General features: G+C 60.0%; 47 protein-coding genes, 4 tRNA genes and 1 riboswitch. Of the genes, 21 read left to right on the forward strand and 30 right to left on the reverse strand.

What is annotated here, in order from left to right; translation table 11 throughout:
- Window positions 1-98 precede the first annotated feature (98 nt).
- On the forward strand, window positions 99-485 hold the full coding sequence (locus tag NOM06_RS16900; protein ID WP_255912461.1) for an Hsp20 family protein: 387 nt from the start codon (window positions 99-101) through the stop codon (window positions 483-485).
- A 72-nt stretch (window positions 486-557) separates the two neighbouring features.
- Here NOM06_RS16900 and NOM06_RS16905 read toward each other — a convergent pair whose 3' ends face one another.
- A complete protein-coding gene (locus tag NOM06_RS16905) occupies window positions 558-1808 on the reverse strand; it encodes a valine--pyruvate transaminase (RefSeq protein ID WP_255912463.1) in 1251 nt (416 codons plus the stop codon).
- 293 nt (window positions 1809-2101) lie between these two features.
- On the opposite strand from NOM06_RS16905, the gene NOM06_RS16910 reads away from it, so the two are divergent.
- Window positions 2102-2335: a hypothetical protein gene (locus NOM06_RS16910; protein WP_255912465.1), complete on the forward strand. Its 234-nt coding sequence runs from the start codon at window positions 2102-2104 to the stop codon at window positions 2333-2335.
- Here the strand turns inward: NOM06_RS16910 and NOM06_RS16915 are convergent.
- Entirely contained in the window at window positions 2265-3089 is an 825-nt protein-coding gene (locus NOM06_RS16915; protein WP_255912467.1) for a helix-turn-helix domain-containing protein, read from the reverse strand. The two genes, NOM06_RS16910 and NOM06_RS16915, sit on opposite strands and share 71 nt — an antisense overlap.
- Before the next feature lie 92 nt (window positions 3090-3181).
- Here NOM06_RS16915 and NOM06_RS16920 point away from each other — a divergent pair, with 92 nt between their 5' ends.
- Complete coding sequence (locus NOM06_RS16920) at window positions 3182-4309, forward strand: multidrug effflux MFS transporter (RefSeq protein WP_255912469.1); 1128 nt, start codon at window positions 3182-3184, stop codon at window positions 4307-4309.
- Window positions 4310-4313: 4 nt separating this feature from the next.
- Here NOM06_RS16920 and NOM06_RS16925 read toward each other — a convergent pair whose 3' ends face one another.
- From NOM06_RS16925 to NOM06_RS16970, 10 genes are all read right to left on the reverse strand, one after another.
- A complete protein-coding gene (locus NOM06_RS16925; protein WP_255912471.1) occupies window positions 4314-4997 on the reverse strand; it encodes a response regulator in 684 nt (227 codons plus the stop codon).
- A 58-nt stretch (window positions 4998-5055) separates the two neighbouring features.
- A complete protein-coding gene (locus NOM06_RS16930) occupies window positions 5056-7644 on the reverse strand; it encodes a sensor histidine kinase KdpD (RefSeq protein WP_255912473.1) in 2589 nt (862 codons plus the stop codon).
- Window positions 7645-7770: 126 nt separating this feature from the next.
- Entirely contained in the window at window positions 7771-8298 is a 528-nt protein-coding gene (locus NOM06_RS16935; protein WP_255912475.1) for a potassium-transporting ATPase subunit C, read from the reverse strand.
- A gap of 62 nt (window positions 8299-8360) precedes the next feature.
- A complete protein-coding gene (kdpB, locus tag NOM06_RS16940; RefSeq protein WP_255912476.1) occupies window positions 8361-10418 on the reverse strand; it encodes a potassium-transporting ATPase subunit KdpB in 2058 nt (685 codons plus the stop codon).
- 67 nt (window positions 10419-10485) lie between these two features.
- A complete protein-coding gene (gene kdpA, locus NOM06_RS16945; protein WP_255912477.1) occupies window positions 10486-12180 on the reverse strand; it encodes a potassium-transporting ATPase subunit KdpA in 1695 nt (564 codons plus the stop codon).
- Between the two features lie 457 nt (window positions 12181-12637).
- Window positions 12638-13987 carry a glutathione-disulfide reductase gene (gene gorA, locus NOM06_RS16950; RefSeq protein WP_255912478.1) on the reverse strand — a complete coding sequence of 450 codons (1350 nt, stop codon included), beginning with the start codon at window positions 13985-13987 and terminating at the stop codon, window positions 12638-12640.
- Window positions 13988-14063: 76 nt separating this feature from the next.
- Window positions 14064-16031 (reverse strand): ATP-binding protein, encoded by a 1968-nt coding sequence (locus tag NOM06_RS16955; RefSeq protein ID WP_139462301.1) that lies wholly within the window; start codon window positions 16029-16031, stop codon window positions 14064-14066.
- A gap of 118 nt (window positions 16032-16149) precedes the next feature.
- The gene (locus NOM06_RS16960; protein ID WP_005355755.1) at window positions 16150-19230 is read right to left on the reverse strand and encodes a multidrug efflux RND transporter permease subunit; all 3081 of its coding nucleotides are present in this window, start codon (window positions 19228-19230) and stop codon (window positions 16150-16152) included.
- 15 nt (window positions 19231-19245) lie between these two features.
- Window positions 19246-20379 (reverse strand): efflux RND transporter periplasmic adaptor subunit, encoded by a 1134-nt coding sequence (locus NOM06_RS16965; protein ID WP_005355753.1) that lies wholly within the window; start codon window positions 20377-20379, stop codon window positions 19246-19248.
- Window positions 20376-20972, reverse strand: coding sequence for a TetR/AcrR family transcriptional regulator (locus NOM06_RS16970; protein WP_201982494.1), 597 nt, complete (start codon window positions 20970-20972; stop codon window positions 20376-20378). Before NOM06_RS16970 ends, NOM06_RS16965 begins: the two co-directional genes overlap by 4 nt.
- A gap of 232 nt (window positions 20973-21204) precedes the next feature.
- Here NOM06_RS16970 and NOM06_RS16975 point away from each other — a divergent pair.
- The 5 genes from NOM06_RS16975 to NOM06_RS16995 all read left to right on the forward strand — a co-directional run bounded on the left by NOM06_RS16975 (window position 21205) and on the right by NOM06_RS16995 (window position 22363).
- Window positions 21205-21281, forward strand: a tRNA-Arg gene (locus tag NOM06_RS16975).
- A 51-nt stretch (window positions 21282-21332) separates the two neighbouring features.
- Window positions 21333-21408: transfer RNA gene (locus tag NOM06_RS16980), tRNA-His, on the forward strand.
- A gap of 20 nt (window positions 21409-21428) precedes the next feature.
- Window positions 21429-21514, forward strand: a tRNA-Leu gene (locus NOM06_RS16985).
- A gap of 76 nt (window positions 21515-21590) precedes the next feature.
- A tRNA-Pro gene (locus NOM06_RS16990) sits at window positions 21591-21667 on the forward strand.
- Window positions 21668-21847: 180 nt separating this feature from the next.
- Window positions 21848-22363: a ricin-type beta-trefoil lectin domain protein gene (locus tag NOM06_RS16995; RefSeq protein WP_255912479.1), complete on the forward strand. Its 516-nt coding sequence runs from the start codon at window positions 21848-21850 to the stop codon at window positions 22361-22363.
- Window positions 22364-22397: 34 nt separating this feature from the next.
- On the opposite strand, the gene NOM06_RS17000 is transcribed toward NOM06_RS16995, so the two are convergent.
- From NOM06_RS17000 to NOM06_RS17035, 8 genes are all read right to left on the reverse strand, one after another.
- On the reverse strand, window positions 22398-23213 hold the full coding sequence (locus NOM06_RS17000; RefSeq protein ID WP_005339262.1) for a Cof-type HAD-IIB family hydrolase: 816 nt from the start codon (window positions 23211-23213) through the stop codon (window positions 22398-22400).
- A gap of 89 nt (window positions 23214-23302) precedes the next feature.
- On the reverse strand, window positions 23303-24343 hold the full coding sequence (locus NOM06_RS17005) for an alpha/beta fold hydrolase (RefSeq protein WP_255912480.1): 1041 nt from the start codon (window positions 24341-24343) through the stop codon (window positions 23303-23305).
- On the reverse strand, window positions 24343-25002 hold the full coding sequence (locus NOM06_RS17010) for a CatB-related O-acetyltransferase (RefSeq protein WP_255912481.1): 660 nt from the start codon (window positions 25000-25002) through the stop codon (window positions 24343-24345). Before NOM06_RS17010 ends, NOM06_RS17005 begins: the two co-directional genes overlap by 1 nt.
- On the reverse strand, window positions 25002-25733 hold the full coding sequence (trmH, locus tag NOM06_RS17015; RefSeq protein ID WP_255912482.1) for a tRNA (guanosine(18)-2'-O)-methyltransferase TrmH: 732 nt from the start codon (window positions 25731-25733) through the stop codon (window positions 25002-25004). Before trmH ends, NOM06_RS17010 begins: the two co-directional genes overlap by 1 nt.
- 44 nt (window positions 25734-25777) lie before the next feature.
- Window positions 25778-27895 carry a bifunctional GTP diphosphokinase/guanosine-3',5'-bis pyrophosphate 3'-pyrophosphohydrolase gene (spoT, locus tag NOM06_RS17020; protein ID WP_005339255.1) on the reverse strand — a complete coding sequence of 706 codons (2118 nt, stop codon included), beginning with the start codon at window positions 27893-27895 and terminating at the stop codon, window positions 25778-25780.
- 131 nt (window positions 27896-28026) lie between these two features.
- Entirely contained in the window at window positions 28027-28302 is a 276-nt protein-coding gene (gene rpoZ, locus NOM06_RS17025) for a DNA-directed RNA polymerase subunit omega (protein WP_005307060.1), read from the reverse strand.
- A 79-nt stretch (window positions 28303-28381) separates the two neighbouring features.
- A complete protein-coding gene (gene gmk / locus NOM06_RS17030; protein WP_021230465.1) occupies window positions 28382-29008 on the reverse strand; it encodes a guanylate kinase in 627 nt (208 codons plus the stop codon).
- A gap of 300 nt (window positions 29009-29308) precedes the next feature.
- Window positions 29309-30364: a glycosyltransferase family 9 protein gene (locus tag NOM06_RS17035; RefSeq protein WP_255912483.1), complete on the reverse strand. Its 1056-nt coding sequence runs from the start codon at window positions 30362-30364 to the stop codon at window positions 29309-29311.
- 222 nt (window positions 30365-30586) lie between these two features.
- Between NOM06_RS17035 and NOM06_RS17040 the strand changes: the two genes are divergently transcribed.
- Window positions 30587-31300 (forward strand): 3-deoxy-D-manno-octulosonic acid kinase, encoded by a 714-nt coding sequence (locus NOM06_RS17040; RefSeq protein WP_005339249.1) that lies wholly within the window; start codon window positions 30587-30589, stop codon window positions 31298-31300.
- A gap of 70 nt (window positions 31301-31370) precedes the next feature.
- Window positions 31371-32234 carry a sensor domain-containing diguanylate cyclase gene (locus NOM06_RS17045; RefSeq protein WP_040069586.1) on the forward strand — a complete coding sequence of 288 codons (864 nt, stop codon included), beginning with the start codon at window positions 31371-31373 and terminating at the stop codon, window positions 32232-32234.
- Window positions 32235-32240: 6 nt separating this feature from the next.
- Here NOM06_RS17045 and NOM06_RS17050 read toward each other — a convergent pair whose 3' ends face one another.
- Complete coding sequence (locus NOM06_RS17050) at window positions 32241-33095, reverse strand: carboxylate/amino acid/amine transporter (RefSeq protein WP_255912485.1); 855 nt, start codon at window positions 33093-33095, stop codon at window positions 32241-32243.
- 39 nt (window positions 33096-33134) lie between these two features.
- On the opposite strand from NOM06_RS17050, the gene NOM06_RS17055 reads away from it, so the two are divergent.
- Window positions 33135-33596, forward strand: a complete 462-nt coding sequence (locus NOM06_RS17055) for a DUF6314 family protein (RefSeq protein ID WP_255912487.1) — start codon at window positions 33135-33137, stop codon at window positions 33594-33596.
- A gap of 124 nt (window positions 33597-33720) precedes the next feature.
- Here NOM06_RS17055 and NOM06_RS17060 read toward each other — a convergent pair whose 3' ends face one another.
- Window positions 33721-33882, reverse strand: a complete 162-nt coding sequence (locus NOM06_RS17060; RefSeq protein ID WP_005339236.1) for a hypothetical protein — start codon at window positions 33880-33882, stop codon at window positions 33721-33723.
- Window positions 33867-34766, reverse strand: a complete 900-nt coding sequence (locus NOM06_RS17065; RefSeq protein ID WP_005355734.1) for a DMT family transporter — start codon at window positions 34764-34766, stop codon at window positions 33867-33869. The genes NOM06_RS17060 and NOM06_RS17065 overlap by 16 nt, the downstream gene beginning before the upstream one ends.
- A gap of 91 nt (window positions 34767-34857) precedes the next feature.
- Here NOM06_RS17065 and NOM06_RS17070 point away from each other — a divergent pair, with 91 nt between their 5' ends.
- A complete protein-coding gene (locus NOM06_RS17070) occupies window positions 34858-35817 on the forward strand; it encodes a LysR family transcriptional regulator (RefSeq protein ID WP_005339232.1) in 960 nt (319 codons plus the stop codon).
- Here NOM06_RS17070 and trpS read toward each other — a convergent pair.
- Window positions 35796-36809 carry a tryptophan--tRNA ligase gene (trpS, locus tag NOM06_RS17075; protein ID WP_255912489.1) on the reverse strand — a complete coding sequence of 338 codons (1014 nt, stop codon included), beginning with the start codon at window positions 36807-36809 and terminating at the stop codon, window positions 35796-35798. The two genes, NOM06_RS17070 and trpS, sit on opposite strands and share 22 nt — an antisense overlap.
- Before the next feature lie 192 nt (window positions 36810-37001).
- A complete protein-coding gene (locus NOM06_RS17080) occupies window positions 37002-37439 on the reverse strand; it encodes a universal stress protein (RefSeq protein ID WP_005339229.1) in 438 nt (145 codons plus the stop codon).
- Between the two features lie 401 nt (window positions 37440-37840).
- Here NOM06_RS17080 and fabV point away from each other — a divergent pair, with 401 nt between their 5' ends.
- The 6 genes from fabV to NOM06_RS17110 all read left to right on the forward strand — a co-directional run bounded on the left by fabV (window position 37841) and on the right by NOM06_RS17110 (window position 44830).
- Window positions 37841-39028, forward strand: coding sequence for an enoyl-ACP reductase FabV (gene fabV / locus NOM06_RS17085; RefSeq protein WP_255912490.1), 1188 nt, complete (start codon window positions 37841-37843; stop codon window positions 39026-39028).
- A 92-nt stretch (window positions 39029-39120) separates the two neighbouring features.
- Window positions 39121-39645: a non-heme ferritin gene (gene ftnA, locus NOM06_RS17090; protein ID WP_005339225.1), complete on the forward strand. Its 525-nt coding sequence runs from the start codon at window positions 39121-39123 to the stop codon at window positions 39643-39645.
- Between the two features lie 149 nt (window positions 39646-39794).
- Entirely contained in the window at window positions 39795-40979 is a 1185-nt protein-coding gene (locus NOM06_RS17095; protein WP_255912496.1) for an NAD(P)/FAD-dependent oxidoreductase, read from the forward strand.
- An 81-nt stretch (window positions 40980-41060) separates the two neighbouring features.
- Window positions 41061-42734, forward strand: coding sequence for a sensor histidine kinase (locus NOM06_RS17100; protein WP_255912491.1), 1674 nt, complete (start codon window positions 41061-41063; stop codon window positions 42732-42734).
- A gap of 46 nt (window positions 42735-42780) precedes the next feature.
- On the forward strand, window positions 42781-43524 hold the full coding sequence (locus tag NOM06_RS17105) for a LytTR family DNA-binding domain-containing protein (protein ID WP_058052680.1): 744 nt from the start codon (window positions 42781-42783) through the stop codon (window positions 43522-43524).
- A 109-nt stretch (window positions 43525-43633) separates the two neighbouring features.
- Window positions 43634-44830, forward strand: a complete 1197-nt coding sequence (locus NOM06_RS17110; RefSeq protein ID WP_180343646.1) for an MFS transporter — start codon at window positions 43634-43636, stop codon at window positions 44828-44830.
- A 73-nt stretch (window positions 44831-44903) separates the two neighbouring features.
- Here NOM06_RS17110 and NOM06_RS17115 read toward each other — a convergent pair whose 3' ends face one another.
- The 4 genes from NOM06_RS17115 to NOM06_RS17130 all read right to left on the reverse strand — a co-directional run bounded on the left by NOM06_RS17115 (window position 44904) and on the right by NOM06_RS17130 (window position 47831).
- Window positions 44904-46028, reverse strand: coding sequence for a 5-(carboxyamino)imidazole ribonucleotide synthase (locus NOM06_RS17115; RefSeq protein WP_255912492.1), 1125 nt, complete (start codon window positions 46026-46028; stop codon window positions 44904-44906).
- Window positions 46025-46534 (reverse strand): 5-(carboxyamino)imidazole ribonucleotide mutase, encoded by a 510-nt coding sequence (purE, locus tag NOM06_RS17120; RefSeq protein WP_255912493.1) that lies wholly within the window; start codon window positions 46532-46534, stop codon window positions 46025-46027. Before purE ends, NOM06_RS17115 begins: the two co-directional genes overlap by 4 nt.
- A 63-nt stretch (window positions 46535-46597) precedes the next feature.
- Window positions 46598-46900 (reverse strand): hypothetical protein, encoded by a 303-nt coding sequence (locus NOM06_RS17125; protein ID WP_005321666.1) that lies wholly within the window; start codon window positions 46898-46900, stop codon window positions 46598-46600.
- A gap of 4 nt (window positions 46901-46904) precedes the next feature.
- On the reverse strand, window positions 46905-47831 hold the full coding sequence (locus NOM06_RS17130) for a sodium-dependent bicarbonate transport family permease (RefSeq protein WP_005342109.1): 927 nt from the start codon (window positions 47829-47831) through the stop codon (window positions 46905-46907).
- Window positions 47832-47940: 109 nt separating this feature from the next.
- Between NOM06_RS17130 and NOM06_RS17135 the strand changes: the two genes are divergently transcribed.
- The 3 genes from NOM06_RS17135 to murI all read left to right on the forward strand — a co-directional run bounded on the left by NOM06_RS17135 (window position 47941) and on the right by murI (window position 51874).
- Window positions 47941-48843 carry a LysR family transcriptional regulator gene (locus NOM06_RS17135; protein WP_159157888.1) on the forward strand — a complete coding sequence of 301 codons (903 nt, stop codon included), beginning with the start codon at window positions 47941-47943 and terminating at the stop codon, window positions 48841-48843.
- A 35-nt stretch (window positions 48844-48878) separates the two neighbouring features.
- Window positions 48879-49057: riboswitch (cobalamin riboswitch) on the forward strand.
- A 51-nt stretch (window positions 49058-49108) separates the two neighbouring features.
- Entirely contained in the window at window positions 49109-50959 is a 1851-nt protein-coding gene (locus tag NOM06_RS17140; RefSeq protein ID WP_255912494.1) for a TonB-dependent receptor domain-containing protein, read from the forward strand.
- Between the two features lie 111 nt (window positions 50960-51070).
- Window positions 51071-51874, forward strand: coding sequence for a glutamate racemase (gene murI / locus NOM06_RS17145; protein ID WP_255912495.1), 804 nt, complete (start codon window positions 51071-51073; stop codon window positions 51872-51874).
- Window positions 51875-51881: 7 nt separating this feature from the next.
- Here murI and NOM06_RS17150 read toward each other — a convergent pair whose 3' ends face one another.
- Window positions 51882-52373, reverse strand: a complete 492-nt coding sequence (locus NOM06_RS17150; protein ID WP_064334977.1) for an RNA-binding protein — start codon at window positions 52371-52373, stop codon at window positions 51882-51884.
- Between the last annotated feature and the right edge of the window lie 517 nt (window positions 52374-52890).

Consider the following 52890-nt stretch of genomic DNA (forward strand, 5'->3'; position numbering starts at 1 on the left):
GGATGACGTGAGCGCGTTAAGGATCAGGGTGTTCACGTTGGCCGGAATGGCTGTTCAACTTCGCCGGAATACGCACCAACGCCATCGGCTTCGAGCGGATGGCCCGTGAGCTGGAAGGTCTGTTCGAGCAGAAGACCGCCGCTTACCCCCCGTACAATATTGAAAAGCGCGATCAGGATGGCTATCGCATCACGGTCGCCGTGGCTGGCTTCGAGCGCGAAGAGCTGGAGCTGGAGACCGAACACGGCACTCTCAAGGTGAAGGGGCGCAAAGGGGCTGCGGCCGGTGAACGTCAGTTCCTCCATCAGGGGATTGCCGAGCGTGACTTCGAGCTTGCCTTCAAGCTGAGCCAGCACGTGGAGGTGCAGGGCGCCAAGCTGGAGCATGGTCTGCTGACCATCGATCTGGCGCGCGAACTGCCAGAGGCGCTCAAGCCCCGCGCCATCCCCATCGGTAAACCCGATCAGCTGGCGCTGCCCGGCTAAGCAAACCGGATCGCGATAAACAAGAAAGGCCTGCATCTGCAGGCCTTTCTGTTTTTGTATCGCCGGATTGGATTAACCAGCGTAGAGGGCGTTGATTTCGTCGGCCAGAATGGCGATGCCGCGGCGAACCAGCTCCTCGCTCTGGGAGTAGTTGAGGCGGATGCACTCCTGGCTATGGCGCCACTCGGGGTCGTCGATGCCGGGGAAGAAGTTGTGACCCGGCACGATCAGCAGGTTCTTCGCCTTCAGTCGCTCGTACAGCTCCTGACAGTGGATCGGCAAGCCCTCGAACCAGAGCCAGAGGAAGAGGGCGCCTTCCGGCTTGTGGATATGGAAGCGCGGGTCGGGGATCGCTTTGCGCAGCAGCTGCACCGCCAGCTCCGCCTTCTGCTGATAGAAGGGTTTCACCACCTGTTCGCTGAGGGCAATGATATCGCCGCTCTCGATCATCGGGATGGTGATGGCGGGGCCCAGACTGCCCGGTGCCAGATTGATGATGCCGCTCAGGTTGGTGATGGCCTGAATGATCTTCTCGTCAGCGATGACGATGCCGCAGCGGGTGCCCGGCAGGCCCAGCTTGGAGAGGCTCATGCAGAGGATGGTGTTGGCGTTCCAGAACGGCTTGGCTTCGCTGAAGATGATGCCTGGGAAGGGGACGCCGTAGGCGTTGTCGATCAGCAGCGGAATCCCCTTGTCGCGGGCGATCTGATCGAGGTGTTCGATCTCTTCGTCGGTCAGCACATTGCCGGTCGGGTTGGTCGGGCGGGAGACGCAGATCACCCCGATATCGTCACCCACCTGCAGGCTCTCGAAATCCACGTGGTATTTGAACTGGCCATCGGCCAGCTTCTCTATGGTGGGCTTGTAGGCCACGAAGTAGTCGTCCGCCAGCGCCGAGTCGGCATAGCCGATGTACTCGGGGGCGAGCGGGAACAGCACCTTCTTCTTGCGGCCATCGGCAAATTCGCCGGCCAGCAGGTTGAACAGGTAGAAGAAGGCATTCTGGCTGCCGTTGGTCAGGGCGATATTGCGGGCCGAGATATCCCATCCCAGCTCCTTGCTGAGCAGGGCTGCCAGCGCTTTGGTGAACCTGTCTTTGCCCTGCGGGCCGTCGTAGTTGGCCATCGCTTTGACCAGCTCGCCGTTGTCGAGCAGGCTCTTGGCCTCGGCCTGAAAGCGTTCCAGCATGGCGGGGATGGGGGCTGGATTGCCGCCACCCAGCATGATGGCGTCCGGATTGGTCAGCCCCTGATTGAGGTCATCCATGAGTTGGGTAATGCCGGCGTGGCGAGTGAACTTCTCGCCGAACAAGGAAAATTCCATTCAGTGACAGATCCAGATTTGAGTTACGGGGATGTAGCACCATAGCTCAGTTTAAAAGCGGGTGTCGATCAAAAAGATGGGACGTTCCACGTGGAACATGGTGCAAAAATCAAGCGTGGTTAAAAGCACCAACTGTTGGTTTAAAAATGACCGAGTGGGATGCATTTTGCGACTCAATTTGGTATCGATATATAGTTAATTTAAACAAAATCATCATGTTATGAATTGCGTGAGGATTGGCACAACTATTGGAATAGCTATCTGGTCATCTCAACCATACCGGAGCAAACCAGATGAAAAGCCTGATCGCTACCCTGATTGTGAGTGTCCTGAGCCTGAACGTGATGGCCAACGAAAACCCGCGGCCCGAGCTGGAGAGTGCCCAGCTGGAGCAGGATGTGAAGAGCGAGTTGCAACAGGCATCTCATGCCGTGGTGCAGGATGCGCTGCACAATCTCAAGCCGCTGGCGCTGGATACCCTGGTGGTGGAGGCGAGTCAGGCTGTGGCGACTCACCCCGAGAGTTGAGGTAGCGCAGGGGGGTCTGTCCCGTATGTTGTTTGAAGAAGCTGATGAAGGCGCTGTCGCTGGAGAACTCCAATGCCGAGGATATGCGACTGATGGATTGCCCCTCGGCCAACAGCTCCATCCCCCGCAACAGCCGCCACTGCTGACGCCACGCCTGATAGCTCATGCCGGTCTCCCGCATAAAGATGCGGCCAATGGTTTTGTCGCTGGCACCAATTTGTCCGGCTAACTGATTTAGCCGCTCCGGCAGGGTATCCCCCCGTTTCAACTGCTGTAGCCAGTCGTCCAGTCTGGGATCCGTCGGCAGCGGTAACTGCCACGACTCTCGCGGCGCCTGTCCCAACTCCTCCATAAACAGTGCCACCGTCCGTTGTTGCTGCTCTTGCGGTTTGTTCCACGGCCAGAGCGCCATCCGTTCGATCAGTTCGTGCAGCAGCGGATTGACCGCCAACACCTCCACCGTGCCGGGCAACTCGGGGTGCGGCTGGAAGTAGAGGGAGCGGTAGGCCACCACACCACGCATCAGTACCCGGTGGGCTGTGCCCGCCGGCAGCCAGGCGGCGCGGGTGGGTGGCAGCAGGCAGACCCGACCTTCCAGCTCCATGGTCATGCAGCCGGATTGGGCGAACAGCAGCTGATGGCGTTGATGTTGATGCAGGCCCGAGTCGTGCCAGCCGAGGGCGGAGGCAATGCCGATCACGCTGCCGGTCAGCTGGTCGGGCTCAAAAGGGTGATCGGGAAGAATAAAGGCCATATGTCCGATTTTTGATGTTTATAGTCCTGCTTATTGTAATCAGACAATCGGCATCTCTCTAGAATGGCGACCTCTTGTGAAGGAGGTTTGTCATGAACAACAAGTTGCCACCGCTCTGGTTGGTGGTGGGATTGATGATGTTTCCCCAAATTGTGGAGACCATCTACAGCCCGGTCCTGACCCACATCGCTACCCAGTTTCAGGTGAGCGAAGGGCAGGCATCCCAGACCCTGTCGGTCTATTTTCTGGCGTTTGCGGTGGGCGTGGTCTGCTGGGGGCGGCTCTGCGATCTGATCGGGCGGCGTCCCGCCATGCTGGCCGGTCTGCTCACCTATGGTGTCGGCACCCTTCTGGCGCTGCTGGCCAACCAGTTAGAAACCCTCCTGCTGGCCCGGGTCATCGCGGCTTTTGGCGCCGCGGTGGGCTCCGTGGTGACCCAGACCATGCTGCGCGACAGCTATCAGGGTAGCGATCTGGCGCGGGTCTTCTCGGTGATGGGCATTGCGCTCTCACTCAGCCCGGTGCTGGGGCTGCTCAGTGGTGGCCAGCTGGCGAGCGGGTTTGGCTATCTCGGGGTGTTCAGTGGTCTGCTGGTCCTGGCGGTAGGTTTGCTGCTGGTGACCTGCTGGCAGTTGCCGGAAACCCGTCCGGCCACCAGCCAGCGAGTCGCACTCTGGCCGCTGGCGTGCCGGATGATGAAGGATGGCGGACTCTGGCGCAGTGCCATGCTGGTCGCCCTGTTCAACACCATGCTGTTTGGCTACTACAGTCTGGCCCCGTTCCTGTTTGCCGGATTGGGATTGAGCACCGGCGAGTTTGGCTATTCGGGGATCTTGCTGGCGCTGGCGACTCTGCTCGGCAGCCTGCTCAACAAGTATCTGCTGGGGAGGGGGTGGCTGCCGTCCTCTCTGAGTAGACTGGCTTGCGCTCTGGCGCTGGTCGCCGGGCTGCTGGTCTGGGCGAGTCAGTCCAGCCTCTGGTTCCTGCTGCCCATGATGGGAATCGTGGTGGCCTTCGGACTGGCGATCCCCAACGTGCTGAGTCAGGCGCTGCTGGCCTATCGCGAGGTAGCGGGCAGTGCTGGTGCCCTGTTCGGGCTTGGCTACTACCTGCTGCTTAGTCTGGGGTTGGCGGTGGCGGCCGGATTGCAGGATCTCGGCCTGTTGCTCAGTGGCTGCGGCCTGCTGGCGCTGCTTTGCTGCGGGCGTCGTTCCACGTGAAACGTCAGTTGCCGATAAAGCGGTAGCCAATACCGGATTCGGTCTCGATAAGCGTTGGTTGCTGGGGGTTATCCCCCAGCTTTTTGCGCAGGCTGGCGATAACGATGCGCAGGTAGTGGGTGTCCTCCTTGTGGCTCGGCCCCCAGATGTCATTGAGCAGCTGGGTCTGCATCACCAGCTTGCCGGGGTGGCACACCAGCGCCTGCAACAGGGCGAACTCCTTGCGGGAGAGGGGGATCTCCTCCTCCTTCATGGTCACCTTGTGGCTGCTGATATCCAGCGTCAGGCCGCATTGGGGGAAGTGGCGCCGCTCGCCGCTGCTGACGCCAGCTCGTTGGCGCAAGAGCACGCGAATGCGAGCCATCATCTCGCCGATGCCGAACGGCTTGCTCATGTAGTCGTTGGCGCCGGCATCCAGCAGCCGCACCTTCTCCTGCTCCGAATCGCGGGCCGACAACACCAGCACCGGATTGGGGTGGTGTTCGCGAATGGCCAGCAACACCTGAATGCCATCGCCGTCAGGCAGACCGAGATCGAGGATCACCAGATCGGGGTTGAGGTGGCGATACTGCTCCAGCCCTTCATTGACCCCCACCGCCTCACTCACCTGATGCCCCTCGGCAATCAGGCTGATCCGCAGAAAGCGACGGATCGCCGCTTCATCATCTATGACCAGAATGTGCGCCATCGAACCTCCAGAGGCGAATGGTGGGAGGGGCTGAGTGACCCGATCTGGCGGTCAACCATCAGACCTCCGGTGAATTGAGGGCGAGCGGCAGGGAGATGCGCATGCAGGTGCCGTTGCCATTGGGGCCAGAGAAGGCCCAAATCTTGCCGCCGTGGGCCTCTATCATAGCGCGGGAAATGGCGAGGCCAAGCCCGGTGCCACGGCTGCCGCAATCGCCCACCGGTTGGGTGTAGAAGAGATTGAAGATCTTCTCCCGATCCGACTCGGCGATACCGACCCCGATATCGATGATATCGATGATAAGGTCGGGTTCGGCCACCATCACCTTGAACTCGATGGGGGTGCCTGCCGGCGAGTAGCGAGAGGCGTTGTCGAGGATGTTGACCAGCACCTGCTCAATCAGGGCGCCGTGCACATAGAGCTGGGGCACATGCTGATCGAAATGGACCAGCAGTTTGTGCTGGCGCCAGGAGGAGTCGAGCCGCTTGCGGGCGCTCTCCACCAGATCCGCCAGATCGACCCAGTCCCGTTTCAACTGGAAGTCGGGGGAGCCGATACGGGTCATATCCAGCAGATTCTGCACATAGCTGTGCAGGCGGCGCGCTTCCTCCTGCACCGAGTGGAGCAGTTCGTCACGGTCTTCGGCGGGGATCCGGTCACCATATTCCAGCAGGGTGCTGCCTGCCCCCATGATGGTGGCCAGCGGTGTTTTCAAATCGTGGGAGACCGAGGAGAGCAGAGCGGCACGCATCCGGTCGGTCTCCGCCTGTAGCTGGCTATCGGCCAGCCGCTCGTTGAGGTCGATCCGCGCCAGCGCGGCTCGAATGTCGGTGAGCAGCGCCTGCAGCTGGTGTTCGGCAGAGGAGGAGAGCGGATTGGCCAGCGTTATGCCGATCACCAGATCGTCGCTGAGATGGTGATACTGGGCCTCGGCAGCATTGAGGGTGGCGGTGTGGGCTCCGGCGCTCTGCTTCTGGGCCAGACACCAGTCGATGGCCGCCTTGTCGGTCTGGCCGGGCCTGTGCTTTTCGTTGCCGAGCCGATCGTTGAACTCCTTGTCGATCACCACGGTCGGCTGGCCTAGCGCCAGTGCAATGGCCTGGGCACCTTGTCTGAGCACCTCCTCCGGGCTACTGGCGGTCGCCAGCCCCTGACTGAGGGAGAGTAATGCATTGCCCAGCTGCTGGGTCTCGCGCAGGCCGATCAGCTGTTGCCGCTGGCGGGAGGCGAGCCGTCCCGCCGTCATGCCGACGATAAGCAGCACGAACAGGGTGAGCAGGTCGCTGTGGTTGGCGACGCTCAGGGAGAAGTAGGGGGCGGTGAAGAGCAGATTGTGGGCGATAAAGCCCAGCACCGCTGCCAGCGTGGCGGGTACCAGACTGGTGGTGAGGGCAGTCGCCAGCACCCCCAGCACGAAGATGAGCGGCAATGCTGCGGGCGGCAGCCAGTAGGAGAGCCCCCAGGCGGCGGCCGAGGTGATCCCCATGATCACCACTGCCAGCAGGCTGTGGTGTATATCCTTCGGCGTCGGGACGCGCATCCCCACTCTGTGTTTCTGTTTCTCGGTATCGACCAGGGTGATCTCCAGCCCCTGTGCCTGCTTGAGCAGGTGCTGCACCAGCGAGCGACGCCACGGCGCCTTGTGGGGTTTGCCAAGCAGCAGTTGGGAGACCTGCTGCTGCTCGGCAGTTTCCAGCAGGGTATTGGCGACAGCCGGACTGGAGAGGGTCAGCACCTTGGCACCGAGGTGGGAGGCGAGCGCCAGCGCCTGCTCCACATCGGCCGAGCGGCAGCCATTGCTGTCGACATGCACTACCAGCCAGGGAAGTTGGCGGCGCTGGGCAAAGCGGTGGCCGTAGCGCACCAGCGCCGAGCCGTGCAGGTCACCGAGGCAAACCATCAGCTTGCCCCGCAGCGGCAAGGTGCTCTTGCCTGCTGCCTGCCATTGCAGTTGCAGATCGCCCTCCACATGGCTGGCGGCAGTCTGCATCGCCAGCTCCCGCAATGCGGTGAGGTTGTTGAGGGAGAAGAAGGATTGCAACGCAGCCTTGGCCTGATGGGGCACATAGACCTTGCCCTCCTTGAGGCGGTCGAGCAGCTCCTTGGGGGGCAGGTCGATCAGCACCAGACTGTCGGCCTCCAGCAGCACCTGATCTGGCAGAGTCTCTTTCACCCTGACCCCGGTCAGCTGCCACACCAGATCGTTGAGACTCTCCAGATGCTGCACGTTGAGGGTGGTGTAGACGTCGATCCCGGCGTTGAGCAGCTCCTCTACATCCTGCCAACGCTTCTCGTGGCGGCTGCCGGGGGCGTTGCTGTGTGCCAGTTCGTCCACCACGGCGATGGCCGGTTTGCGGGCGAGCAGGCCGTCGAGATCCATCTCCTCCAGTCGCTGCTGGCGGTGCATGTGGATCTTGCGCGGCATGATGGCGAGCTTGTCGAGCAGAGCCAGGGTCTCCTGCCGGCCGTGGGTCTCCACCACGCCGATCAGGATGTCTACCCCCTCTTTGGCCTGTTCCCGCACCGCCTGCAACATGGCGTAGGTCTTGCCGACGCCGGGAGCGGCCCCGAGAAACACCTTCAGCTTGCCCTTGTGCTCCTGTTCCAGGCTCGCCAGCAGGGCGTCGGCCCTTACCTCATCACGCATCCCCATGCTCCTGCATCAGACTTGTCAGCAGGGCGTCAGCGCTTGCTACATCAGCCATTGTTATCCCTATCGAGCCAACCGCCCGTTGCGAAAATCGAGGTCATCACCAAACCGGAATGGGCACCATCAGGCGCCCTTTTGATGATCCAGTTGCAGATTCAGCTGGAGAATGTTGACCACCTGCGGGCCAAGGATACCAGCTTGTGTGGCCGACTTGACCTGCTCCGTCAGTTGGGCGGGATCCAGTCCACGTTCTTTGGCGACGCGGTCGACCTGAGCCAGCACCGCATCCAGCGGCAGGTGGGGATCGAGGCCGGAGGCGGAGCGGGTCAGCATGGCGGGGGAGCTGGTTCCCGGCTGTGCCTTGGCGGCCTGTTCGGCAAACGCTGCCCGCAGCGGCGAGCTCATCCCCAGATTGCTGGCACTGCCACCAATGGTATTGAAATCGCTGGCGGAGGGACGGGGATGGAAGTAGTCAGCCCGCTCGAATTTCTGCCCCAGCAGGGCGCTACCGATGAGTTGCTGCTTGCTGTCGGTCAGCTGGCTGCCGTTGGCCTGCCAGGGGAACAGCAGTTGGGCCAGCCCGGTGACCGCCAGCGGATAACCCACTCCCAGCAGCAGGGTCAGGGTCAATAGGGTTCTGATTGCTATCATGATTCTCTTGCTCCAAAAGGATGGCTGGGGATGCGGGTTCGCCCCGCATCCCGGTTATGTCGTTACACCAGACCCAGGCCGGTAATGACCAGATCAATCAGCTTGATGCCAATGAAAGGCACCAGCAGACCACCGACCCCGTAGATCAACAGGTTGCGGCGCAGCAGGCTGGCGGCCGATCCCTTCAGGTCGACACCGCGCAGGGCCAGCGGCACCAGCGCTACGATGATCAGGGCGTTGAAGATGATGGCCGACAGGATGGCGCTTTGCGGGCTGCCCAGCTGCATCAGGTTCAGTACCCCCAGTTGCGGGTAGGCGGCGATGAACAGAGCTGGCAGGATGGCAAAGTACTTGGCCACATCGTTGGCTATGGAGAAGGTGGTCAGGGCGCCACGGGTCACCAGCAGCTGTTTGCCGACCAGCACCACATCCAGCAGCTTGGTGGGGTTGGAGTCGAGATCCACCAGATTGCCCGCCTCCTTGGCAGCCTGGGTACCCTCGTTCATGGCCAGACCCACGTCAGCCTGCGCCAGTGCCGGTGCATCGTTGGCGCCGTCACCGCACATGGCGACCAGACGACCATCGGCCTGCTCCTGCCGGATATAGGCGAGCTTCTTCTCCGGCGTCGCTTCGGCGATGAAGTCATCCACCCCGGCTTCGGCGGCGATGGCGGCGGCGGTTTTCGGGTTGTCGCCGGTGATCATCACGGTACGGATCCCCATATGGCGCAGGATCTGGAAGCGAGCCTTGATACCTGGCTTGATGATGTCCTTGAGGTAGACCACCCCCAGCAGTTTCTCCTGAGTGCAGACCAGCAGCGGAGTCCCACCCTGACGGGCGATGCTGTCGACTGACTTGAGCACCGGCTCAGGCACCGCCTTGCGGTCGAGGCTGAGGTAGTTTAGTACCGCATCGACAGCCCCCTTGCGATATTGATGACCGTTGCGATCCAGTCCGCTCAGCCGGGTTTCGGCGCTGAAGGGGATCACCTTGTCGCTCTCCAGCTGACTCGGCTTGGCCATGCTCTTGCTGGCCAGAGTCAGGATGGATTTGCCCTCCGGGGTGTTGTCACCCAGCGAGGCCAGCATGGCCGCTTGTGCCAGCAGGGCGGGGTCGACACCCGGTGCCGGGATCAGCTCATCCGCCATCCGGTTACCGAAGGTGATGGTGCCGGTCTTGTCCAGCAGCAGGGTGCGCACATCACCGGCCGCTTCGACGGCACGGCCAGACTTGGCGATGACGTTCAGCTTCACCAGTCGATCCATACCGGCAATGCCGATGGCGGAGAGCAGGCCGCCGATGGTGGTCGGGATCAGGGTGATAAAGAGAGCGATCAGGTAGAGACGCGGTACCTGGGTGCCGTTGTAGTCGAGGAACCAGGGCAGGGTAGCCACCACCAGCAGGAAGATGAGGGTCAGCCCGACCAGCAGGGCGTCGAGCGCCATCTCGTTGGGGGTCTTCTGGCGCTTGGCCCCTTCCACCAGTGCGATCATCCGATCCAGCGTACTTTCGCCCGGATTGTTGCTGACGCGCACCCAGATCTCGTCGGAGACGACCGTCGTGTTGCCGGTCACGCCGCTGCGGTCGGTACCCGACTCGCGGATGACGGGGGCGGATTCGCCGGTGATGGCCGCCTCGTTGACCGAGGCGATGCCGGCGATTACTTCACCGTCGGCCGGGATCATCTCGCCGCTGCGTACCAGCACCAGGTCCCCCTTCATCAGGCTGGTGGCGGGTACCCACTCGCCCTGACCATCTTTGGCATTCGCCACCCGGCGGGCCTTGAGCTGGCTCATGCCCGCTTTCAGGCTGTCGGCTCGCGCCTTGCCGCGCCCCTCGGCCAGGGTTTCCGCGAAGTTGGCAAACCAGAGGGTCAGCCAGAGCCAGGCGGTCAGCTGCCAGGCCAGCGAGGGGGCGACGCCGGAGAAAGGCTGCCCCAGCAGGGACTCCACGGTCGCCATGACTGCGGCCAGCCAGAGGGTGAACAGGATGGGGCTGCCAAACAGTGCCTTGGGATTGAAGCGATAGAGGGCCTCAACCATTGCCTGGATGATCTGTGATTTCTGTTTTTTGCCCTTCACCAACATGGTGTCGGTGCTCATTGTAGTGGACTTGCTCATTGGAAAGCTCCCAGCATCAGATAGTTGGCCATTGGCATCCGGATGGTGATCGACAGGGTCAGGTTCATCAGAGTGCCCCTCCGATCAGACTCAGATGTTCGGCCACCGGGCCCAGTGCCAGCACCGGCAGGAAGGAGAGGCCACCTATCAGCAGGACGGTGATGATCAGCAAGGTAACGAACAACGGGCCGCTGATGGGGAAGTCCCCTTCGCTCGTCTCCTGACGGGGCGCACGGGCCAGCTGACCGGCGATGGCCAGAACCGGAATGATGTAGCCGAAGCGACCGAGCAGCATGGCCAGACCGATGGCGATGCACTGCCAGTTGTCACCGGCGGCAAAACCGGCGAAGGCGGAGCCGTTGTTGCCGGCAGCCGAGGCGTAGGCATAGATGAGGCGCGACAGACCGTGTGGGCCATCATGGCCGATGATGGTGCTGGCATCCGGCATCAGCAGGGTGACACCACCGATCACCAAAACCCCCACCGGCATGACCAGCATGCTGGCAACCACCCACTTCATCTCAGTGATGCCGAGGCGTTTGCCCAGATAGGTCGGGGTGCGACCCACCATCAGACCGCACAGGAACACGGTCAGCAGCACGAACAGCATCATGCCGTAGATACCGGAGCCGACCCCGCCGAAGATGACCTCACCCAGCAGCATGTTGATCATGCCCACCATGCCGCCGAGCGGAGTAAAGCTGTCGTGCATGGCGTTGACGGCACCGTTGGAGGCGGCAGTGGTCGCCACTTCCCAGATGCTGGAGAGCACAGGGCCGAAGCGGCTCTCCTTGCCTTCCCAGTTGCCAGCCATGTTGCTGGCGTCAGTGGTGAGGTGGGCGAGGGCGGGATCCGGTTTCAGCTCCTGGGAGAGGGAGACGAAGAGCCCCAGCACCAGCATGAGGGTCATGGCACCGAGAATGGCGCGGCTGTGGGCCATGTCTTTCACATAGCGGCCCAGAGTAAAGACCATGGCGGCGGCGATGGTGAGCAGAGCGACCATCTCCAGCCAGTTGGAGAGGGCTGTCGGGTTCTCGAACGGGTGGGCGGAGTTGATGCCGAAGAAGCCGCCGCCGTTGGAGCCCAGTTGCTTGATGGCGATCTGCGAGGCCGCCGGGCCGAGAGGCAGCAGCTGCTCCTGACCCTCCACACCGTGGAACGGCAGATAGGCGGAGAGGCTTTGCGGCACCCCTTGCCATACCAGCACCAGCGCCATGATCAGCGCGATGGGCAGCAGCACATAGAGGCAGAAACGCACCAGATCCTGCCAGAAATTGCCAAGGTTGATGGTCTGCTGACGGGCGATACCGCGGAACAGAGCAATGGCGACGGCGGCGCCCGTCCCTGCGGAGACGAAGTTCTGGGTGGTCAGCCCCACCATCTGGCTGAAGTAGGAGAGGCTGGCCTCACCGGAATAGGCTTGCCAGTTGGTGTTGGTCATAAAGCTGACCGCGGTGTTGAATGCCAGTTGCCAACTCAGACCCGGCAGTTGTTGCGGGTTGAGGGGCAGCAACCCCTGCGCCATCAGGATCAGGAACAGCAGACCGAAACCGGCGCCGTTGAAGGCCAGCAGGCTGAGGGCGTAGGACTTCCAGTCCTGCTCCCGTCCATCGGTGCCACAGCAAGCCAGCGTGGCGCGCTCGACCGGTGCCAGCCAGCGGATTTTGCCTTCAAATACCCGGTAGATGTAGTTGCCCAGCAGCGGTGCCGGCAGCAGAACCAGCAGCACGAAGGCCACCGGATAGATTATTTCTTGCCACATGTTCTAGTTCCTCACTCGTGACTGCGCGTGAGTGCGCGCATCAGATAGGCCATCAAGGCGAGGACGAGCAGCAGATATAGCCAATTCATATCGACTCCATTGAGATAATTAGCTGCGAGAGCCGATGTAAGACCATATCGACTCTGTTGGTGTCATTGACGCTGAAAAGGGTATGTAAAACAGGCGTAAAGGCGCCATAAAGCGCCATGTGGCAGGCGTAAAATCGGCGTAAAGAACGGCGGATTTGCGAGAGAAATAGCGAGGAGGGATCAAAAAACCCGGCCTGAGCCGGGTTTGGGAGAAGGGGTTAGATGGTTGTCGAAGCCGGCTCCTCGTGACAGGCCAACTTCAAACGTACCTATCGCATTGTCACGAACTCTTCAGCGCTGGTGGGATGAGGCATGGGAACGCAGTTGTTGAAGTTGGCTTGATAATGACAGGCCAACTTCATCTGCCCTTAACGCATAGTGACGAACTCTTCTGCACTGGTCGGATGGATAGCCACGCAGTTGTCGAAATCTGCCTTGGTGGCGCCCATCTTCATGGCGACGCCGAAACCTTGCAGGATCTCGTCCATCGCAAAGCCGATACCATGCAGACCGACCACCTTCTCTTCCGGGCCGGCACAGACCAGCTTCATCCGGGTGGGCTGGCGATGCTGGGTCAGCGCAGAGTACATGGCGGTGAACTGGCTGCGGTAGACCTTCACCTGGTCCTCGCCGTATTGGGCGATGGCTTCAGGTTCGGTCAGGCCTATGGTGCCGATGGGCGGGTGGCTGAACACCACGGTCGGCACCAGATCGTAGTTGAGGTGCTCGTTCGGCTTGTTGTTGAACAGCCGCTCGGAGAGGCGACGGCCCGCAGCGACGGCCACCGGGGTGAGCTGGATGCGACCCGTGTTGTCACCCACTGCATAGATGTTGGCGACGGCGGTGTTCTGGAACTTGTCGGTCGGGATAAAGCCCTTCTCGTCCAGCGCGATGCCTGCGGCAGCCAGATTGAGGTTGTCGGTAGCCGGTACCCGGCCGATGGCCCAGATCAGGCAGTCAACGGTGAGGTGGCGACCATCTTCCAGTTGCAGGGTCAGGCTGTTGTCAGCGTTTTTGAGCACGGCTTTGGGAATGGCGTGGGTGTGCAGCTTGGGCCCTTCCTGCGCCATGATTTCGACCAGTGTCTCGTGGATCATGGGGTCGAAGTTGCGCAGCGGCGCGTGCTTGCGCACCACCAGATGGGTCTCTGAGCCGAGCGCGTGCATCACCCCGGCGATCTCGACTGCGATGTAGCCAGCACCCACCACGGCAACCCGCTTGGGTTGGCTTTGCAGATCGAAGAAACCGTCGGAGTCGATACCCAGCTCGGCTCCCGGGATCGCCGGAATTTCCGGGCGGCCACCGGTAGCGATCAGGATGTGATCTGCGGTGTAGTGCTCGCCATTGACCTCGATGGTGTTGCTGCTGACGAAGCGGGCGAAGCCCTTGATGACGGTGATCTGGTTCTTGCCCAGCACGTTCTGATAGGACTGGTGAATGCGGCCGATGTAGGCCTGGCGGGACTCGACCAGCTTGGCCCAGTTGAAGTGGTTGAGGGTGGTGTCAAAGCCGTAGTCGGCGCCATATTTCAGGGCATCGGCAATCTGGCCTGCATACCACATGGCCTTCTTCGGTACGCAGCCTACGTTGACGCAGGTTCCACCCAACTCTTTGGCTTCAATCAGGGCAACTTTCTTACCGTACATGGCAGCCCGGTTGGCAGAGGCGATACCGCCGCTGCCGCCGCCGATGGCGATATAGTCAAAATGCTGTGCCATTGCGAGGTTCTCCGCTCATTAAGAATGCAATCACAGCATGATGGGGATAAAGCGGCTGGCTCACAAGAGCCAGCGCTCAGTTATGTTGGATCGGCAGGCGAATATGGAACTGGGCGCCCTGGCCCGGTTCGCTGGCACAGCTGATACGGCCTTTCAGCAGTTGCACCACCAGGTTGTAGATGATGTGGGTGCCCAGACCGCTGCCGCCCTGACCCCGCTTGGAGGTGACGAAGGGATCGAAGATTCGCGGCAATATTTCGGGCGGGATGCCGCGGCCATTGTCCGAATAGTCGATAAACAGCTCCTCTCCCTGCTGTTCCACCTTGATGGTGATCTTCTTCGGTTTATCCCAGCTGTCGAACCCGTGGTTGATGGAGTTGAGGATCAGGTTCGAGTAGATCTGGGTAAAACTGCCCGGGAAGGAGAAGATCGACAGCTTGGGATCGCACTGGATATCCACTTCGCACTGGCTCTTCTTCAGTTTGTGGCCAAGCGAGACCACTACCTGATGGAGATTGTCGGCGAGGCTGAAGTTGTAGCGCGCTTCCGATGACTGGTCGACAGCCACCTGCTTGAAGCTGGCAATCAGCTCAGAGGCGCGCCGCAGGTTGCTCTGCAGTAGCTGCATCGATTCGTCGAGGTTGACGGTAAACTCGTTGAGATAGGAGCGCGACAGCTGCTTGGAGTCGATATGGGACTTGAAGTCGGCGACCCGCTCCTGCAGGTAGGAGGAGGCGGTCACGCTGATGCCGATCGGAGTGTTGATCTCGTGTGCCACCCCGGCCACCAGCGAGCCGAGGGAGGCCATCTTCTCGGACTCCACCAGGGTCTGCTGGGCCTGTTTCAGGTCGTCGTACGCCTTGCCGAGCTGGTTGTTGGCTTCGCTCAGGCTGCGGGTACGCTCCACCACCTTGCCTTCCAGCTGTTCGTTGAGCTGGATAATCTCCCGCTCGACCTTTTTCAGCTGGGTGATGTCGTAGCCGAAGCCGATCTGGTACTTGAGGTTGGGACCATCGTAGAAGGGTACGAAGGTCCATTGCAGTACCAGCTCATGAGCCTGCTGGTCATGCATGATGACCTCTTTGTCTGACAGTGAACCTTCCGCCGCCAGAATATCGTTCAGCTCTTCCCGCTGCGCCGGGCTGACAAAGAGATCCAGCCAGTTGTGCTGCAACAGCTCCTGCTGGTGGTAGCCGGTCAGCAGTATGGCTGCCGGGTTGATGCTGGCGATGGTCAAATCCGGCTCCATGCAGCAGATGACCATGTTGGCGGAGTTGATCAGGGTGGCAGAGAAGTCCCGCTCCTTTTGCAGTTGTTCGACCGCCTGATGGCGGGCAACCAGCTCGTCACGTAGCCGGGTGCGCATCTGGTTGAGGGTGGAGACCAAGGTATCCAGCTCATCGGGTTTCTTGCGTGGCTGCGGGCGGCCTTCCAGCTCCAGCGCCATGTCGAGCCGGTCGAGGTTGAACTTCTGGGCGTAGTTGGCGATGCGGTTGATGTGCCTGACCACCAGATAGTAAATGATGATCAGGATGCAAAATGAGACCACCAGGGTCTTGATGGTCTGGCTGACCATGATCAGCACCGATTTTTCGATGAGGCGCTGGTAGATCTGCTCGAGAGAGGCGGCAACGAACAGCTTGCCGACAATTTCACCCTGATAGGTGAGGTTGAATTCGCGGGAGATATCATAGCTTTCCCGCTCGACCCCCTGGGTCAGCAGCGGGACTTCGGAGTTGCCGAGCATTTCCTTGACCATCACGAACTGCATGTTGGGCAGGTTCATGATCCCTTCAATTTGCACTTTGACCTGCTCTTCATCCAGGTTCCACAAGCTGGCGGCGATGGGTTGCAGGAACGAGGCCTCGATCTGGCCGATGCTGTCTTCGATGACGGCAACATCCTTGCGGTAATCCCAGGCGAGTTGCAGCGCCGTAATGATCATCGCCAATACGGTACTGCAGACCAGAATGTAGGAGAGCAGGCGATATGAGAGTCCGTTGCGGCCTACGGCCCTGGCGGTCTTGGAGAAGAGTCCTGACATGGCGTCCTTGCGGTCTGGATGTGGTGTTTTTTAGTTTAACTGCTTCATGCACTTATGTCGTCTTTCCTGCGAAGCATAAAAAAGGCCCCGATACGGGGCCTTTGCATGTGATTGATGATTAATGTCCGCCGTTTGCTTTGGGCGGAATGGTTTCATCGAATACCGGCAAGGGTTTGTGCTCGGAAGCCAGATAGGTGTAGATCACCGGCAGCACGAACAGGGTGAACAGGGTACCGATGGCAAGACCGGCCACGATGACGATACCGATACTGAAACGCTGTGCCGCACCGGCGCCTGCGGCGTAGAGCAGCGGGATCAGACCGGCAATCATGGCGGCAGTGGTCATCAGGATCGGACGCAGACGCACCTTGGCGGCCTGCATCACGGCTTCCATTCGGTTCATGCCGCGCAGCAGCTGCTCTTCCTTCGCTACTTCACAGATCAGGATACCGTGCTTGGTAATCAGACCCACCAGGGTGATGAGGCCCACCTGGGAGTAGATGTTCATGGTCGCCATACCCCATGCCAGGGCAATCAAGGCCCCGCTGATGGCGAGCGGTACAGAGACCATGATGACCAGCGGGTCACGCACCGACTCGAACTGGATTGCCAGCACCAGGAAGATGATGGCCAGTGCCAGCGCGAAGGTGGCATAGAGCGCATTGCCTTCGGTGACGAACTGACGGGCTTCACCCATGAAGTCGTAACGATAGCCTTGCGGCAGCTTCTCGTCGGCGGTGGTCTGGAACCAGTTGATCGCATCACCCATGGCCACGCCCGGAGCCGGAACGGCGCCTATGGTGGCAGAGTTCAGCTGGTTGAAGTGGGGCAGGGCGCGAGGCTCGCCAACCACTTCAATGCTGATCAGGCTGCCGAGCGGGATCGACTTGCCATCTGCGGCCCGCACGTAGTAGCCCTTGATGGACTCCGGATTGAGACGGTATTTGCGCTCGACCTGCGGGATCACCTCGTAGGAGCGGCCATCCAGGTCGATACGGTTGACGTAACCGTCCGCCATCATGGTGCCCATGGTGATTCCGATATCCTGCATGGTGATGCCGTAGGCACCTGCCTTGTCCTTGTCGATGCGGATCTTCATGGTGGCGGAGTCGTAGTTCAGATCGAGATCTGAATAGACGAACTGACCGTTACTCTGCGCCGCTGCCAGAATTTCCCCGGCCACCAGGAACAGGCTTTCGAAGCTGTTGGGGGTGGTGATGACGAACTGGATCGGCAGACCACTCGATGCACCCGGCAGTTCCGGGAACTGGAAGGTGGTGATGGCCATACCCGGGATGTCTTTCACCAGATTGGCGACCCGGTCCAGCACCTCTTTCTGGCTCGCTTCACGCTGGCTCCAGGGCACCATGGAGGCGATACCGAACGCCTGGTTGGCATTGAACACCCCGGAGAAGACCTGGGAGAAGGCGATCTCGGGCTGGTCGTCCAGGATCTTGTTCACATCCGCCATGGTGTTTTCGATGTAATCCAGGTTGGCGTTGGATGGTGCGGTACCCAGCACGGCCATTACCCCCTTGTCCTCTGACGGTGCCAGTTCGCTCGGGATGAACTTGAACAGCAGCGGCAGGCTGGCGAAGACGATGACGGCGAACACCACGATGACGGGGCGCTTTTTCATCACGGCGTGCAGCATGCTGTCGTAGCGATCGGTCATCCGCTCCAGCAGGTGATGGACTGTGCTCTCGAACTTGCCTGGCTGCTCGTTGGCCTTGAGCATCTTGGAACACATCATCGGTGACAGAGTCAGGGCGATGATGCCCGAGACGAACACGGCGCCAGCCAGCGTCAGGGCAAACTCCTTGAACAGGGAGCCGGTGATGCCCCCCATCAGGGCAATAGGCGCGTATACCGCCGCCAGGGTGACCGTCATGGCGATGACCGGCACCGCGATCTCGCGGGTACCGATAATGGCGGCCCGGAACGGTTCTTCCCCCTCCTTGATATGACGGTCGACGTTCTCCAGCACCACGATGGCGTCATCCACCACCAGACCGATCGCCAGCACCATCGCCAGCAGGGTCATCAGGTTTATCGAGAAGCCGAACATATCCATCATCATCACCACGCCGATAAGACTGAGCGGAATGGTGATGATCGGGATGATGACCGCGCGGAACGAACCGAGGAACAGGGTGATGACCACCAGAACGATGGCGGCTGCCTCCAGGATGGTCTTGATAACCTCGTGGATGGACTCGTTGATCGCCACGGTGGAGTCATACATCACGTTGAGACGCATGGTACTCGGCATATTGCGCTCAAGGCTCGGCAGCAACGCCAGCACATCGTGGGCGATGTTGATGGGGTTGGCTGTTGGCGCGGCGTTGACCGCCATGACCACCGCTTCGCGGCCATTGGCGCTGGCGCGATAGATGTCGTGGCTCTTCTCGAGGGTCACCTTGGCAATGTCGGAAAGGCGGATCACCTTGCCGTCACGGGTCGCAACGACCAGACGCTTCAGCTCGTCGACATCCTTGACCTGGGTCTCGGCGTTGCCGTTGAACAGGGTGAAGTAACCGGTCGCCTGACCTGTCGCAGACTGATAGTTGTTGCTGTTGAGCACCGTCATCACGTCGCTGGCAGTCAGATTAAAGGCCGCCATCTTGGCCGGATCCAGCCATACCCGCAGGGCAAACTCGACACCGCCGTAGAGGTCAACCTTGGAGACCCCGCCCACGGTAAAGAGCTGCGGCTTGATAACCCGCTCCAGATAGTCGGTGATCTGGCTGGAGTTGAGCTCTGGGCTGGTAAAGCCGAGATAGAGCACCGCCGTGGTTGAACCGGTGGAGGAGGTGACCGACGGGTCTTCCGCCTCTTTCGGCAACTGGGAGCGCACCGAGTTCACCTTCGCCAGGATGTCGGACAGCGCGGCGTTGGGGTCGGTGTTGAGCTTCATGTACGCAGTGATGGTGGAGCTGCCCAGCTGGCTGGAGGAGGTCATGAAGTCGATGTTGTCGGCTTGCGCGACCGCCTGTTCCAGCGGCTGGGTGATGAACCCCTGGATCAGATCAGAACTGGCGCCATAGTAGCCAGTGCTGACGGTGATCACCGTGTTGGTCACCTCGGGGTATTCTCGTACCTGCATCTTGAAGATGGCCTGAAAGCCCAGCAAGGCGATCAGGAAGCTGAGCGAGATCGCCAGCACAGGCCGTTTTATAAATATGTCAGTAAATCGCATCGCAGATCTCCGCGCTTACAGCATCGGGGTTTGTGCCGGAACGGCCAGGGCATCGTTCTCGACCACATGCACCTTGGTGTCGTTGCTCAGGCGAACCTGACCCGACAGTACGATCTGGTCACCGGCCTGGATGCCGGAGAGCACATGCACATCGTTGCCACGGCGCTCACCCGCCTTGACCACAACCTGCTTGGCTCGCAGCACTTTCACCTTGTTACCCTCTTTGTCAGTCTCTTCGCCCTCTTTGAGCACGTAGACGTTCTGACCGTAAAGGGTGAAGGAGATAGCGGTTTGCGGGATCACAATCTGATCTTTCACCGTCGGCAGAATGATGCTGGCGCGGGCGAACATACCGGAACGGAGCTGACCGTCATTGTTCGGAATGTCTGCCTGTACCTGGATCAGGCCGCTCTGGAAGTTGACCGCAGGCTCGATGGCGGTGATATGACCATCAAACTGGGTTTGCGGATAGGCATCCACATTGATCTTGATGGTCTGGCCCAGCTTGATTTTGGAGATATCGGTCTGGGGCACGGTGAAGCGCAGGCGCATCACGCTAGTATCCTCCAGGCGCACGATATCGGTGCCCGGCTGCAGATACTGACCGAGGAACACATTGCGCAGGCCGACCACGCCGCTAAAGGGCGCACGGACTTCACGACGGGCAATGGTCGCCTTCAGACTCTCGATATCCGCTTCCAGCGAGCGATAGGCCGCTTCCGCCTCATCCAGCTGCTCTTTGGAGATGGAGCTGGTCTTGTAGAGGTTCTGGAAACGATCGAACTTGGCTTTTGCCGCCGGCAGCTTGGCCTGGGAGGCGCGCAGATTGGCCCGCTCCACGGTGGAGTCCAGGCTCAACAGCAGCTGGTCAGCCTTGACCGGTTTGCCCGACTCGAAGGTGATGGCATCAATGGTGCCTGCCAGTTCGGTGGAGAGGGTTACCCCCTGATTCGGTTCGATGAAGCCTATCGCTTCGATGGTCGGTACCCAATCTTGCGCCTTGGTCACCATGGCGGTGACGGGGAACTCGGGTTCCGGCCGGTTGGCCATGTATTGGGCAATCATCTTCTGTTTGAACAAATTGAAGCCGATGACGCTGCCAAACAAGGCGATCGCTATCAGCAACATAATGGCCATCCACTTTTTCATGAACAGGCTCCTGAGGTGAAAAGATTGGGGGATAAAATGGCATTCCAGCTGGCCCGGATCGCGGTTTCCAACTGCGATTCGGTCAGCGTGATGTTGTGCACCCTGCACTGCAGGGCCAGATGCATGACACTGTCCAGACTCAACACCTGGAGTGCCCGTATCGGTAAATCAATAAACAATCCTTGTTCAACGCCCTGTTCAAAAAATCGGTCCAGAGGCTCCCAGGCGGCCAGAATGACAGGATTGGTCTCCAATTCTGCTCCTAGCGGAGAGCTCTCGTACTGCAATTTGCACCGGATAGCGTTGGGTTCGTTAACAAAAATGGCATGAATATTGAGCCATAATTGGCGAAATTGTTGAAATGAAACTTTATCGATTGCTACATCGGCCATGACCATGGGCACACACTGCAAGATAGTGTGCTGGTGCAGTTGCCGGATCAGATCATCCTTGTCGCCGAAGTAACGATAGATGGTGCCGGTGGCAACATTGGCCTTCTTGGCGACTTCTGCAATCGACAGACCATGAAAACCCCGTTCACCCAGCACCTCATGGGCCGCGTTGAAGATGCTCTCTTTTTTATCCAGAATCATCAGTGTGACTTTCGATTGAATGAACGTTCATTCATTCTAGATGGGCATCAAATCAAGTCAAGGCAGCAAGGCGATTTGCGACTGTGATCTGCCCCTTTTCGGCTGTCAGCAGGGGGATAGTGGAAGAAAAGTGCGCAATGTGCTTGAAAAAGCAACGAACAGTGTTTCGGTGACAGAAAAGTGTAGACAAACCAGCAACCATCATTAATAATGCGCCCCGTTCGACAGCGTAGCGCCCGTAGCTCAGCTGGATAGAGCGCTGCCCTCCGGAGGCAGAGGTCACAGGTTCGAATCCTGTCGGGCGCACCATAAAAAGTGCGTCGGTTAAACGGGCGTTGTTGTGGAACGAAAACAGCTGTGGTGGCTGTAGCTCAGTTGGTAGAGTCCCGGATTGTGATTCCGGTTGTCGTGGGTTCGAGCCCCATCAGCCACCCCATTTTACAGCTTGTCAGGTACGCGAAGGTGGCGGAATTGGTAGACGCGCTAGCTTCAGGTGTTAGTGCCCCCCGGGTGTGAGGGTTCGAGTCCCTCTCTTCGCACCATACTTGCTGTATGACGAGGATGACCATCAGGTCGTCTTTGTTTTTTTGAAGTAAACTATTTTGAAAGAAATAGCCTCGGTGATTAGCGCAGTCCGGTAGCGCATCTGGTTTGGGACCAGAGGGTCAAAGGTTCGAATCCTTTATCACCGACCACATTTAGAAAAACCTCGCCTCGGCGGGGTTTTTTGCTTTCTGGCATCCGCCGCGCCAGCACTCTCCCCCCTGTTACGTCTGTTTACACTCTATTTGGGCAGCGCGCCCCGCCTTTCGGTTATGCTTCAGCCTCGAGTCACTGACAAGCGGATGTCATCGGCCCATTTCAGGCATTTTTCCATGAATAACAAAATTTCCTTTGCTTGCTCTCCCGCCCTGCTGGCTGCCTTGCTGCTGGGTGGCTGTACCATCAAGCCGCCATCCACCGATGTGATGATGGGTTCCATTGCTTCACAACCGCAGGAGGAGCGCTCTCTCTCCCCCTTGCTGACCAGCGGTGATTTTTGCGTTGCGGTGTCCCATCAGAAGGTGTTGGCACAACCTTGCAGCGGAAAAGACGATCAACTGTTCGAGTGGGATCTGGGTGAGTTGCGCCTGCAGGATCTCTGCCTGCAAGCCAAAAGCGACAGCGAGCTGATGCTGGCCCCCTGTGACGGTCAGGCGCAGTGGGAGTGGCAGAAAGACAGGCTGTTCAATAGCAAGGTTGCCCGCTGTCTCGATGTGGCCGGGCGACGCCATACCCCCGGCACGCCACTGCGGCTGGCCGAATGCTACGGTGGAGCGAACCAGAGCTTCAGTTGGCAGCGGCCCAATCCCTGGCTGGAGACCCTGAAAAAACAAAGCCTCACATGGTGAGGCTTTGCTGAATCGGATGGCGGGCTGAAGAGGATCAGGCTGCGCTGACGCTCTCCAGCTCGAACAGCTTTTCCAGATAGACGGCGACGCCATCTTCATCGGAGGTGAGGGTTTGCTCATACTCCGGCAGCGCCATTTTCAGGCGGTCATGGGCGTTGCCCATCACGATGCCGCGTCCCACCATGGTCAACATCTCGAAGTCGTTCATGCCATCGCCGAAGGCGATCGCCTCCGACATGTCGAACCCGTTCTGCTCCAGCACGGCGCGTACCGCATTGCCCTTGTGTACCCCGGCATGCATCACTTCGAGGCAGTCCGGCAATGAGAAGGTGACGTTGAGCTGATCGCCGTAGCGCTGGTTGAGGTGCGCCTCGATCTTCAGCAGTTTCTCGTGGTCACCGATGTAGAACACCTTGTTGATCTGCTCTTTCGGTTCCTGCTTCAGGTCATCGACCAGACGGTAGGTGAACCCTGACTCGTCGTGGAACTGCAGCAGCCAGGGCAGCTCCTCTTCCACCACCCAGTCATCACCCTGATAGACATTGAGGTGGATAGAGGGGTCGCGCTCCAGCGCAATCAGTTCGGCGGCGATCTCGGTCGGCAGCGGCTGGTTGAAAATCAGCTGATCCTGTTTGTCATGGACCACGGCGCCATTGGAGGTAATGAGGTAGATGTCCATCCCCAGCGCATCGCGGAAGCTGCGTACGTCAACGTGATGACGGCCGGTGGCGACCACGAATTTCACACCTTGTTCTACCAGGCGGTGCAGGGTATCCCGGGTACGGGGAGAGATCTGGTGCTGCTTGTTGAGCAGAGTGCCATCGAGATCGGATACAACTACCTTGAACATCATTACCTCGGCATCGATTGAAAACAGGGGCAGTTTACCTTAGCCCGCACTGTCACCCCATTTATTTAGGGTTACAAAAAATAGCCAGCTCAGAAGCGGGCGAAAAAGTCGACCATCGCGGTCAGGGCTGGCTGGCGCTTGTCATCGGATTCGATAAACAGCTCGTGCCAGGCCCCCTCGATGCGCAGTGGTTTGCCCCCTTCGCACTTGGCAATGGTGCAGAAGCGATCCTGTGCGGCATTGTCTACCACGCTGTCGTTGCCAGCCTGCAGCACCAGCAGCGGGGTTTTGATAGCGCCCGCATCGGCGATGGCGGCATCGGCACCGGTGATCCCCTGATAAATCCAGTGCGCGGTAGCGCCACCCAGCTTGATCTGCGGGTGCTGTTCGTAGATTTGGCGGAACGCCTGATAGCGGGGCTGGCTGTGAGTCAGCTCGTTATCGGCAAAGCCATGATCCTGATAGGGGCCCTGACCCGGCCCATAGGGTGGTTCGCCAAACCAGCCGCCGACCGTGCCTATAGTGGTGGCCAGTCCCTTGGCCAGCCATTTGGGCAGGCCGCCCAGATTGATGCCCAGCATGGGGGAGGAGAGCACGGCCGCCTTGATATCATCGGGCCAGCGTTCCAGATAGCGGGCCGAGATGGCGCAGCCCATGGAGTGGGCCAGCAGGAACAGCTTGGCAGGTTTGTCCGCCATGATGATATGGTCGTGAAACTGCTTGAGATCGACCACATAATCGTCGAACTGGTCGACATATCCCTTCTGTGGGTCATTTAGCATCCGGCCAGACATCCCCTGACCGCGATGGTCGATAAGGTAGAGGCTGTAGCCCTGACGCCAGAGATCCCACGCCAGCTCCTGATACTTGAGGTAGCTCTCGACCCGGCCATTGACGATCAGGATGGCGCGATCAACCTTGGCTTGCCGCAGCGCAGCATAGCGGATGGTCACCCCGTCCTTGCCCTTGAACTCTCCTTCCACCGCATGCTGGCGCCAGAAGTCGGGCAGGGTTTGCTGGTAGAGGCTGGGTACATCGGCTTCGCTGGTGAGCTGATAGGTATTGGTCACGGCAGGGGCTCCGGCAGAAAACAGGGTCAGGGCCAACAGGGAAAGAGAGAGGAATTTCATCAGGCACACTCCTGTTGCCAATGGTGATAAAGGGCAGCGATATCCTCCGAGCAAAGCAGCGCCATGCTGGCTTGCAAGCGAGGCAGGGGCCAGTCCCACCACTGCATCTCTTGCAGCATGAGGATCTGCTCATCGCTGAAGCGGCGGCGGATCGGTTGGGCCGGGTTGCCGCCGACTATGGTGTAAGGGGCCACGTCCTTGGTCACCACGGCGCGGGTGGCGATGACGGCGCCGTCACCTATGGTGATGCCGGGCATGATCATCGCTTCCGAGCCGATCCAGACATCGTTGCCAATCCGGGTGTCCCCCTTGCGCAGAAAGCCGCTGCGGGCCCCTTCGCCAAAGGTGTCGGGATTGAACGGGAAGGTGGAAACCCAATCCAGCCGGTGGCCCTGATTGCCCGCCAACATGAAGGTGGCGCCCGAGCCGATGGAGCAGAACTTGCCGATGATCAGCCGATCCACCTCGCCCCAGAGGCCGCTCTCCCAGGTTTCGCGGGTCGAGCCATCGCCGAGCAGGTAGCGGACGCAGTGATCCTCGAACGGCTTGCCGTGGTAATAGCCGGAGTAGTAGCTGTAGTCACCGGCCTCTATGTTCGGGTTGGTCAGGTGATCCCGGATGATTTGCGATTCCAGCCAGCTGCCAAAAGGGTTCTCCATCACTCCTCCTGTTGGTCGTCCTGCTCGCTCTGCTGGGCCCACCCTTTGCGGGTCAGCTGCATCCGTTGCCACCACTCTTCGTCTGCCAGAATTTCACCGGCCGGACCGAGCTGGGGGTAGGGCATCTCTTTCTCTTTGCAGAGCTGGGCATAGATAGGATAACCCCCCTCGAACAGGATGCTGTTTTGCTCTTCCAGCGTGAGCGGGCAGCCGCGCTGATAGCAACCGGCCAGCTCGCGCTGACGCTGGGCTTCGTAGAGGATGGCGGCAGCAGCCACCGAGACGTTGAGGGACTGCACCATGCCCACCATGGGGATGACGATATGGTGATCGGCCAGGGCCAGCGCCTCTTCACCGATGCCGTGCTTCTCCTGACCCACCAGAATGGCGGTCGGTTTGGTGTAGTCGATAGCGCGAAAATCGACGGAGCTGTCGGAGAGGTGGGTTGCCAGGATCTGCATGCCTGAAGCTTTCAGCTCGGCAACGGCTGTGCCGATATCCGGGTGCAGTTTTACATCCACCCAGTTCTGGCTGCCGCGGGCGGTGCCCTTGCGCTTGTGGATCCAGGTTTTGGGCCAGACGGCGTGTACCCGGTGGATGCCGATGGCATCGGCGGTACGCACGATGGCGGCCAGATTGTGAGGTTTGTGGACCTCTTCCATACAGACGGTCAAATCGAGCTGACGCTGGGCCAGCATATCGGTGATGCGCTTGAAGCGTTCGGGGGTCATGGCTTGTCTCTATAAAAGCAGCAGGCGGCTTGCGCCGCCTGTGTTCAGTTCTTCTGTCGGCTCACCTTGAGCACGTTGGGCATGACGCGGATCTTGCGCATGATGTTGGCCAGGTGGATGCGGCTCTTGGTGGTGATGAGCAGGCTGACCTGATAGACCCGGCCATCCTTCTCTTCGGTGCTGATGGCGTGAATATTGGCGCCGGTGGCGGCAATCACGTTGGCCAGCTCGGCCAGCGCACCCTGATGGTTGACGATCTCGATGCTGATGCCGGTGCGGAACTCCTGTTCCTGCTCCTTGTCCACTTCCCACTGCACCGGCAGGTACTTGTCCGGCTCCTTGCTGTAGCCCTTGATGTTGCGGCAGGCTTCCTGGTGGATCACCAGACCCTTGCCCGGGCTGATATGGGCGATGATGGCATCCCCCGGGATCGGACGGCAGCAGTTGGCGAAGGTGACCAGCATGCCATCGGCACCCTTGATCGGCATCTTCTTGCTGCTGGTTTTGGGTTGCTCTTCCGGCGGCAGTTCATCTCCCAGCATGCGGCGCGCCACCATGACGCTCATGGCGTTGCCGAGGCCCACATCGGCCAGCAGCCCCTGCAGGTTCTCATGCTTGGTATCGGCCAGCACCTGCTTGATGCGCGGCTCGGGGATGTCTTCGATATTCTTGGCGCCCAGCGCATGGTTGAGCAGGCGGCGACCCAGCACCACCGACTCTTCGGTGCGCAGGTTTTTGAGGAACTGGCGGATCTTGGAGCGTGCCTTGGTGGTCACCACAAAGTTGAGCCAGGCCGCGTTGGGGCGGGCGCCCGGCGCCGTGATGATCTCCACCGTCTGGCCCGAGTGCAGCGGGCTGCTGAGCGGGTAGGGGTGGCGGTCGACCCGTGAACCGACGCAGGCGTGGCCGATGTCGGTGTGCACCGTGTAGGCAAAATCCACCGGCGTGGCGCCAGCGGGCAGCTCCATGATGCGTCCTTCCGGCGTGAACACGTAGATCTCGTCTGGGAACAGGTCGGTCTTGACCCCTTCGATAAATTCAAACGAGCTGCCAGCGCTCTGCTGCAATTCCAGCAGGCTCTGCATCCAGCGCTGGGCGCGGATCTGGGCAGTGGTGCCCGAGCTGTCGCCATCCTGCTTGTAGGCCCAGTGGGCGGCAACCCCTTTGTCGGCCATCTGATCCATGAACTCGGTGCGAATTTGCACCTCCACCGGTACCCCGTGCGGCCCCACCAGCGAGGTATGCAGCGACTGGTAGCCGTTGGTCTTGGGGATGGCGATGTAATCCTTGAAGCGGCCGGGGCGCGGCTTGTAGAGGCTGTGCATCTGCCCCAGCACCCGGTAACAGGTATCTATGTCCTTCACCTTGACCCGAAAGGCGTAGATATCCATTACCTCATGAAATTGCAGCTCTTTTTTCTCCATCTTGTTGTAGATGGAGAAGAGGTTCTTCTCGCGGCCACTGACCTGATGCTCGATCCCTGCCTCTTTCAGGCGACCGCTAATTTCGCTCTGGATGGAGTCGATGATCTCGCGGCGATTGCCACGGGCGCGGCGCACCGATTCGCGCAACACGCGGGATCGCATCGGATAGAGCGCCTCGAAGCCCAGCTCTTCCAGCTCGTTCTTCATGGTGTGGATACCGAGGCGGTTGGCGATGGGGGCGAAGATTTCGAGGGTTTCCCGGGCGATGCGGCGGCGCTTGTCAGGGCGCAGCGAGCCTAGCGTGCGCATGTTGTGAGTGCGGTCGGCCAGCTTGATCAGAATGACCCGGATATCCTGGGTCATTGCCATCACCATCTTGCGGAAGTTCTCGGCCTGCGCCTCTTTGCGATCGCGAAATTTCAGCTTGTCGAGCTTGGAGACCCCGGCCACCAGTTCTGCAACCGCATTGCCAAACTGTTCGGCCAGATCGGCCTTGGTGACAGAGGTATCTTCGATGACGTCGTGCAGTACGGCGGCCATCAGGGTTTCATGATCGAGGCGCATGTCACCCAGGATCCGGGCAACGGCAACGGGGTGGGTGATATAGGGTTCGCCACTGGAACGCATCTGGCCCTGGTGGGCATCACGGGCCACCACATAGGCTTGCTTGAGCTTCTCAACCTGCTCTGGCGGCAGGTAGGAACTGGCTATTTCTTTAAGGTTTTCAAATAAATACAAGACAGTCCCCGCAGCGGTGAAACGGCAATTCGTGGAATTGAGGGTATAGCCCTGAGTTTGCGAGGTTTTCGAGCGGTTGTAAATGGGGATGAACAGTCGGCACCCGGGCGGGTGCCAACCGGAAGAATAACTTAACCGCGGCCTTCGGCGATGGCAGCAACGGCAGCCAGCTCGGCGGCTTCCTGCTCTTGCTGTTCGTAGCGGTCCTGGGTGTCCATCACTTGATTGTTCACCAGACCCAGCTCGATCTCACGCAGGGCGATCACAGTCGGCTTGTCGTTCTCTTCGTCGACCAGGGGATCTTTGCCTTGTACCGCGATTTGACGAGCGCGGCGCGCGGCGACCAGCACCAGGTCAAAACGGTTACCTACCTGTTTTACAGCATCTTCTACAGTAACGCGTGCCATGCAGGACTCCAGTGTTTGGGCTTTCTGTATTTAGAAAAGCAGTGTTTAAAAATGACGCAAAAGTTTACTTGTTTTTGGCTTACTCTGCCAGTAGCTGTTGCAGCAAGTTTTTTTGAGCCTGTTGCTGGTGACGCATCTCCAGCCGTTGGCACTCAATAATGGACCTGAGCTGGAACAGCGCCTGCTCGAAGTCTTCATTGATAATGACATAGTCATACTCGTCGTAGTGCACCATTTCGGCAATGGCTTTCGCCATCCGGCCGGCAATCACTTCGGCGCTGTCCTGACCGCGCCCAATCAGGCGGCGCTCCAGCTCTTCGCGGCTGGGGGGCAGGATGAAAATGGATTTGGTCGGCATCTGCTCGCGGATCTGGCGGGCACCTTGCCAGTCGATGTCGAGGAATACGTCGATCCCCTTGGCCAGACAGGCTTCGATGGTGGCGCGGGAGGTGCCGTAGTAGTTACCGAACACCTCGGCCCACTCCAGAAAATCACCGCGTTCGATCAGCGCCTTGAACTCTTCCACCTGTACGAAGTGGTAGTGGACGCCGTGCTCTTCGCCAGGACGGGTGGCGCGAGTGGTGTGGGAAACCGACAGCTGCATCTTGCCCGCAGCGTTATGTTGGGTCAGCAAGGCATTGAGCAGACTGGATTTACCCGCGCCGCTCGGAGAAGAGATGATATAGAGAGTGCCTTGTTGCGCCATATTATTACCTTTAATCGAAACAGCTGTTTTGGTTGTAGCAGAGACCGCCGTCTTGTGCCCGAAAGGGAGACAGCCAAACGCAAAACGCGGAAAATTCTTGAGTCAGGAGGATGTAAAGGCGGCGAATTTTATCAGAATGCGGCGAATAAAAAAACGGCCGGAATCATATTCCAGCCGATCAAAGTATTCGTAGCTTGCTGCGGGAGCGTAACCCACATCAGCCTGCATTGTGCCTTTGGCTGAGGGCAGAGGCTATCAGGTTATCCCTGCCTGATGGCTCGGAATTCCCGAGGTGCCCTGTCACTGCGGCAGCTGACGATCGGCGCAGAGCCGATCGAACGCGGCGATCACCTGCTCGCTGGTGATTTTTCGCATGGCCTCCGGGTCTTTGAGGCGGGTGCGCCAGCTCAATTCGGCCAGCGGTTTGCCGGTCTCCTGCTCGACCAGCTCCTGATAGACGCTGACCACGTAGTCGCGGCAGAGATATGGGCCGGTACGCGCCGGATTGTGGTGGGCATAGAGGCCGATCACCGGTGTGCCCACTATGGTGGCCATATGGGTTGGGCCGGTATCGGGGGCCAGCACCAGACTCGCCTCACCAATCAGTGCCAATAACTGCTTGAGGTTGGTCTGCCCCACCAGATCGACCGGCTTGCTCTGGCTGAGTTGCCGGATCTCGGCGGCCAGATCCCGCTCCAGCTTGGCCGGCCCGCCACAGAGATAGACCTGAAAGCCCTTGTTGGCGGCGTGATCCGCCAGTGCGGCATAGCCTGCGGCCGTCCAGTTCTTGAACGCCTTGCTGGCGGCGGCGCAGATCAGCAGGGTCGGTTTGCCGCCAATCTTCTCCCTTGCCCAAGCCTGATGCTCGGCGTTGATGGGCAGCTGCCAGTCCGGGGTCAGATTCTGGATGCCGAGCTCTTTGGCGAAAGCGAGGAAACCCTCCAGCACATGGGGGGAGGCAGGCGAAGGCACCTTGTGGTTGGTAAACAGCCATTGGCCGTCGTTGGCCCGTTCCCGATCAAACCCGAGTTTGACCTTGGCGCTGATGCCGAGGGTGGCAATGCTGGCCCGCATCGCTGCCTGCAGGTGGAGCAGGGCATCGAATTTGCGTCCCTTGAGGGTCTGCCAGAGATCGCGATAGCCGCGCCATCCCTTGCTCTTGTCGAAGGGGATCACCTCGACGCCGGGCAGATCGGCAAACAGGGTTGCCTCGATTTTGCCGGTGATCCAAGTGATGCGGGTCTGTGGCCACTCCCGCTGGATGACGCGCACCAGCGCCAGTGCGTGGCAGCAATCCCCGATGGCGGAGAGCCGCAGGATGCAGATGGAGGAAGGGGGCGTTTGAAATAGCGGCATGTTGTGGCGCACGGCTGGCAAAAAGGGTGGATGGCATTATGCAAACTCCCCTCTGGATTGTAAAATTGCGCACAATCATCAGCCAGGATAGGCCGGGCCCAGTGCCATGACCTGTTTCTGCACGTCGTTGATTAAAGGCCACTATTGCGGGCATGCCAGAGCGGCAGCCTCATCGCCAATTGAAAAATTGCGATCCATGACCCACCGAGCGGGATCTCCACGATGCGAGTACAGACCGAACACAACCAGATCTGCTGGTATGCCGAAGGGGCCTTTCGCGACCCCTCTCCCCAGTTATTCGATCCTGCCTGGTGGCAGAACAACCGTCAGGTGGTGGGAACCTCCATCGGGCGGGGGGTGACCTGGTTCGTCAAGGATGAGTCCCGCCATCTGGTGCTGCGCCACTACTATCGCGGCGGCATGGTGGGCAAGGTGGTGCGGGATCGCTTCTGGTTCGAAGGGGTCGAGTCGAGCCGTGCCATGGCCGAATACACCCTGCTGGCCAAGCTGTGCGAGCTGGGGCTGCCGGTGCCGCGTCCGTTTGGCGCCCGCATGGTCAAACAGGGCCCATTCTATCGTGCCGATATCCTGATCGAGCGAATTCGCGGTGCCAAGGATATGGTGGCGCTGCTCAAGCAGGGGCCGGTGGCGACCGAGGTGTGGCACAAGATAGGTCAGACAGTGCGTCAGCTGCACGATGCCGGGGTCTATCACGCCGATCTCAACAGCCACAACCTGCTGCTCGATAAAGAGGGCAAGGTGTGGGTGATCGATTTTGACAAGGGTGCGATCCGCTCCCCCGGCGAATGGCAGAAGGCCAATCTGGAACGCTTGCTCCGTTCATTCAATAAAGAGTCTCAACTGCATACCAGTTTCCACTTCGTACCGGAGAACTGGCAGACCTTGATGAACGGGTATCAGGGAAAAGCGCTCTGACCCTGTTGCTCGGCGTGAACGCCAATGTTACTTATTGAGCTGGTATTCAGATCCTGTTTCGAGGCGCCCCATGGAAATGCTCAAGACACCTTTGGTCGATGTGACTGCCCGGCTTGATCCGGGTCTGCTGTCTGATGCCATGGCGCTGCTGGAGGCGGGGATCTGGAGCTGGTCAGCCCAACATGGACTGCAGCGTGATCCCTCCTGCCTGCGCCTGTTGGGATTGGGAGAGTGCTGGCCGGATGATCTCGGTTGGTTGGATCGGGTTCATCCCGACGATGTTGCCCGGCTGGAAGATGCCCTGCTCGCCTGCCAGAGCGGGCGCAGCAGCGGTCTGCGCCTCGAATACCGCATTCTGCATCATCACGGTCACTACATCCGGCTGGAAGAGCGGATGCGTCGTGATGAGCGGGGTTATCTGCTGGGGGTAGTCCGTCACCTCGATCCCGCTGCCGTGCTGGTGGAGGAGCGACATGGCACCGATCCGCTGACCGGACTGGAGAGCCGTGGCCGTTTCGAGCAACTGCTTGAAGAGCGGCTGGCGACCGAGAGCGGCACTTTCAGTCTGCTGCAGTTTTCGGTCGATCACATGGCCAAAATCCAGCAATTGTTTGGCGAAGCGGCTTGCGACGCCATGCTGGCCAAGCTGGCGCGTATCGTACGCCACGAACTGCGGCGGGAAGATCCCTTTGCCCGCTGGGATGAGGACGGTTTTATCCTGATGCTCTCCCAGACCGAGCGGATGAGTGCGCTGGAGATCGCCGAGCGGCTGCGCCTCGAGATTGCCGATGCCAGCCTGCTGTCACAGCGGCCGGTCACCGTCAGCATTGGGCTGGTGCAGAGTCAGGCTGGCGAGCAGCTCGATCATCTGCTGGCCCGGCTGGCCAGCTGTCACAGTCAGGCCAGACGGGAGCACAACACCGTCGTCGGCTGAGTGAGGTCAGGGTTGGCCGCTTTTGTCACGCTGGCAGACCCAGAGCGAGGCCAGCATCAGCAGGCCGCCGATGGTCAGTCGGGTCAGATCAGTATCCTTGCCCCAGAGCAGCAGATTGACCAGCAAGCCGGCCGGAATGAGCGCATTGTTCATGATGGCCAGCACCCCGCTGGTGACCAGCGTCGCCCCCTTGTTCCAGAGGAAGTAGCCGAGGCCGGAGGCACCTACCCCCAGCCAGAGCAGAATGCCCCACTGCAACCCTGACGTTGGGTATTGTGGCTTGCCCAGCAGCCACCAGGCGGGCAATGCGATCATCAGCGCCCCCAGATAGAAGCAGCCGAACACCGCCAGTTGCGGTGGTTGCTCCGCCTCCCGCGCCAGCAGTACCTTGTAGCCCACCTGACCCAGCGCGAAACAGAGGTTGGCCCCCTGCACCACCAGAAATCCCAGCACATAGCTTTCGGTCAGGCCGTCGAAGCGGATGACGGCAGCCCCGAGCACCGCCAGCAGGGCACCCCACAGATAAACAGGCTTGAAGCGGCGCTCCAGCAGATCGTGGAGCAGGGTGACGTAGATGGGGGTGAAGATGGTAAAGACCAGCACTTCCGGCACTGTCAGCAGCAGGAAGGAGTGGTAGTAGAAGAGATACATGATGCCGAGCTGGATGGCGCCCAGCGCCATCAGCTTGGCCGCCAGATCGGGGCGCAGCCAGCGGCGGCGCAGGAAGGGCAGAAACACCAGACTGGCGAGGGCGATGCGGGTCAGCACCGAGAAGTAGGCATCCACCTGACCGGCGAGGTAGACCCCGATCAGGCTGAAGGAGAATGACCAGAGCAGGGTGACCCCTATCAAGTAGTTCATGTGTTTGATTTATCGTCAGTTGTCAATTTTAAGGGGGCTATGATGGCCGAGATGGAAGCGGCAATCCAGCGTTTATGGGGGCGATTGCCACAGGTCGGAGCATTTTCCTTTACCGCCAGCAATGGCGAGGGGTCGGCGACCGACTGGAATGGTCGGGGCGAGGGGCGTGTGCAGGTGACCGATCATCAGGGTGGCTGGCTGTTTAACGAGCAGGGCCGTTACATCACGCCTCATGGCAGGGAACTCGCCATGCACAACCGCTTCTGGTGGCAACGCAGCGAGCGGGGGATCCGCCTTTCTCACCTGCGTTATGAAGCGCCGGTTGAACTGTTCGAGCTGCTGCCGCAGGGGGATGGCCGCTGGCTGACCGCCGAACCCCATCTGTGCGGGGCGGATCACTACAGCGCCGAGTTGACCGAGATAGACGGCGGTTTTCTGCTGAGCTGGCAGATCACCGGGCCGCGCAAGAACGAGCGACTCAGCTATCGCTATCTGCTCTGACGCCGGCTGGCAGGCATAAAAAAACCGGCGCAGAGCGCCGGTAGCGGGGGACAAATCGGAGGTTTTTTAAAACAGTCCCAAAAACAGGAGAGATAGACTCTCGTCACACATTCAGAGATGGACTTCAGGCATTCAGGGCATAGCTCAGCATGGCTTGCAGCTTGCTATCGAAGAACCAGGGCAGCAGTACCATCAGCAGGCCCAGGATCCCGGCCAGCCGTTGGCGATACTGCCAGCCGGCAATCAGTACCAGACCACCGCATAGTGTGGTCAGGATGCCTGACATAGGGAGACCTCGCGCTGCATGCGACGCTGTTGCGCCCACTGGTTCATGGCGACCGAGCCGAGGATTAGGGCCAGAGCAACACCTGTGGTGGGGTGGATCTGCTCGCCGAGGAACAGGGCACCCAGCATCACGCCGAACAACGGCACCAGATAGTTGCTGAAGGAGGCGAACGTCGGGCCGGCCTTCTGGATCAGCGCCATGTAGAGGAAATAGACCAGACCGGTACAGAGGGTACCCAGCACGGTGATCGCGCTCAGAGCCTGGGTGCTCGGCAGGGTCAGGCTGCTGAGGTCAACCATGAAGGGGGCGACCAGCAGCAACTGGATTGCCGAGGAGATCAGGATATTGCGGGCGACCACGACCGGATGGTCCTTGGCGAAGCGCTTGATCATCAGCAGGCCGATGGCGAAGCAGCTGGCACCCAGCAGGATGGCCATGGCACCGAGCAGACCGGCGTTCATGCCCTGGGAGAGTTTCGGCCAGAACAGGGTGAGCACACCGGCAAAGCCGATGATCACGGAAAGCAGACCGGTCTTGGTGATTCTTTCACCAGAAATAAACAGCGGTGCAGCCAGAATGGTCACAAACGGGATACAACCCATGACCACGGCGGCGATGGCGCTATCCACATACTGTTGGCCCCAGGCGACCATGATGAAGGGGATGGTGGCATCCAGCAGGGCGATCAGCATATAGGTGCGCCACGGGGTGTGCTCACTCTTGAGCCGCATGAACAGGCAGAGCAGACCCAGGGTCAGGCTGCCGCACAGGGCACGACCGGCAGCCACCAGAATGGGTGGCAACTCGGCAACGGCCTGGTGCATGAAAATGAACTGGGAACCCCAGAGCAGGCCAATGGCCAGCAATAACAGATAGCTACGCATTTGAATCTCCGATGTATTAAGCCAGCGCATTCTAGGCAATCTGTTACTATGGTAAAAATGAATTGTTGGCATTTAACTATGGCTAATATCGATGGATAGCTCGCTCGCCCGTCTCGACCTCAACCTGCTCGCCGTATTCGACATGCTGATGCAGGAACGCAATGTCACCCGTGCCGCCGAACGGCTGCATCTCTCCCAATCCACCGTCAGTCACGCCTTGGGGCGGCTGCGGGTGGCGCTGGATGACCCGCTGTTCGTGATGAGTCGGCGCGAGATGATGCCGACCGAGCGAGCCAAGGCGCTAGCCGGTCCGGTGCGCCAGGCGCTGGCGATGCTGGAGCAGGGATTACGGCAGGCCAAAGGGTTTGATCCCGCCACAGCGCGGCGGATTTTCCGTATCGCCACCCCGGGCTCGGTGGAGCACGGACTGGTGCCGGTGCTGGTGGAGCGGCTCCATCGGCAGGCTCCTCACTGTCGGCTTGAGGTGTGCGAGCTGGCCGACAGCAACTACGAGCGGGAGTTGGAAAAGGGGGAGCTGGATCTGGTGATCGGTTTCGCCGGGGCGAATCACCTCTCACCCCGCTTGTGGCGGGAGGAGTGGTTCAACAACCCGCTGGTCTGCCTGTCGCCCCTTGGCAGCGAATTGCCCGATGTGCTGACTCCGGTCGAGTTGGTGAGCCGTCCCCACATCCACACCTCCAGCTGGGGTCACAGTCAGGCGATGGTGGAGCTCTGGCTGGCCCGCTTCGGGGTGGAGCGGGAGTTGGGCGTGCGGTTGCCGAGCTTTATGGCTGTGCCGCCGTTGATGGCGACCGGCCGCTATCTGGTGGTGGTGCCCGAGATGATCGGGCGCCACTTCTGCCGCTACTACCCGCTGCGGATGCACCAGCTCGACCCCGCCATCCCGATCGTCTACCTGATGGCGGGGCACCCGCTGACCGCCCACGACGAGGCGATCGGCTGGTTCAAGAGCCTGTTGCACCAGCTGGTGTTCGACCTCTATGGCGATGATGCGCTCGGTACTCCCGCTCAGCGGATGCTGGCGAAGTAGTCGAGCCCCATGGCGCTTTTCACCTCAGCCAAGACCTCATCTGTGATGATGCGAGCCTGCTCAGTGCCCTGATAGAGCAGTTCCAGCAGCATCTTCTTGTCGGCGATAGCCGCGGCCCGGCGCTCCCGCATCGGGGCGAGCAGGGTTTGCAGGCAGTCATTGAGCACCTGTTTGCAGCGCATGTCCCCCAGTCCGCCTTGTCGGTAGTGCGCCTTCATCTCGGCGACCAGCGCCTTGTCGGGGTGGAAAGCATCGAGATAGGCGAACACCGTATTTCCCTCCACCTGACCCGGATCGTTCACCTTGAGGTGGTTGGGGTCAGTATACATGGCGAACACCGCCTGTTTGACCTCTTCCGCCGACATGCCCAGTTCTATGGTGTTGCCGAGGGATTTGGACATCTTGGCCTTGCCGTCGATGCCGGGCAGGCGGCCGGTGTCGCTCAGGATCGGCTGGCACTCGGTCAGCACCTCTTTGCCTACCAGAGAGTTGAAGCGGCGGACGATCTCGTTGGTCTGCTCCAGCATCGGCAGCTGATCCTCCCCGACCGGCACATGGCTGGCGCGAAAGGCGGTGATGTCGGCTGCCTGACTCACCGGATAGACCAGAAAACCGGCTGGCAGCGTGCGTTCGAACCCTTTTTGCTGGATCTCTGCCTTGACGGTGGGGTTGCGCTCCAGCCGGGCGACGCTGACCAGATTGAGGTAGTAACAGGTGAGCTCGGCGAGGGCGGGCAGGGCGCTCTGCAGGCAAAAGGTGGTCTTGGCCGGGTCGAGACCGACCGCCAGATAGTCGGCCATTACCTCCAGTACGTTGTCGGTCACCTTGGCCGGGTTGTGGCCGTTGTCGGTCAACGCCTGCAAGTCGGCGATCATCACGAATTGACGGTAGTGGTGCTGGGCTTCGACGCGCTGGCGCAGGGAGCCGACATAGTGGCCGATGTGCAGTTTGCCGGTGGGACGATCGCCAGTCAGGATTACGGGGTTGTGCATGTCACTCTCTCCAGTTGGGTGAGCCGGGAGGCGACAAAGGGATAAAAACAGTTGACCGCCTCTCGGCGGTCACGGTGTTTTCTTTGGGAAATCTTGAATAGAAACGCGGTGCCGCCTGTTTAGGAGCAGCACCACCAGTAGTTGTGATTGAATGCGGTCATGTTCATAGCAAATCAAACTACGCCGGTTTCATTACTTCTGCAAGGGGACGACCAGCAGATCGCAGGGCACTGTATTCATCAGCTGACGGGCGCTCGAGGTGAGCAGGCTCCAGAAGCTCTGGCGATGGCCGCACACCAGCAGGTCGATCTCGTACTCCTTGACCGCCTGATTGACCCGCTCGCTCAGATCGCCGCAGATCACCAGCTTCTTCTCGATGGGGTAGTCCACCGAGGCCAGAAATGCCTCCAGCTTCTCTTTCGCTTCGGCGATCACCTGATCCTGCACGTTGTCGATGTCGATATCGATCATCTCGGTGTAGAGATCCTTGAGGTCCACATCGACATGGATAACCGACAGCTTGGCGCCGTTGGAGCGGGCTCTGTCGACTGCCTTGTCGATCACCTTGCGGTTGTCTTCAGAGAGGTCGATCGCGGCCAGAATATGCTTGTAATAGGTTGTTCCACTCATGGGGGTTCTCCTTACCGATCCTTCAGCCCACTATACCAATCTCTGCTGAAACTAAAATGGTGCCTCAGGCACAGTTTTGGGATTTAAATGAGTTTAATGACGTGTGACACAGGGTCAGCCACTCAGTTATTAACCACTATTTGCCTATAAATTAAACAAGAGTTTGACGCCGGTCACACCCCTCGGCTTGCCGATCAGGGGGGAGAGGCATAGGATGGGCCCGTGCTTCGCAATGAACACAAAACAACAAAAAGCATCTGAATACCGCTTTGGGGAGCCACGTGCTCCCTTTTGTTTTTCTGCCTCAATTCCCGCGGCTTTTCTGACTGATCGCGATCCGGCATCAAGTTAATCTCCTTCGATTTGGTTATGCTGTAGCCAGTTTCTTTGGAGGCCTTCCCATGATCATTCATCCCCAGATTCAAGGTTGTGTTGCCCGCAACTGTCACCCCATCGGCTGTCGCGCCGCCGTGCAGCAGCAGATCGAACGGATCAAGGCTGCTGGCCCGTTCAACGGCCCCAAGCGGGTGCTGGTGCTGGGTGCCTCCTCCGGGTTTGGACTGGCGTCGCGCATTGCACTCGCCTTTGGTGCCGGTGCCGACACCATCGGTATCTCCTTCGAGCGCGGCCCTTCCGACAAAGGGCTCGGCAGCGCCGGTTGGTACAACAACATCTGGTTTCGCAAGGAGGAAGAGCAGGAGGGGCGTATCGCCATCAACCTGATTGGCGATGCCTTCTCCGACGGCATGCGCCAGCAGGCCATCGACACTATCCGCCAGCAGCTGGGGCAGGTAGATCTGGTGATCTATTCGCTGGCGAGCGGCATCCGGGTGCTGCCAGATGGCACGCAGGTGCGTTCGGTGCTCAAGACCACCGGCCAGCCGTTCAGCGGTTGGGGATTGGATCTGGAACGCGATACCTTGGTGCAGCAGTCGCTGGCACCTGCCACGCCGGAGGAGATCCGCGATACCGTCACCGTGATGGGGGGCGAGGATTGGCAGCTCTGGATGCAGGCGTTGCAGCAGGCCGGTTGTCTGGCCCCCGGCGCGCAGACCGTCGCCTACTCCTACATCGGCCCCGAATCCACCTATCCCCTCTATCGGGATGGCACCATCGGTTATGCCAAGGAGCATCTGCACGCCACCGCCGAGACCATCAACCTGCAACTGGCCGAGATTGGCGGCCACGCCTGGGTATCGGTCTGCAAGGCGCTGGTGACCAAGGCGAGCGCCTATATTCCGGTGCTGCCGGTTTATCTCGGCTTGCTGATGGGGGTGATGAAGGAGCGCGGCGTCCATGAGGGCTGCATCGAGCAGATGCAGCGACTGTTTGCCGCCAAGATGTACGGGTCCAATGGGGTGGTGGCCGATGGCAACCGGCTGATCCGGATGGATGACCACGAGCTCGACCCGGCCATTCAGGCTGCCGTTTCGGCGCTCTGGCCCAAGGTGACGCCGGACAATTTCCACGGACTGGGGGATTTTGCCGGGCTGCGGCAGGATTTTATGCAGCTCAACGGCTTCGAGCTGCCGGGCGTTGATTATGCTGCGCCGGTGGATGTCGCCTCCCTTGGCGAGCTGACCCCCTGAGCTGAAAGAAACGGGATCTCCCTCTCGTTGGCGGGTTGATTCGCGGCGGGAGTGTGGCGACAATCGATACCAAATCACTGAGGAGAAACAAGATGCTGGCCCAAGCCATGATCGAGAAGTTGAACGAGCAGATTAACCTGGAGTTCTACTCCTCCAATCTCTATCTGCAGATGAGCGCCTGGTGCGAAGACAAGGGCTTTGAAGGGGCGGCGACCTTCCTGCGCCAGCACGCAGTCGAGGAGCGCCAGCACATGGAGCGTCTGTTCACCTATGTGAGCGAGACCGGTGCCATGCCAAAACTGGGTGCCATCGATGCCCCTCCCCACGAGTTCAAGTCGCTGGGCGACGTGTTCCGTACCACCCTGGAGCACGAGTATCACATCACCAAGTGCATCAATGGTCTGGCTCACGTAGCCTTCACTACCCAGGACTACTCCACCTTCAATTTCCTGCAGTGGTATGTGGCCGAGCAGCATGAAGAGGAGAAGCTGTTCAAGAGCATCGTCGACCGTCTGGGTCTGGTGGGTGAAGATGGCAAAGGCCTCTACTTCATCGACAAGGAGCTGGCCGAACTGGCCAAGGGCGCCCCTGCCAGCATCATGGACAGCAACGCCTGATAGTCGTGGACACTTAGTGTTCAGCCAGTACAATAACGGCCCTTTTAAGGGCCGTTATTTATTCTGGTGCGCAGTCACCGTTGTGATGTCAGCCAGAGGCAATCACGGTTCTGGCCAGGTGCCGTTTCTATTTTGATAAGTGAGTGATGATGAAGCAGGTCGATGTGGTGGTGATCGGGGCCGGTGCGGCCGGATTGATGTGTGCGGCGCAGGCGGGCTACCGTGGCCGCTCCGTGCTGGTGCTCGACAACGCCAAGAAGCCGGGCCGCAAGATCCTCATCAGTGGCGGCGGTCGCTGCAACTTCACCAACCATCAGGCTGGCGCTCACGCCTACCTGTCGGAGAATCCCCACTTCAGCAAGTCGGCGCTGGCCCGCTACACCCAGCAGGATTTCATCGATCTGGTGGATCGCCACGGGATCAACTATCACGAGCGCACCCTGGGGCAGCTGTTCTGTCTCGAGAGTGCCAAGGATATCGTCGATGTGCTGCTTACCGAGTGTGACTGGGCCGGGGTGACCCTGCAGTTCCAGACCGAGATCCTCACCGTCAGCAAACAGGATGAAGGCTTCGTGCTGACCACCAGCAAGGGTGAGATCGGCTGCCACTCGCTGGTGGTGGCGACCGGCGGTCTCTCCATGCCCAAGCTGGGCGCGACCCCGTATGGCTTCAAGCTGGCGGAGCAGTTCGGTCTCAAGGTGCTGCCGACCCGCGCCGGTCTGGTGCCCTTCACCCTCCATCAGGCGGAGAAAGAGGCCTTCGCCGATCTGGCGGGCATCAGCCTGCTGGTGGCGGTGACCGCCGAGGATGGCACCCGCTTCAAGGAGGCGATGCTGTTCACCCATCGCGGCCTCTCTGGCCCCGTCATCCTGCAGATCTCCTCCTACTGGCATGCGGGTGAGAAGATCCACATCAACCTGCTGCCGGAGCTGGATATTCCGGCCGCCCTGCGTGAGTGGGCGCAGGCACACCCGGCGCAGGAGCTGAAAACCGTGCTGGGGCGCGAGCTGCCCAAGCGTTTCGTCGACAAGCTGGTGGAGCTGGGCCAGCTGGTCAGCAAGCCGATGCGTCAGTACAACGAGCGTGAGCTGGAAGCGGTGGCCAATCTGCTGGGTGACTGGCAGATCCTGCCCAACGGCACCGAGGGGTATCGCACCGCCGAAGTGACCCTGGGCGGCGTCGATACCAACGAGCTCTCCTCCAAGACCATGGAGGCCCGCAAGGTGCCCGGCCTCTATTTCATCGGCGAAGTGGTGGACGTGACCGGCTGGCTTGGTGGCTACAACTTCCAGTGGGCCTGGTCCTCCGGCTGGGTGGCCGGTCAGTACTGTTGATGTCACAGGGGCTGGTTTATCCGGCCCCGATTTATTGGTCAGGGTTATGGTGATCGGTTGGGTTGCCGCAAGGGGGCGCAGATGCTTGAGAATCAGATGATGTTGTTGGCGGTGTTCGAGCGGGCAGCGCTGATGCTGATGACCCTCTTCTTCCTGACCCGCACCCGGCCGTTCCAGCGGCTGTTCCAGAAGCGGGATCACACCCCGGCAGAGCTGGTGCTGGTGGCCTCCATCTTCGGCCTGTTTGCGGTGTTCAGTACCTACACCGGCATTCCGGTGGAGGGGGCGCTGATCAATGTGCGGATCATTGCCATTATCTCCGGTGGCATCCTGTTCGGTCCCTGGGTCGGCATTCCGGCCGGGGTCATCTCCGGCCTGCATCGCTATCTCATCGACATGGATGGTCACACCTCCATCCCTTGCCTCATCGCCAGCATCATCGCCGGTCTGCTCGCCACCTGGCTGCACCTGCGCTGTCGCAAGTCGCGGCTCTGGCTCTACGGCATTCTGGCGGGGATGCTCTGCGAAGGGCTGACCATGCTGCTGATCTGGCTGCTGACCGAGCCCCACGAAGTCGGGGTGGAGATCGTTAACCATATCGCCTATCCGATGATCGCCGGGGCGCTCTGCATCGGCCTTATCATCAAGCTGGTGCAGGATCTGGATGACGAGAAGGAGCTGATTGCCGCCAAGCAGGCCAAGCTGGCGCTCGATATCGCCAACAAGACGCTGCCTTTCTTCCAGAACATCGATCGCCACTCCCTCAGTCAGGTGTGCGATGTGATCCGGCGCGACATCAGCGCCGATGCGGTGGCCATCACAGATACCCATGACGTGCTGGCTTATGTCGGGGTGGGTAAGGACTATTACGAGCTGGACGAGCACCACGCCATCAGCGGCATGACCCAGCAGGCGGTGCTGCTCGACCAGATCATCATCAACAACGATCTGCGCCAGTATCACCTCTCCGATTTCCACTCGGTCATCATTATTCCGCTGCGGGAAAACGGCTCGGTGAGCGGCACCCTCAAGATCTACTACCGCCGCACCCACAGCATCACCAGCTCCCTGCGGGAGATGGCGGTGGGCCTCTCCCAGCTCATCTCCACCCAGATGGAAGTGTCGCGCATCGAGCAGCTCAAGGAGATGACCCGCAAGGCGGAGTTCACCGCGCTGCAGAGCAAGATCAACCCGCACTTCCTGTTCAATGCCCTCAACGCCATCTCGTCGCTGATCCGCATCCGGCCCCAGCAGGCGCGCCAGCTCATTGCCAATCTGGCAGATTACCTGCGCTACAACCTCAACAAGGGTGACACCCTCATCGACATCAAGGAGGAGTTGCAGCAGGTACGCGACTACGTGGCCATCGAGCAGGCCCGCTTTGGCGACAAGTTGGAGGTGGTGTTCGATGTGGATGACGTGCATATCGAGGTGCCGAGCCTGCTGTTGCAGCCACTGGTGGAAAACGCCATCCTGCACGGCATCCAGCCCCGCAGTGCGCCGGGCCGGGTCACCATCGAGGTGAAACAGCTGGCGGGCGGCATCCGGGTCGCGGTGCGGGACACCGGCTACGGCATCAGTCAGGAGGTGATCGACGGGGTGGCCGCGGGGCGGGTGGAGAGCCGCAGCATCGGCCTGATGAACGTGCATCAGCGGGTCAAACTGCTCTATGGCGACGGCCTGCACCTCAAGCGGCTGGAACCGGGTACCGAAGTGAGTTTCTATCTGCCGGATCAGGAGTCGATGCCATGCTGAGTGCCATCATGGTTGAGGATAAGTGTGTGCCGCGAGAGGTGTTGTCATGCTGAAAGCGATCATAGTGGAAGATGAATATCTGGCTCGCGAGGAGCTCATCTATCTGGTGAATCAGCACAGCCAAATCGAGATAGTGGCGAGCTTCGAGGATGGCCTGGAGGCGTTCAAATATCTGCAGGATCACGAGGTGGACGTGGTGTTTCTGGATATCCAGATCCCCTCCATCGATGGCCTGCTGCTGGCCAAGAACCTGCACAAGTCGAGCCATCCGCCCCACATTGTCTTCGTCACCGCCTACAAGGAGTTTGCGGTGGAAGCGTTCGAGCTGGAGGCGTTCGACTACATCCTCAAGCCCTACAACGAGCCCCGCATCATCAATTTGCTGCAAAAGCTCGAGCATGCGGGCAAGTCGCAGCCAGCCACCACAGGGGAGGCGAGCGGCGAGGGGAGCAGCCCCCACAATCGCACCGTCAATCTGGTGAAGGGGGAGCGCATCATCGTCACCCCCTGCGAGCAGATCTACTACGCGGAAGCCGACGAGAAGCTCACCTATGTCTACACCCGCGATGATCGCTACGTGATGACCATGACCATCAGCGAGTTTGTCAGCCGCCTGCCTGCCGAGGGGTTCTTCCGTTGCCACCGCTCCTACTGCGTCAACATCAACAAGATCCGCGAAATAGTCCCCTGGTTTAACAGCACCTATCTCATCCGGCTCCATGATCTGCCGTTCGAGGTACCGGTCAGTCGCAGCAACATCAAGGCGTTCCGTCAGCTGATGCGGCTCTGATTGTCATTCATTCCCGCCGATCTGCATTTCATGCCTTAATCGATCGGCGCGAACTGCGTCTTGCCTATAGTGGCCTCAATTTCCTTAAGGCCATCGACCGAGACGCATCATGACCATCGATCTGAACCGCACCCGGTACCTGACACTGATCGGTACCATCATCACCCAGTTTGCACTGGGTTCTGTCTACACCTGGAGCCTGTTCAACGCCCAGCTCTCCGACAAGCTGGACGAGCCGGTGAGTCAGGTCGCTTTCGCTTTCGGCCTGCTCAGCCTGTCGCTGGCAGTCGCCTCCTCCATGGCGGGCAAGCTGCAGGAGCGGTTCGGGGTGCGTAACGTGACCCTGGGCGCTGGCGTGCTGCTCGGCATCGGCTTCTTCCTCACCGCCCATGCCAGCAATCTGGCGATGCTCTACCTCTGTGCGGGCATTCTGGTCGGTTTTGCCGACGGTACCGGCTACCTGATGACCCTCTCCAACTGCGTGAAGTGGTTCCCGGAGCGCAAGGGGCTCATCTCCGCCTGCTCCATCGGGGCCTATGGTCTCGGCAGTCTCGGTTTCAAATACATCAACCTGCTGCTGCTCTCCAGCTCCGGCCTTGAGACCACCTTCCAGCTGTGGGGCTTGATTGCGATGTCCATGGTGCTGGTGGGCGGCATGCTGATGAAGGATGCGCCCAAGCAGGCCGCCTCCGTGCAGCAGAGCGAGAGCCGTGACTTCACTCTGGCCGAGGCGATGCGCAAGCCGCAGTACTGGATGCTGGCGCTGATGTTCCTCACCGCCTGCATGAGCGGCCTCTACGTCATCGGCGTGGCCAAGGATATCGGCGAGAAGATGGTGGGTCTGCCTGCTGTGGTCGCCGCCAACGCCGTCGCCATCATCGCCATGGCCAACCTGGGTGGCCGTCTGGTGCTGGGCATTCTCTCTGACAAGATGTCCCGCATCCGGGTCATCACCATCGCCCAGTTGATTACCTTGGCGGGCATGGCGCTGCTGCTGTTCGTACCGCTCAATGCCAATCTGTTCTTCGTGGCGGTTGCCTGTGTGGCCTTCAGCTTCGGCGGCACCATCACCGTCTACCCCTCGCTGGTGAGCGACTTCTTCGGTCTCAACAACCTGACCAAGAACTACGGCGTTATCTATCTGGGCTTTGGTCTGGGCAGCATCATCGGCTCTATCGTGGCCTCCCTGTTTGGCGGCTTTATGGCGACCTTCCACCTGATCCTGGTGTTGCTGGTGGTGGCGCTGGTGCTCTCCCTCACTATCCGTCTGCCGGCTCCCGTGGCGCTGACCACCGAACGGGCCTGACAAGGCTCCCAGCCACAGCAAGCAAAAACAGAGACCCGGGCCATGACCGGGTCTTTGCATTTCCGATGGTCGATCAGCGCGGCGCTAGCCCCAGCAGCTGGCGGGCCTGACGGCAGGTCTCTTCCACCATTGGCCAGTCGTTACCGGTTACCGTGATGTGGCCCATCTTGCGGCCGGGGCGGGGTTCGCCCTTGCCGTAGAGGTGCAGATGCAGGCCGGGCAGCGCCAGCAGGGTGGCCCAGTCGGGGGTGCCGTGCTGCCAGAGATCCCCCAGCAGGTTGATTAACAGGGCGGGGCGCACGGCGATCTGCTCCGGCAGCGGCAGATCGCACAGGGCCCGCACCTGCAACTCGAACTGGCTGCATGCGGCGTTATCGAGGCTGGGGTGACCCGAGTTGTGGGGGCGGGGCGCCAGCTCGTTGACCAGCAATCGACCTTCCACCAGAAAGAACTCCACCGTCAGCACCCCGACGTAATCGAGGGCTGCGATGATGTGCTCGGCGATCCCTTTGGCCTCGCGCTCCAGCGCCGGCATATTGGCCGGGGAGCGGGTCTGATCGAGAATGCCGCCGCTGTGCCAGTTCTGCACCAGCGGCAGGGCGCTGATGGCGCCGCTCGGACTGCGCGCCAGAGTCAGGGCAAATTCCCCCTCCAGTGCCAGCCGTTTTTCCAGCACGCAGGGCACGCCACTGGCTGCCTGCGCCGTCGCCAGCTCATCCAGATTACTCACCTGCCACTGCCCCTTGCCGTCGTACCCTTCGCGGGCCGTCTTGAGAATGGCGGGCAAGAGTTCGCTGGCCTGTGCGGGGATGGGGTCCTCCGCCTGTAGCGCCAGATAGGGGGCGATCGGGATGTTGGCTCCGTGCAGAAAGGCTTTCTCCTCACGGCGATCCTGACAGATGCGCACCGCGCTGGCGCCCGGGCGTACCGGCTTTTGTTTTTCGAGCAGAGCCAGGGTGGCGGCGGGCACGTTCTCGAACTCGCAGCTGATGGCCTCGCAGCGGCTGGCCAGTTCGACCAGTGCACCAGTGTCGTCATAGGGGGCGACAATATGATGATCGGCGGCGGCACCGGCGATGCTGGCCGGGTCGGGATCAAGCACCACCACCTTATAGCCGAGCCGATGGGCGGCCATCACGAAGTAGCGGCCAAGCTGGCCGCCACCGAGCATGCCGAGGGTAGCGGGTGGCACAATCATGTCGGCTCCTCCAGTTGCAGCGCCAGCACCCGATCTCGCTCGTGGGTACGGAAGTCGTCGAGCTGCTGCCGGTAGCGGGGGGCGTCATCATCCCGGGCAACCGAGAGCAGGGAGACCGCAAACAGGGCTGCGTTGGCGGCCCCCGCCTCGCCGATGGCAAAGGTAGCGACCGGCACGCCTTTAGGCATCTGCACGATAGAGAGCAGGGAGTCCATCCCCTTGAGGTGGCGGGAGGGGATAGGCACCCCCAGCACCGGCAGGGTGGTCTTGGCGGCGACCATGCCTGGCAGGTGGGCGGCGCCACCGGCCCCGGCGATGATGGCGCGCAGGCCACGATCGCGGGCAGTGGCGGCATACTCTAACAGCAGATCCGGGGTGCGATGGGCCGAGACTACACGCGCTTCGTAGGGTACGCCGTGCTCCTTGAGGATGCGGGCGGCGGCTTGCAGCACGGGCCAGTCGGAGTCGGAGCCCATTACCAGGCCGATCAGCGGAGGGGTGTTCATGTGTATTGGTTCCTTGCTGTTAAACGTTTGCTTTCGGTAAACAAAAAGAGCCGGCAAGCCGGCTCAAAATTTCTCGGGTCGCACGATTTCGACCGGTTGCAGAAAGGCGATCATGGCGTAGTCGGGGTAGTAGCGACTCTGCAGGTGGGCCAGCAGCCGCTCCGCCTGCTCCCGGCTGCAGATGGCCTCCAGCCGGATGTTGCCGCTCTCGCTCCAGCTGGCGTTGCGCTCGCCATGATCCCCCCGGCCGCGGGCATCTGTGATGGTGTAGCCGCGCAGCCCCTCGCGGGTGAGGGTGCGCAGCAGGGTCGGCTCCAGATTGGCTTCCGTAATGACGGTCAGCAGGGTGCGGGTCTCGGTCTGCATGTGGCTACTCCGTGAAGTGGCGGGCCCAGCTGTGGTAGAGCGGGATCCCCAGCATGATGTTGAACGGGAAGGTGACCCCCAGCACGGCGCTGAGGGACAGCCCCGGGTTGGCCTGAGGCACGGCGATGCGCATGGTAGCCGGCACGGCAATATAGGAGGCGCTGGCCGCTAGGGTAGCCAGCAAGGTCAGGCCGCCGAGAGAGAGGCCCATCAGCTGGCCAGCCGCCAGCCCCAGTCCCGCCGAGGCGAGCGGCATCAACAGGGCGAAGCCGAGCAGGAACAGGCCGTGGCGGCGCAGATCCTGACACTGACGGGCGACGATCAGGCCCATCTCCAGCAGGAACAGCGCCAGCGCACCCTTGAACAGGTCGACAAACAGCGGTTTGAGTGGGGCAATTCCGTCCGGCCCGGCCAGATAGCCGATGGCCATACCGCCGAGAAGCAGGGTTACCCCTTTGCCGAGGAAGGTCTCGTGGGCCAGCATGCGCCAGCGGGTCTCGCGGCTGATGCCGCGGGCCAGCACTATGCCCACCAGAATGGCCGGGATCTCCATCACCGCGAGGAAGATGGAGAGCTGTGATTCAAAGCTGATGCCCCGCTCGGTGAGCCAGTTCACCCCGACCGCAAAGGTGGCGACGCTGACCGAACCATAGTGGGCGGCGGTGGCGGCGGCATCGACCCGGTTCATCTTGAGGCGTAGCACGGCAAAGCCGAGCAGGGTCTGCACCACGCCGAGCAGGATCACTAGCGCCAGTTGTGGCAGCAGAGGTTGCAGGGATTGCTGGGCCAGACCGACGCCGCCCTTGAGGCCGATGGCCAGCAGCAGAAAGAGGGAGAGGGTGTCGTAGAGGGCAGGAGGCAGTTTGAGCTCGGAGCGCACCAGACCGGCCAGCAGACCAAACAGAAAGAAGAGTACAACAACGTCCAGCATGATGGTTCGCAGGGCAGTTCAGATAATGGTTGCATGCTAGAGCCCGCAATGTTTCGATAAAATCAGATTTTCGCTGATGGTTGTTCGGTAAAAACTGATAGGGAACGGCATGCTCAACTACAAACAGCTCTACTACTTCTGGCATGTGGCACGCAGCGGCAGCGTGACGCAGGCCGCCGAACAGCTGCATCTCACGCCGCAGACCATCAGCGGTCAGGTGGCCGAGCTGGAGCAGTCCCTCGGAGTGGCGCTGTTCAACCGGGTGGGGCGGCGTCTGGTGCTGACTGCTGCGGGTCGGCAGGCGCAGGAGCAGGCGGGGGCCATTTTCTCGCTCGGTGCCGAGCTGGAGCACACCCTGCGCCACGCCAGTCAGGAGCTGACCATGCAGGTGGGGATCGCCGATTCGGTCCCCCGCACCTTGGCGTTCGAGCTGCTGGCCCCCGCCATGGCGCTGGCGACCCCGCTGCGGCTGGTGTGTCACGAGGAGCGGGCCGAGCAGCTGTTCAGCGAACTGGCCCGCCACAAGCTCGACATGGTGCTGATCGATCGCCCGCTTCCTCCCGACAGTGGTGTACGCGGCTACAACCACGAGCTGGGGCGCAGCCCGCTGGCGCTGTTTGCCAGCCCCGAGCTGGCGGCGCGGGCGCGGGATGGCTTTCCCGCCTCGCTGGAGGGGTTGCCGTTGCTGATCCCCGGAGAGAAATCGGCCACCCACGATCGGCTGCTGGAGTGGTATCGCCAGCAGCGCATTCATCCCCATCTGGTGGGACAGTTTGATGATTCCACCCTGATGAAGTCGTTCGGCAAGGCGGGGATGGGGATCTTCCCGGCACCGCTGGCAATGGCTGACGAGATTGGCCGTCTCTACGGAGTGGATCGGATTGAGACCCTCACCGACGTCACACTCTCTTACTATCTGGTCTCGGCAGGGCGCCATCTCTCCCATCCCGGTGTACAAGCGGTAATGGAGGGGGCCCAACAGCGGCTGGCGGTGCTGGCTGGCAAGAAATAGAAATCTGGATGGCTATACATCCAGCTTTGCTCTGCCTATAATCCTCCCGCTTTGGCGCATCATGCTTAATAGGGAATCCGGTGAGAATCCGGAGCTGGCGCGCAGCGGTAAGGGGGAACGAAGCGACATCAGGGCACTGCCGTCAGGCGGGAAGCCGTCGCCGTAGGCTATCAGCCCCCGAGCCCGAAGACCTGCCAGAGTTCGTATTTCGGGCCGAGAGAAACCGGCCACGAAGTAGATACTTACGCGAACTTAAGGATCTCTCATGTCGAAGAAATTTCTGGCGGCTGCCCTGTTGCCGACGACGGCGTTTGCCCAAACCACCATCCCCATCAATCCAACTCTGGTCATTACGGCCAACCGCGTGGAACAACCGGTCAGCTCGGTGCTGGCGCCCGTTGTGGTGATCGATCGTGCCGAGATCGAATCTCGTCAGGTTCAGAGTTTGCCCGAACTGCTGAAAACCCTGCCCGGTGTGCAGATAGCGACACTGGGAGGCCGGGGTCACATCAGCAGCCTGTTTATCCGTGGAACCAACTCCAACCACTCGCTGGTTTTGATGAATGGTCGTCCGATTGCCGCCATGGTGGCGGGTACGCCTGATCTCAGCCAAATCCCGCTCGGCAATATCGAACGCATCGAGTATATCCGTGGCCCACGCGCGGCTGTGTATGGTTCCGATGCCATTGGCGGCGTTATCAACCTCATCACCAAAACATCCGCCAAGAATGGCAGCGAGACACACCTGAAGGGCGGTGCTGGCAGCCATGGTTATGGCCAAGGCGAGCTCAGAACGGTTCAGTCATTGGGTCAAAAAACCGATATGAACATGCTGATCGGCTACGAGCGTACCGATGGTTTTGATGTCGTAGCGAATACCAAACAGCCGGATCGGGATGGTTTTGCCAGCCGTAATGGCCAAATTGGTTTGAACCACGCTTTTAATGATGCTTGGAGTGCGGACTTCAATGCTCAGGGCTATGACAATCTCACCGACACAGATGGCAGCACGGACCAGAGTCGGGTACAGGCTTTCCAATATGATGGTGGTCTCAAGTTCCAGGGTAAGGATCTGATCAGTCGACTTGAAGCCAGTTACGGTGAGAATAAGCTGAAGACTTGGCAGGAGGCTAAAGGAGAGGCTAGCGGTGAGCCTATTCATACAGGTTTAACCCGCTTTTCCTGGATTAACAGTTGGAGCGGCATCGAAGGGATGAATCTGACCGGTGGCGCAGATTGGCAGCGTGAACAGATGAAATCTGACTCTCGTGGGAGCGATTGGAGTTCGGGCTCTCCGGTAGTTAGCGGATTCCGCGCTCCTGACCGTGACAACACCGGTCTGTTTGCCGTGGGAAGCTACCGTTGGCAGGCGTTGCTGTGGGATCTGTCCGGTCGGACCGATGACAACCAGCAATATGGTCGTCACAACACCTGGTCTGCCGCCAGCGGGTTGGATATCGATGAGAACCACAATGTGCGGCTGAGTTATGGTACCGCCTTCAAGGCACCTACCTTTATCCAGCTCTATTACCCAGGTTCCGAGAACCCAGCACTCAAGCCGGAAGAGAGCAAGAACTTGGAGTTGGATTTTACCGGCCGTTATACCGGTTGGGATTGGTCGTTGAACTTATATCGCAACAAGATCCAGAACCTGATCGCCTGCCAGAGTGCGTCCTCCACCTGCAGACCGGATAACACGGATGCCGAGATCCACGGTGTAGAAGTGGCGCTGGGTCTGGAAACCGGACCACTGCGCCACGATCTGAGCTTTGATTACACCCGGGCTGAAGACAAAAACGAGGGGGATCAGCAACTGTTGCGTCGGGCCAAGCAGAAAGCCAGCTGGCTGACTCAGGTGCAGTTGGGACCGGTCGCTCTCTCGACCGAGCTGCTCTACGTCGGCAAACGGGATGACAAGAACTTCAACAGCTTTCCCGTCCAGCGAGTGGAGCTTGGCTCCTATACACTGCTCAATCTCGGTGCCAACTATGGCGTCACCCCCCAGTTCACTTTGGGGGGGCGTATAGACAACTTGTTCGATCGTGATTACGCCCCCGCTTATGGTTACGCATCGCCGGGTACCGAGTTCAAAGTAACTGCCGACTACCGCTTCTGATGCTTTATTCGGTTCATCTTTGAAAAACCGAGGCCCTGCCATTGGCAGGGCCTTTTCTATTGGCGGCAGGCGGGAGTATGATCGCCGCCTTGCACCAAAGGGGGAGGTCAAGTGGCCAATATTCTCGTGTTTGACTCCGGTATGGGTGGCCTGACCATCTACCGCGAGATCCGTCGCGTCTTGCCGGCACACAACTATTTCTACTGCTTCGACAATGCCAACTTCCCCTATGGTGAATTGAGCGAGCCTGCCCTGATTGCTGCCTGCACCCGCTTGGTGACCACCATGGTGGCCCGTCATCAGATCGATCTGGTGGTGATTGCCTGCAACACGGCCAGCACCATAGCGCTGCCGGCCTTGCGTGAGGCACTGGATATTCCCGTGGTGGGGGTGGTGCCAGCCATCAAGCCCGCCGCTGCACAGACTCGCAACGGTTGTATCGGTCTGCTGGCTACGCCAGGCACCGTCAGCCGCCACTATACCCACGAACTGATCGCCCAGTTTGCTCCCGGCAAGCGGGTGCTGCTCAAGGGCACCACCGAGCTGGTCATAGAAGCCGAACACAAGCTGGCGGGCCTACCGGTCAATATGGCGCTGCTGCGCGAGGTATTGGCCGACTGGCTGGAAGGGGAAGAGAAGCCGGATACGCTGGTGCTCGGTTGCACTCACTTCCCGCTACTCAATGAAGAGATTGGGCAACTGATGCCGCAATGCATGCTTATTGACTCGGGCAGTGCTGTTGCCAAACGGGTTGCCTGGTTGCTGAACAATGGCGGGCATGCCGCCGTGCAGCCTGTACATATAGAAGAGGTGATTGCCAGGGCTTACTGTACCCGGCTGGATGGGGAGGCCCAAAAACTGACAGCCCCCTTGCAAGCATGGGGGCTGTCATCACTGGAAGAGGTGAAGTACTGACGAGCCGTTAGGCGTCAGTTTCGCTACCTTCTCTTTCCTCTTTATCACGTTTGTCATTCGCTTCACGCACCTTGAGGGTGCGCTGCTGATACTCTTTGTCATTCAAAGCGGCAATCGCCTTGGCAGCATCGGCGGCGGGCATCTCCACGAAACCGAAACCTCTGCGCTTGCCGGTTGCCTTGTCCTTCATCAACCGCACGGAAATTACCTGGCCCTGTTCGGCAAACAATTCGCGCACTGCAATCTCATTGGCGCGATAGGGCAGGTTGCCTACATATAAGGTGCAAGTCTCCTGATTGGCGATCGACTCAGCGACATTAGCCGAGGTTCGCTTCAGGAACAGCGGTACCACGAAACCGCCGATGGCCAGACCTGCTGCAAAAATCACTTCCGCTTTCAAAGAGAACTGCAGGGCCTGGGCAACCAGGTAGCCAACCACTGCCAATACCAGAGCAAGGATTGCGGCCTGCATATATACGGGAAACTTGGATAAATTCATCTTAAAAGACCTTTTGTAAATGAAAGCAAAAAAGGTGCAACACTATATTCACCTCCATGGTAACCAGCTTTCCTGATTGGCGCTACCATGGACCACTCGGGAGAGGTTATCGGCTCCAGTATGGCATTCCCAAGGTCACTAAAGGCGACATAAATGACGCTAAAATGGGAGTGAAATAACCGGATTGTGGATAACGTTGTATATATACACTGAATAAGCTGTTTCTAATTGAATAATTTGAAATTTTCGTGATTTTCTTCAAAAAAAGTCTTGTCATCCCGGCGCGGCTCCCTATAATGCGCCCCTACCAGCACGGCGGAACACGCCAACCTGATGAGCCAGCTTCCTAGCGAAGTCGGCGCCGAAAGAAAAGCGAAAACAATCGCTTGACTTTCGAAGTGAGAGGCGTAATATGCGCCTCCTCAACGCGACAAGCGTGACGCTCTTTAACAATTTGAATCAAGCAATCTGTGTGGGCACTCACAGCATCGAACATCAAAAACAATTTTTGATTTTC

The organism is Aeromonas sp. JL9, from assembly GCF_024436075.1.
Lineage (GTDB): Bacteria > Pseudomonadota > Gammaproteobacteria > Enterobacterales > Aeromonadaceae > Aeromonas > Aeromonas veronii.

What these genes read in the sequence shown, in the direction of transcription:
- NOM06_RS17040 (WP_005339249.1), top strand. Translation starts at nt 30,587, where the DNA reads ATGCGAGTACAGACCGAACACAACCAGATCTGCTGGTATGCCGAAGGG.
- NOM06_RS17045 (WP_040069586.1), top strand. Translation starts at nt 31,371, where the DNA reads ATGGAAATGCTCAAGACACCTTTGGTCGATGTGACTGCCCGGCTTGAT.
- NOM06_RS17135 (WP_159157888.1), top strand. Translation starts at nt 47,941, where the DNA reads ATGCTCAACTACAAACAGCTCTACTACTTCTGGCATGTGGCACGCAGC.
- kdpA (WP_255912477.1), bottom strand. Translation starts at nt 12,180, where the DNA reads ATGTGGCAAGAAATAATCTATCCGGTGGCCTTCGTGCTGCTGGTTCTG.
- trpS (WP_255912489.1), bottom strand. Translation starts at nt 36,809, where the DNA reads ATGCACAACCCCGTAATCCTGACTGGCGATCGTCCCACCGGCAAACTG.
- fabV (WP_255912490.1), top strand. Translation starts at nt 37,841, where the DNA reads ATGATCATTCATCCCCAGATTCAAGGTTGTGTTGCCCGCAACTGTCAC.
- NOM06_RS17080 (WP_005339229.1), bottom strand. Translation starts at nt 37,439, where the DNA reads ATGAGTGGAACAACCTATTACAAGCATATTCTGGCCGCGATCGACCTC.
- NOM06_RS17115 (WP_255912492.1), bottom strand. Translation starts at nt 46,028, where the DNA reads ATGATTGTGCCACCCGCTACCCTCGGCATGCTCGGTGGCGGCCAGCTT.
- NOM06_RS17105 (WP_058052680.1), top strand. Translation starts at nt 42,781, where the DNA reads ATGCTGAAAGCGATCATAGTGGAAGATGAATATCTGGCTCGCGAGGAG.
- NOM06_RS17035 (WP_255912483.1), bottom strand. Translation starts at nt 30,364, where the DNA reads ATGCCGCTATTTCAAACGCCCCCTTCCTCCATCTGCATCCTGCGGCTC.
- NOM06_RS17000 (WP_005339262.1), bottom strand. Translation starts at nt 23,213, where the DNA reads ATGTTCAAGGTAGTTGTATCCGATCTCGATGGCACTCTGCTCAACAAG.
- NOM06_RS17150 (WP_064334977.1), bottom strand. Translation starts at nt 52,373, where the DNA reads ATGAATTTATCCAAGTTTCCCGTATATATGCAGGCCGCAATCCTTGCT.
- NOM06_RS17140 (WP_255912494.1), top strand. Translation starts at nt 49,109, where the DNA reads ATGTCGAAGAAATTTCTGGCGGCTGCCCTGTTGCCGACGACGGCGTTT.
- ftnA (WP_005339225.1), top strand. Translation starts at nt 39,121, where the DNA reads ATGCTGGCCCAAGCCATGATCGAGAAGTTGAACGAGCAGATTAACCTG.
- NOM06_RS16960 (WP_005355755.1), bottom strand. Translation starts at nt 19,230, where the DNA reads ATGCGATTTACTGACATATTTATAAAACGGCCTGTGCTGGCGATCTCG.
- NOM06_RS17065 (WP_005355734.1), bottom strand. Translation starts at nt 34,766, where the DNA reads ATGCGTAGCTATCTGTTATTGCTGGCCATTGGCCTGCTCTGGGGTTCC.
- NOM06_RS16965 (WP_005355753.1), bottom strand. Translation starts at nt 20,379, where the DNA reads ATGAAAAAGTGGATGGCCATTATGTTGCTGATAGCGATCGCCTTGTTT.
- NOM06_RS17070 (WP_005339232.1), top strand. Translation starts at nt 34,858, where the DNA reads ATGGATAGCTCGCTCGCCCGTCTCGACCTCAACCTGCTCGCCGTATTC.
- NOM06_RS17005 (WP_255912480.1), bottom strand. Translation starts at nt 24,343, where the DNA reads ATGAAATTCCTCTCTCTTTCCCTGTTGGCCCTGACCCTGTTTTCTGCC.
- NOM06_RS17055 (WP_255912487.1), top strand. Translation starts at nt 33,135, where the DNA reads ATGATGGCCGAGATGGAAGCGGCAATCCAGCGTTTATGGGGGCGATTG.
- NOM06_RS16925 (WP_255912471.1), bottom strand. Translation starts at nt 4,997, where the DNA reads ATGGCGCACATTCTGGTCATAGATGATGAAGCGGCGATCCGTCGCTTT.
- NOM06_RS17060 (WP_005339236.1), bottom strand. Translation starts at nt 33,882, where the DNA reads ATGTCAGGCATCCTGACCACACTATGCGGTGGTCTGGTACTGATTGCC.
- NOM06_RS16900 (WP_255912461.1), top strand. Translation starts at nt 99, where the DNA reads ATGGCCCGTGAGCTGGAAGGTCTGTTCGAGCAGAAGACCGCCGCTTAC.
- NOM06_RS16935 (WP_255912475.1), bottom strand. Translation starts at nt 8,298, where the DNA reads ATGATAGCAATCAGAACCCTATTGACCCTGACCCTGCTGCTGGGAGTG.
- trmH (WP_255912482.1), bottom strand. Translation starts at nt 25,733, where the DNA reads ATGACCCCCGAACGCTTCAAGCGCATCACCGATATGCTGGCCCAGCGT.
- NOM06_RS17095 (WP_255912496.1), top strand. Translation starts at nt 39,795, where the DNA reads ATGAAGCAGGTCGATGTGGTGGTGATCGGGGCCGGTGCGGCCGGATTG.
- NOM06_RS16930 (WP_255912473.1), bottom strand. Translation starts at nt 7,644, where the DNA reads ATGCGTGATGAGGTAAGGGCCGACGCCCTGCTGGCGAGCCTGGAACAG.
- gmk (WP_021230465.1), bottom strand. Translation starts at nt 29,008, where the DNA reads ATGGCGCAACAAGGCACTCTCTATATCATCTCTTCTCCGAGCGGCGCG.
- NOM06_RS16915 (WP_255912467.1), bottom strand. Translation starts at nt 3,089, where the DNA reads ATGGCCTTTATTCTTCCCGATCACCCTTTTGAGCCCGACCAGCTGACC.
- kdpB (WP_255912476.1), bottom strand. Translation starts at nt 10,418, where the DNA reads ATGAGCAAGTCCACTACAATGAGCACCGACACCATGTTGGTGAAGGGC.
- NOM06_RS16920 (WP_255912469.1), top strand. Translation starts at nt 3,182, where the DNA reads ATGAACAACAAGTTGCCACCGCTCTGGTTGGTGGTGGGATTGATGATG.
- purE (WP_255912493.1), bottom strand. Translation starts at nt 46,534, where the DNA reads ATGAACACCCCTCCGCTGATCGGCCTGGTAATGGGCTCCGACTCCGAC.
- NOM06_RS17100 (WP_255912491.1), top strand. Translation starts at nt 41,061, where the DNA reads ATGCTTGAGAATCAGATGATGTTGTTGGCGGTGTTCGAGCGGGCAGCG.
- NOM06_RS17050 (WP_255912485.1), bottom strand. Translation starts at nt 33,095, where the DNA reads ATGAACTACTTGATAGGGGTCACCCTGCTCTGGTCATTCTCCTTCAGC.
- gorA (WP_255912478.1), bottom strand. Translation starts at nt 13,987, where the DNA reads ATGGCACAGCATTTTGACTATATCGCCATCGGCGGCGGCAGCGGCGGT.
- NOM06_RS16995 (WP_255912479.1), top strand. Translation starts at nt 21,848, where the DNA reads ATGAATAACAAAATTTCCTTTGCTTGCTCTCCCGCCCTGCTGGCTGCC.
- NOM06_RS17125 (WP_005321666.1), bottom strand. Translation starts at nt 46,900, where the DNA reads ATGCAGACCGAGACCCGCACCCTGCTGACCGTCATTACGGAAGCCAAT.
- NOM06_RS17110 (WP_180343646.1), top strand. Translation starts at nt 43,634, where the DNA reads ATGACCATCGATCTGAACCGCACCCGGTACCTGACACTGATCGGTACC.
- NOM06_RS16905 (WP_255912463.1), bottom strand. Translation starts at nt 1,808, where the DNA reads ATGGAATTTTCCTTGTTCGGCGAGAAGTTCACTCGCCACGCCGGCATT.
- rpoZ (WP_005307060.1), bottom strand. Translation starts at nt 28,302, where the DNA reads ATGGCACGCGTTACTGTAGAAGATGCTGTAAAACAGGTAGGTAACCGT.
- NOM06_RS16970 (WP_201982494.1), bottom strand. Translation starts at nt 20,972, where the DNA reads ATGATTCTGGATAAAAAAGAGAGCATCTTCAACGCGGCCCATGAGGTG.
- NOM06_RS17010 (WP_255912481.1), bottom strand. Translation starts at nt 25,002, where the DNA reads ATGGAGAACCCTTTTGGCAGCTGGCTGGAATCGCAAATCATCCGGGAT.
- NOM06_RS16955 (WP_139462301.1), bottom strand. Translation starts at nt 16,031, where the DNA reads ATGTCAGGACTCTTCTCCAAGACCGCCAGGGCCGTAGGCCGCAACGGA.
- NOM06_RS17130 (WP_005342109.1), bottom strand. Translation starts at nt 47,831, where the DNA reads ATGCTGGACGTTGTTGTACTCTTCTTTCTGTTTGGTCTGCTGGCCGGT.
- NOM06_RS16910 (WP_255912465.1), top strand. Translation starts at nt 2,102, where the DNA reads ATGAAAAGCCTGATCGCTACCCTGATTGTGAGTGTCCTGAGCCTGAAC.